This window comes from Enterovirga sp. (assembly GCF_028290205.1).
In the GTDB taxonomy this organism is placed as follows: domain Bacteria; phylum Pseudomonadota; class Alphaproteobacteria; order Rhizobiales; family Beijerinckiaceae; genus Enterovirga.
Window position 1 is genome coordinate 1 of the sequence record NZ_JAQGKF010000099.1, and the last position, 55,490, is coordinate 55,490.

General features: G+C 70.4%; 57 protein-coding genes and 2 tRNA genes (1 of these 59 running past the window's edge). 36 read left to right on the plus strand and 23 right to left on the minus strand.

Annotation, left to right across the window (positions count from 1 at the left end; genetic code table 11):
- Positions 1-97: 97 nt before the first annotated feature.
- Positions 98-2,050, minus strand: coding sequence for a PAS domain-containing sensor histidine kinase (locus tag JWR86_RS06590; protein ID WP_299562509.1), 1,953 nt, complete (start codon positions 2,048-2,050; stop codon positions 98-100).
- 269 nt (positions 2,051-2,319) lie between these two features.
- On the opposite strand from JWR86_RS06590, the gene JWR86_RS06595 reads away from it, so the two are divergent.
- Entirely contained in the window at positions 2,320-3,837 is a 1,518-nt protein-coding gene (locus tag JWR86_RS06595; protein WP_299562512.1) for an NAD(P)/FAD-dependent oxidoreductase, read from the plus strand.
- A 50-nt stretch (positions 3,838-3,887) separates the two neighbouring features.
- Here JWR86_RS06595 and JWR86_RS06600 read toward each other — a convergent pair whose 3' ends face one another.
- Positions 3,888-5,129: an amidohydrolase family protein gene (locus JWR86_RS06600; RefSeq protein ID WP_299562515.1), complete on the minus strand. Its 1,242-nt coding sequence runs from the start codon at positions 5,127-5,129 to the stop codon at positions 3,888-3,890.
- A 168-nt stretch (positions 5,130-5,297) separates the two neighbouring features.
- On the opposite strand from JWR86_RS06600, the gene JWR86_RS06605 reads away from it, so the two are divergent.
- The 9 genes from JWR86_RS06605 to JWR86_RS06645 all read left to right on the plus strand — a co-directional run bounded on the left by JWR86_RS06605 (position 5,298) and on the right by JWR86_RS06645 (position 12,676).
- On the plus strand, positions 5,298-5,591 hold the full coding sequence (locus JWR86_RS06605) for an aa3-type cytochrome c oxidase subunit IV (protein WP_299562518.1): 294 nt from the start codon (positions 5,298-5,300) through the stop codon (positions 5,589-5,591).
- 89 nt (positions 5,592-5,680) lie between these two features.
- Positions 5,681-6,898, plus strand: coding sequence for a Re/Si-specific NAD(P)(+) transhydrogenase subunit alpha (locus JWR86_RS06610; protein ID WP_299562521.1), 1,218 nt, complete (start codon positions 5,681-5,683; stop codon positions 6,896-6,898).
- 45 nt (positions 6,899-6,943) lie between these two features.
- Positions 6,944-7,387: an NAD(P) transhydrogenase subunit alpha gene (locus JWR86_RS06615; RefSeq protein ID WP_299562524.1), complete on the plus strand. Its 444-nt coding sequence runs from the start codon at positions 6,944-6,946 to the stop codon at positions 7,385-7,387.
- A gap of 3 nt (positions 7,388-7,390) precedes the next feature.
- Positions 7,391-8,800 carry an NAD(P)(+) transhydrogenase (Re/Si-specific) subunit beta gene (locus JWR86_RS06620; RefSeq protein WP_299562526.1) on the plus strand — a complete coding sequence of 470 codons (1,410 nt, stop codon included), beginning with the start codon at positions 7,391-7,393 and terminating at the stop codon, positions 8,798-8,800.
- A gap of 17 nt (positions 8,801-8,817) precedes the next feature.
- Positions 8,818-9,204 (plus strand): VOC family protein, encoded by a 387-nt coding sequence (locus JWR86_RS06625; protein ID WP_299562529.1) that lies wholly within the window; start codon positions 8,818-8,820, stop codon positions 9,202-9,204.
- A gap of 260 nt (positions 9,205-9,464) precedes the next feature.
- Complete coding sequence (locus JWR86_RS06630) at positions 9,465-10,031, plus strand: peroxidase-related enzyme (protein WP_299562717.1); 567 nt, start codon at positions 9,465-9,467, stop codon at positions 10,029-10,031.
- Between the two features lie 56 nt (positions 10,032-10,087).
- Positions 10,088-11,110 carry an ABC transporter substrate-binding protein gene (locus tag JWR86_RS06635; RefSeq protein ID WP_299562532.1) on the plus strand — a complete coding sequence of 341 codons (1,023 nt, stop codon included), beginning with the start codon at positions 10,088-10,090 and terminating at the stop codon, positions 11,108-11,110.
- Between the two features lie 58 nt (positions 11,111-11,168).
- The gene (locus JWR86_RS06640) at positions 11,169-11,921 is read left to right on the plus strand and encodes an ABC transporter permease (protein WP_299562536.1); all 753 of its coding nucleotides are present in this window, start codon (positions 11,169-11,171) and stop codon (positions 11,919-11,921) included.
- Positions 11,909-12,676 carry an ABC transporter ATP-binding protein gene (locus tag JWR86_RS06645; RefSeq protein ID WP_299562539.1) on the plus strand — a complete coding sequence of 256 codons (768 nt, stop codon included), beginning with the start codon at positions 11,909-11,911 and terminating at the stop codon, positions 12,674-12,676. Before JWR86_RS06640 ends, JWR86_RS06645 begins: the two co-directional genes overlap by 13 nt.
- 40 nt (positions 12,677-12,716) lie before the next feature.
- On the opposite strand, the gene JWR86_RS06650 is transcribed toward JWR86_RS06645, so the two are convergent.
- From JWR86_RS06650 to JWR86_RS06665, 4 genes are all read right to left on the minus strand, one after another.
- Positions 12,717-13,001, minus strand: coding sequence for a hypothetical protein (locus JWR86_RS06650; protein ID WP_299562543.1), 285 nt, complete (start codon positions 12,999-13,001; stop codon positions 12,717-12,719).
- On the minus strand, positions 12,998-13,210 hold the full coding sequence (locus tag JWR86_RS06655) for a hypothetical protein (protein WP_299562546.1): 213 nt from the start codon (positions 13,208-13,210) through the stop codon (positions 12,998-13,000). The genes JWR86_RS06650 and JWR86_RS06655 overlap by 4 nt, the downstream gene beginning before the upstream one ends.
- An 89-nt stretch (positions 13,211-13,299) precedes the next feature.
- A complete protein-coding gene (locus JWR86_RS06660) occupies positions 13,300-14,700 on the minus strand; it encodes an amidase (protein WP_299562549.1) in 1,401 nt (466 codons plus the stop codon).
- Between the two features lie 219 nt (positions 14,701-14,919).
- On the minus strand, positions 14,920-15,492 hold the full coding sequence (locus JWR86_RS06665) for an SH3 domain-containing protein (protein WP_299562552.1): 573 nt from the start codon (positions 15,490-15,492) through the stop codon (positions 14,920-14,922).
- A gap of 158 nt (positions 15,493-15,650) precedes the next feature.
- Here JWR86_RS06665 and JWR86_RS06670 point away from each other — a divergent pair, with 158 nt between their 5' ends.
- On the plus strand, positions 15,651-16,652 hold the full coding sequence (locus JWR86_RS06670; protein ID WP_299562555.1) for a D-glycerate dehydrogenase: 1,002 nt from the start codon (positions 15,651-15,653) through the stop codon (positions 16,650-16,652).
- On the opposite strand, the gene JWR86_RS06675 is transcribed toward JWR86_RS06670, so the two are convergent.
- On the minus strand, positions 16,649-17,113 hold the full coding sequence (locus JWR86_RS06675; RefSeq protein ID WP_299562558.1) for a GNAT family N-acetyltransferase: 465 nt from the start codon (positions 17,111-17,113) through the stop codon (positions 16,649-16,651). The genes JWR86_RS06670 and JWR86_RS06675 overlap by 4 nt on opposite strands.
- Positions 17,110-18,666 carry a glucan biosynthesis protein G gene (locus JWR86_RS06680; RefSeq protein ID WP_299562561.1) on the minus strand — a complete coding sequence of 519 codons (1,557 nt, stop codon included), beginning with the start codon at positions 18,664-18,666 and terminating at the stop codon, positions 17,110-17,112. Before JWR86_RS06680 ends, JWR86_RS06675 begins: the two co-directional genes overlap by 4 nt.
- Before the next feature lie 662 nt (positions 18,667-19,328).
- Between JWR86_RS06680 and JWR86_RS06685 the strand changes: the two genes are divergently transcribed.
- From JWR86_RS06685 to JWR86_RS06705, 5 genes are all read left to right on the plus strand, one after another.
- Positions 19,329-20,489, plus strand: coding sequence for a type III PLP-dependent enzyme (locus JWR86_RS06685; protein ID WP_299562564.1), 1,161 nt, complete (start codon positions 19,329-19,331; stop codon positions 20,487-20,489).
- Positions 20,490-20,674: 185 nt separating this feature from the next.
- Positions 20,675-21,241, plus strand: a complete 567-nt coding sequence (locus tag JWR86_RS06690) for an N-acetyltransferase (RefSeq protein ID WP_299562567.1) — start codon at positions 20,675-20,677, stop codon at positions 21,239-21,241.
- Between the two features lie 152 nt (positions 21,242-21,393).
- On the plus strand, positions 21,394-22,629 hold the full coding sequence (locus JWR86_RS06695; protein ID WP_299562570.1) for a Zn-dependent hydrolase: 1,236 nt from the start codon (positions 21,394-21,396) through the stop codon (positions 22,627-22,629).
- Between the two features lie 150 nt (positions 22,630-22,779).
- Complete coding sequence (locus JWR86_RS06700; protein ID WP_299562573.1) at positions 22,780-22,980, plus strand: hypothetical protein; 201 nt, start codon at positions 22,780-22,782, stop codon at positions 22,978-22,980.
- Between the two features lie 88 nt (positions 22,981-23,068).
- Positions 23,069-23,269, plus strand: coding sequence for a hypothetical protein (locus JWR86_RS06705; RefSeq protein WP_299562575.1), 201 nt, complete (start codon positions 23,069-23,071; stop codon positions 23,267-23,269).
- Positions 23,270-23,419: 150 nt separating this feature from the next.
- Here JWR86_RS06705 and JWR86_RS06710 read toward each other — a convergent pair whose 3' ends face one another.
- The gene (locus JWR86_RS06710; RefSeq protein WP_299562578.1) at positions 23,420-23,656 is read right to left on the minus strand and encodes a hypothetical protein; all 237 of its coding nucleotides are present in this window, start codon (positions 23,654-23,656) and stop codon (positions 23,420-23,422) included.
- Between the two features lie 89 nt (positions 23,657-23,745).
- Positions 23,746-23,822: transfer RNA gene (locus JWR86_RS06715), tRNA-Arg, on the minus strand.
- A 162-nt stretch (positions 23,823-23,984) separates the two neighbouring features.
- Between JWR86_RS06715 and JWR86_RS06720 the strand changes: the two genes are divergently transcribed.
- The 4 genes from JWR86_RS06720 to JWR86_RS06735 are packed head-to-tail and all read left to right on the plus strand — an operon-like array spanning position 23,985 to position 28,756.
- Positions 23,985-25,496: an ABC transporter substrate-binding protein gene (locus tag JWR86_RS06720; protein ID WP_299562581.1), complete on the plus strand. Its 1,512-nt coding sequence runs from the start codon at positions 23,985-23,987 to the stop codon at positions 25,494-25,496.
- 31 nt (positions 25,497-25,527) lie between these two features.
- Complete coding sequence (locus JWR86_RS06725; RefSeq protein WP_299562584.1) at positions 25,528-26,448, plus strand: ABC transporter permease; 921 nt, start codon at positions 25,528-25,530, stop codon at positions 26,446-26,448.
- A 44-nt stretch (positions 26,449-26,492) separates the two neighbouring features.
- Positions 26,493-27,368, plus strand: coding sequence for an ABC transporter permease (locus JWR86_RS06730; protein ID WP_299562587.1), 876 nt, complete (start codon positions 26,493-26,495; stop codon positions 27,366-27,368).
- Entirely contained in the window at positions 27,365-28,756 is a 1,392-nt protein-coding gene (locus JWR86_RS06735; protein WP_299562590.1) for a M20 family metallopeptidase, read from the plus strand. Before JWR86_RS06730 ends, JWR86_RS06735 begins: the two co-directional genes overlap by 4 nt.
- A 69-nt stretch (positions 28,757-28,825) precedes the next feature.
- On the opposite strand, the gene JWR86_RS06740 is transcribed toward JWR86_RS06735, so the two are convergent.
- A complete protein-coding gene (locus JWR86_RS06740; protein WP_299562593.1) occupies positions 28,826-29,239 on the minus strand; it encodes a hypothetical protein in 414 nt (137 codons plus the stop codon).
- Between the two features lie 172 nt (positions 29,240-29,411).
- On the opposite strand from JWR86_RS06740, the gene JWR86_RS06745 reads away from it, so the two are divergent.
- Genes JWR86_RS06745 through JWR86_RS06760 form a run of 4 tightly spaced genes read left to right on the plus strand, consistent with a single transcriptional unit; the run spans position 29,412 to position 32,091 of the window.
- Positions 29,412-29,861 (plus strand): DUF2948 family protein, encoded by a 450-nt coding sequence (locus tag JWR86_RS06745; protein ID WP_299562596.1) that lies wholly within the window; start codon positions 29,412-29,414, stop codon positions 29,859-29,861.
- Complete coding sequence (gene hisD, locus JWR86_RS06750) at positions 29,861-31,156, plus strand: histidinol dehydrogenase (RefSeq protein WP_299562599.1); 1,296 nt, start codon at positions 29,861-29,863, stop codon at positions 31,154-31,156. The genes JWR86_RS06745 and hisD overlap by 1 nt, the downstream gene beginning before the upstream one ends.
- Positions 31,153-31,629 carry a UPF0262 family protein gene (locus tag JWR86_RS06755; protein WP_299562602.1) on the plus strand — a complete coding sequence of 159 codons (477 nt, stop codon included), beginning with the start codon at positions 31,153-31,155 and terminating at the stop codon, positions 31,627-31,629. The genes hisD and JWR86_RS06755 overlap by 4 nt, the downstream gene beginning before the upstream one ends.
- A 3-nt stretch (positions 31,630-31,632) precedes the next feature.
- Positions 31,633-32,091, plus strand: coding sequence for a low molecular weight phosphatase family protein (locus JWR86_RS06760; protein WP_299562605.1), 459 nt, complete (start codon positions 31,633-31,635; stop codon positions 32,089-32,091).
- Here JWR86_RS06760 and JWR86_RS06765 read toward each other — a convergent pair.
- Complete coding sequence (locus JWR86_RS06765; RefSeq protein WP_299562608.1) at positions 32,086-32,412, minus strand: AzlD domain-containing protein; 327 nt, start codon at positions 32,410-32,412, stop codon at positions 32,086-32,088. The two genes, JWR86_RS06760 and JWR86_RS06765, sit on opposite strands and share 6 nt — an antisense overlap.
- Entirely contained in the window at positions 32,399-33,118 is a 720-nt protein-coding gene (locus JWR86_RS06770; protein WP_299562611.1) for an AzlC family ABC transporter permease, read from the minus strand. Before JWR86_RS06770 ends, JWR86_RS06765 begins: the two co-directional genes overlap by 14 nt.
- A 154-nt stretch (positions 33,119-33,272) precedes the next feature.
- Between JWR86_RS06770 and JWR86_RS06775 the strand changes: the two genes are divergently transcribed.
- The 5 genes from JWR86_RS06775 to JWR86_RS06795 all read left to right on the plus strand — a co-directional run bounded on the left by JWR86_RS06775 (position 33,273) and on the right by JWR86_RS06795 (position 37,635).
- Positions 33,273-34,241 (plus strand): tripartite tricarboxylate transporter substrate binding protein, encoded by a 969-nt coding sequence (locus JWR86_RS06775; RefSeq protein WP_299562720.1) that lies wholly within the window; start codon positions 33,273-33,275, stop codon positions 34,239-34,241.
- Between the two features lie 103 nt (positions 34,242-34,344).
- Positions 34,345-35,691, plus strand: coding sequence for a sulfite oxidase (locus tag JWR86_RS06780; RefSeq protein ID WP_299562614.1), 1,347 nt, complete (start codon positions 34,345-34,347; stop codon positions 35,689-35,691).
- A gap of 3 nt (positions 35,692-35,694) precedes the next feature.
- Positions 35,695-36,078 carry a hypothetical protein gene (locus JWR86_RS06785; RefSeq protein ID WP_299562617.1) on the plus strand — a complete coding sequence of 128 codons (384 nt, stop codon included), beginning with the start codon at positions 35,695-35,697 and terminating at the stop codon, positions 36,076-36,078.
- A gap of 162 nt (positions 36,079-36,240) precedes the next feature.
- Positions 36,241-36,639 carry a cytochrome c family protein gene (locus tag JWR86_RS06790; RefSeq protein WP_299562723.1) on the plus strand — a complete coding sequence of 133 codons (399 nt, stop codon included), beginning with the start codon at positions 36,241-36,243 and terminating at the stop codon, positions 36,637-36,639.
- Between the two features lie 336 nt (positions 36,640-36,975).
- Entirely contained in the window at positions 36,976-37,635 is a 660-nt protein-coding gene (locus tag JWR86_RS06795) for a Crp/Fnr family transcriptional regulator (RefSeq protein ID WP_299562620.1), read from the plus strand.
- 31 nt (positions 37,636-37,666) lie between these two features.
- Here the strand turns inward: JWR86_RS06795 and JWR86_RS06800 are convergent, their stop codons facing one another.
- On the minus strand, positions 37,667-38,755 hold the full coding sequence (locus tag JWR86_RS06800) for a polyamine ABC transporter substrate-binding protein (protein WP_299562623.1): 1,089 nt from the start codon (positions 38,753-38,755) through the stop codon (positions 37,667-37,669).
- Positions 38,756-39,015: 260 nt separating this feature from the next.
- Positions 39,016-40,881: a molecular chaperone HtpG gene (gene htpG, locus JWR86_RS06805; protein ID WP_299562626.1), complete on the minus strand. Its 1,866-nt coding sequence runs from the start codon at positions 40,879-40,881 to the stop codon at positions 39,016-39,018.
- A gap of 126 nt (positions 40,882-41,007) precedes the next feature.
- Between htpG and hydA the strand changes: the two genes are divergently transcribed.
- From hydA to JWR86_RS06825, 4 genes are all read left to right on the plus strand, one after another.
- The gene (gene hydA / locus JWR86_RS06810) at positions 41,008-42,444 is read left to right on the plus strand and encodes a dihydropyrimidinase (protein ID WP_299562629.1); all 1,437 of its coding nucleotides are present in this window, start codon (positions 41,008-41,010) and stop codon (positions 42,442-42,444) included.
- 21 nt (positions 42,445-42,465) lie between these two features.
- Positions 42,466-42,846: an oxalurate catabolism protein HpxZ gene (hpxZ, locus tag JWR86_RS06815; RefSeq protein WP_299562632.1), complete on the plus strand. Its 381-nt coding sequence runs from the start codon at positions 42,466-42,468 to the stop codon at positions 42,844-42,846.
- A 103-nt stretch (positions 42,847-42,949) separates the two neighbouring features.
- Positions 42,950-43,026: transfer RNA gene (locus tag JWR86_RS06820), tRNA-OTHER, on the plus strand.
- Between the two features lie 92 nt (positions 43,027-43,118).
- Positions 43,119-43,679, plus strand: a complete 561-nt coding sequence (locus JWR86_RS06825; RefSeq protein ID WP_299562635.1) for a YbjN domain-containing protein — start codon at positions 43,119-43,121, stop codon at positions 43,677-43,679.
- 54 nt (positions 43,680-43,733) lie between these two features.
- Here the strand turns inward: JWR86_RS06825 and JWR86_RS06830 are convergent, their stop codons facing one another.
- The 5 genes from JWR86_RS06830 to JWR86_RS06850 form a co-directional block, all read right to left on the minus strand.
- Entirely contained in the window at positions 43,734-44,258 is a 525-nt protein-coding gene (locus JWR86_RS06830; RefSeq protein ID WP_299562638.1) for a YidB family protein, read from the minus strand.
- A gap of 3 nt (positions 44,259-44,261) precedes the next feature.
- Complete coding sequence (locus JWR86_RS06835) at positions 44,262-44,966, minus strand: methyltransferase (RefSeq protein ID WP_299562641.1); 705 nt, start codon at positions 44,964-44,966, stop codon at positions 44,262-44,264.
- Positions 44,963-46,105, minus strand: coding sequence for a glycosyltransferase family 4 protein (locus JWR86_RS06840; RefSeq protein ID WP_299562643.1), 1,143 nt, complete (start codon positions 46,103-46,105; stop codon positions 44,963-44,965). The genes JWR86_RS06835 and JWR86_RS06840 overlap by 4 nt, the downstream gene beginning before the upstream one ends.
- Positions 46,102-46,740: an MBL fold metallo-hydrolase gene (locus JWR86_RS06845; protein WP_299562646.1), complete on the minus strand. Its 639-nt coding sequence runs from the start codon at positions 46,738-46,740 to the stop codon at positions 46,102-46,104. The genes JWR86_RS06840 and JWR86_RS06845 overlap by 4 nt, the downstream gene beginning before the upstream one ends.
- 64 nt (positions 46,741-46,804) lie before the next feature.
- Entirely contained in the window at positions 46,805-47,260 is a 456-nt protein-coding gene (locus tag JWR86_RS06850; RefSeq protein WP_299562649.1) for a DoxX family protein, read from the minus strand.
- Positions 47,261-47,399: 139 nt separating this feature from the next.
- Here JWR86_RS06850 and polA point away from each other — a divergent pair, with 139 nt between their 5' ends.
- Both polA and JWR86_RS06860 read left to right on the plus strand, forming a co-directional pair.
- Entirely contained in the window at positions 47,400-50,447 is a 3,048-nt protein-coding gene (polA, locus tag JWR86_RS06855) for a DNA polymerase I (RefSeq protein ID WP_299562652.1), read from the plus strand.
- A 145-nt stretch (positions 50,448-50,592) separates the two neighbouring features.
- On the plus strand, positions 50,593-50,982 hold the full coding sequence (locus tag JWR86_RS06860; protein WP_299562655.1) for a hypothetical protein: 390 nt from the start codon (positions 50,593-50,595) through the stop codon (positions 50,980-50,982).
- Between the two features lie 45 nt (positions 50,983-51,027).
- Here the strand turns inward: JWR86_RS06860 and JWR86_RS06865 are convergent, their stop codons facing one another.
- Genes JWR86_RS06865 through JWR86_RS06875 form a run of 3 tightly spaced genes read right to left on the minus strand, consistent with a single transcriptional unit; the run spans position 51,028 to position 54,948 of the window.
- Positions 51,028-51,354: a hypothetical protein gene (locus JWR86_RS06865; RefSeq protein WP_299562658.1), complete on the minus strand. Its 327-nt coding sequence runs from the start codon at positions 51,352-51,354 to the stop codon at positions 51,028-51,030.
- A gap of 19 nt (positions 51,355-51,373) precedes the next feature.
- Positions 51,374-52,438 (minus strand): FAD-dependent monooxygenase, encoded by a 1,065-nt coding sequence (locus JWR86_RS06870; RefSeq protein WP_299562661.1) that lies wholly within the window; start codon positions 52,436-52,438, stop codon positions 51,374-51,376.
- The gene (locus JWR86_RS06875; RefSeq protein ID WP_299562664.1) at positions 52,405-54,948 is read right to left on the minus strand and encodes a hypothetical protein; all 2,544 of its coding nucleotides are present in this window, start codon (positions 54,946-54,948) and stop codon (positions 52,405-52,407) included. The genes JWR86_RS06870 and JWR86_RS06875 overlap by 34 nt, the downstream gene beginning before the upstream one ends.
- Positions 54,949-55,089: 141 nt before the next feature.
- Between JWR86_RS06875 and JWR86_RS06880 the strand changes: the two genes are divergently transcribed.
- A protein-coding gene (locus JWR86_RS06880) for an ABC transporter ATP-binding protein (RefSeq protein WP_299562667.1) crosses the window boundary here: on the plus strand, positions 55,090-55,490 show its 5' end (the start). It continues 724 nt past the right edge of the window; the window shows 401 of its 1,125 coding nt (coding positions 1-401); the start codon lies at positions 55,090-55,092; the stop codon falls past the right edge of the window.

Here is a 55,490-nt window from a genome sequence, read left to right on the forward strand (position 1 = left end):
TGTCGGGTGCGCCACCCCCTCGCCAAGCCGTAGCCGGGCCCCCTCGCTCGCCCTGAAGAGCCGGTTTCCCGCAGCGCCGGAGCCGCGCCGCCGCCGGCTATCTGGCCCGGAAGGGCACCACCCGCCCCTCGTCCGCGGTCTTCACGCTCCGGGCAATGGCCCGCTCCAGGTCCTCCTGGAAGAACGGCTTGCTGAGGCGGAGCAGGCCGGAATCTGTTCCGGCTGGCAGCTCGGCATAGCCGGTCGCCAGCACCACCGGGAGGTCCGGCCAGGTGCTCCTGATCTCGGCGAGAAGCTGGGTGCCGAGCATTCCGGGCATGAGCTGATCGGTCACCACGAGATCGACCTTGGCACCGCGGCGCAGGACGCGCAGCGCTTGCTCGCCCGAGGTGGCCTCGATCACCGAGTGGCCGAGGTCTTCCAGCATCGCGGCCGTGTTCATCAGGACAAGGGCGTCGTCATCCACCGCCAGCACGGTGAGGCCCGGGCTCGCCGCCCGGACGGCCGGCGCGCGCGCGGGCGGGGCGGCCGGCCGTTCGACTGTCGCCACCGGCAGCCATAGCTCGGCCGCCGTGCCTTCCCCCGGGGCGCTGCGCAGCACCAGCGTGCCCCTGGATTGCTCGGCAAAGCCGTGGATCATGGACAGGCCCAGGCCGGTGCCCTTGCCGACGCCCTTGGTGGTGAAGAACGGCTCCACGGCGCGGGCCAGGGTGGCCTCGTCCATTCCGGTTCCGGTGTCCGACACCGTGAGGCAGACATAGGGGCCGGGTTTGAGGCCCTTGGGGCCCCCGGTCCTCACCTGCGTCTCACGGGCGGAGATCACGATCCGGCCGCCTTCCGGCATGGCGTCGCGCGCGTTGATCACGAGATTCAGCAGGGCCAGTTCGAGCTGGCCGCCGTCGGCCAGGGCGGGGGGCACCCGCAGCGGGAACTGCGTGTCGATCTCCACCGTCGGTCCGATCGAGCGCTGCAAGAGGTCGGCCATGCTGCGGACCAGTTCGGGCACCTCGACGGGCTCGGTCCGCAGTTCCTGGCGGCGCGCGAAAGCCAGCATGCGCTGGGTCAACGCGGCTCCCCGCTTCGCGGCTTCGGTCGAGTTGTCGATCAGTTGCGCGATCTTGGGGTCGTCCGGCACCCGCTTGCGGAGAAGGTCGAGGCTGCCGGTGATGACGGCCAGCAGATTGTTGAAATCATGCGCCACGCCGCCGGTCAGTTGCCCGACGGTTTCCATCTTTTGCGACTGGAGGAGCCTGGCGCGCGTTTCCTCGAGGGCGAGCTGGGCATCGCGCCGCTCCGTCACGTCACGGGTCACCTTGGCGAAGCCGATCAGCTCGCCCTGGTGGTCGCGGATCGCGTCGATCACGACATGCGCCCAGAACCGGGTGCCATCCTTGCGGACGCGCCAGCCCTCCTGCTCGAAGCGGCCTTCGGTCAGCGCCGTCCAGAGGGCCCGGGCCGGCAATCCGGTGGCCCGGTCCTCGTCGGTGTAGAAACGCGAGAAGTGTTCGCCGACGATCTCGGATTCCGTGTAGCCCTTGAAGCGCTGCGCTCCGGCGTTCCAGTTGGTGACCCGGCCGTCGCCGTCCAGCATGTAGATGGCGTAGTCGGTCACGCCCTGGACCAGGAGACGGAACCGCTCCTCGCTGCGCCGCAGCTCGTCCTCGGCGGCCTTCTTCTCGCTGATGTCGCGGGTGATCTTGGCGAAGCCGAGCAGCCGCCCCGAAGGCGCCCGGATCGGGTCGATGATGACGTGCGCCCACATGCGCGTGCCGTCCTTGCGGACGCGCCAGCCCTCCTGCTCGAAGCGGCCCTCGTTCTCGGCGGTCGCCAGCGCCCGCGCCGGGAGTTCGGTGGCGCGGTCCTCGTCCGTGTAGAACCGCGAGAAGTGCTGGCCGATGATCTCGTCCGCGGTGTAGCCCTTGAAGCGATGGGCGCCGGGGTTCCAGCTCGTCACGGTCCCGGTCGGGTCCAGCATGTAGAGGGCGTAATCCGTGACGGCCTCAACCAGCAGCCTGTAACGCTGCTCGTCTGAGATTGGCTCTTCGGTCATCCCGACCCTTGTGCGGTGGCGCCTGCTCGTGCGCCGGGCGAGAGCTCTGAGGCCACAAACCCGACCGAACGCGGAAGACGCGGTTTGGTTCCGTGTCCTTGGCCTTCCGCATGCCCCAGGCGCGGCGGCGCCCGCGGGGCCGGCTCCGGGCGGCCGTTCGGCCCGACTTGCGGGCGCGCCGCTCTGCCGTGATGCTGAAGGCGGCTTCGGCACCGGAGCCCGCGACCGCGCCAGAGCGACGCGGCCCTGCGAAGCTCCCGGAGACTTGCGTGGGCCCGACCGAGACGCAGCCGCGAGCCAGCCCCGCACCCGACCACGAGGTCGTCATCGTGGGCGCCGGGTTCGGCGGCATGGGGGCGGCAATCCAGCTCGGCCGCATGGGGATCGGGTCGATCCTCATGGTGGACCAGGCCGACGATCTCGGCGGCACCTGGCACCTGAACACCTATCCGGGCGTCGCGGTCGACATCGCGTCCGTGACTTACTCGTATTCCTTTGCGCCGAACCCGCATTGGAGCCGGCAATTCGCGCCCGGGGCCGAGCTCAGGGCCTATGCCCACGACGTGGCTGACCGGTACGGGCTGCGCCGCTTCATGCGGTTCAACACCCGGGTCGAGCGGGCGGTCTATGACGAGGCGGCCTCGTGCTGGACCGTCTATCTCGCCGGCCAGCCCCCCGTGACCGGCCGCATCCTGGTGGTGGCGACGGGATTCCTGTCGCAGCCGAAGCGGCCCGACATCGCCGGGCTCGACGATTTCGCCGGCAAGGTGATGCACACGGCGAAATGGGACCACAGCTACGATCTCACCGGCCGCACCGCGGCCGTGATCGGCACGGGCGCCACCGCCGTGCAGCTTCTGCCCGAGATCGCCCCGCGCCTGGCCCGGCTCTACGTGCACCAGCGCACGCCGATCTGGGTCTCGCCGAAGCGGGATCGGGCGATTCCGCCGCGGCTCCGGGCGCTGTTTGCGCGCCTTCCCGTGGCGCAGCGGCTCGCGCGCGCCGCCAATTCCACGCTGCTGGAGCTGATGCTGGTCACCGGGGCCCTGCATCACCGGCAATTGCCGTTTCTGGCCCGGACCACGGAGCAGATCTGCCGGCGCCACATGGAGCGTCAGATCGCCGACCCGGAGCTGCGCCGAAAGCTTACTCCGGCCTACACCTTCGGCTGCAAGCGCCCGACCTTTTCCAACGACTATTACCCGGTCTTCACCCGCTCCCATGTGGAGCTCGTGACGGAGCCCATCGCCCGCATCGAGGCCGATGCGGTGGTCACCGGCGACGGCGTCAGGCGGGCCGTGGACACGCTGGTGTTGGCAACCGGCTACAAGGTCTGGGAGCCGGGCAACTTCCCGGTCTTCGAGATTGTCGGCCGCTCCGGCATCGAGTTGGGCGCCTGGTGGCGCGAGCACCACCCGCAGGCCTACGAGGGCATCACCGTCCCGGGCTTTCCGAACCTGTTCAACCTGCCCTCGCCCTACGCCTTCACGGGGCTGTCCTACTTCTTCACGATCGAGGCGCAGATGAAGCACATCGCCCGCTGCCTGGGCGAGATGCGCCGCCGCGGCGGCCGCAGCTTCGAGGTCACAAGCGAGGCGAACGACGCGTATTTTCGCGAGATCAAGCTGCGCATGGGGAGCTCGGTGTTCACGAACGGCCATTGCGCGCCCGCCAACAGCTACTACTTCAATCAGCACGGCGAGGCGTCGCTGCTGCGGCCCATGTCGACGCTGCAGGCCCTCTGGCGGGCGGGGCATTTCCCGCTCGCCCATTACCGCTTCGGCTAGGCGGCGGACGAGGTTGTCGCCCGCCCGCCACCCGGCTGCCGCACCAAGCCCTAATTGAGCTCGTTCTTCACCAGCCGGCCGCCCTGCATGATGATCGGCATGTGCCGGCCCTGGCCGGTGAGGAGCGACAGGTCCGCCAACGGGTCGCCATCCACCACGATCAGGTCGGCATGGGCGCCCGCCGCCACGGTGCCGATCTGGCCCTCCATGCGGAGAAGGGTGGCCGCGTAGGAGGTGGCCGAGCGGATCACCTCGATAGCCGGGAGGATCTCGCCCCGGATCACAAACTCCTCCGACTGGTGCCGGTGCATGGGACCGAGGAGGTCGGTGCCATAGGCCATGGTGACGCCCGCCTCCCGCATGATGCCGAGGGATTCGAGGCCAGCGAGCCGCACGTCGTCGATCTTGGCGACCGAATCCGCCGGCAGCCCCAGCGCCGCGCCCTCGCTCTTCAGCTTCTCGTAGGTGACGAGGGTCGGGCAGGCGATCGCGCCGCGCTCGCGCATCAGCCGCGCCGTCTCCGGGCGGATCAGGTTCGCGTGCTCGACCGAGCGCACCCCGCATTCCACGGCGCGCCGGATCGCCTCGTCGGTGTACAGGTGCGCGGCCACATAGGTCTGGGCGTTCTCCGCCTCCTCGACGGCGGCCCGGATCTCGTCGCGCGAATAGCCCAGAAAGGCGATCGGATCGGTCGGCGAGGCGACGCCGCCATTGGCCATGATCTTGATGAAGGTGGCGCCGCGCCGGATCTCGTCGCGGCAGGCCTGCCGCACGGCGTCGACGCCGTCGGCGACGCGGCCCAGCGCGCCGAGCCGCCGCGCCTGGTAGGCGAAATCGCGCTCCTCCGTGCGGCCGCGCAGATCCGCATGGCCGCCGGTCTGGGACAGGGCCTTGCCGCAGATCACGAGCCGGGGCGCCTCGATCAGCCCCTCCTCGATCGCCTGGACCAGGGCATGCGTGGCGCCGCCGAGGTCGCGCACAGTGGTGAAGCCGCGCCGGAGCATGCCCCGCATGATCTCGGCCGACCGGAAGGCCACCAGGGCGTCCGGCAGCAGCGCGTTGCCGCCAAGATCGGCCAGCGTGGCGATGACGTGGACGTGGCAATCGATCAGCCCGGGCATGAGCGTGCGGCCGCCGAGATCGACCACCCGGGCCCCTTCGCGCCGAATCGTCCGATCCGAGACCTCCCGGATGCGGCCGCCCTCGACCAGGATGTTGGTATCGGGCCGCGGCTCGTCCGCGGTGCCGTCGAGCAGGGCCGCATGGGTGAACAGGATAGGGGTGTCCGGCATGGTGTCGCAGATGCTCCGTCGGCCCCGCTCTGTGGCCGAGCCCCCAAGATCCGGAAATGTCGCGGTCCCGGCAAGCCACCCGGCCGGAACGCCGGAGCGCGGCTCCGCATTGCAGGGCCGCAGGGCATCGGCTACAGCCCGAACCCCTGATCAGCGGAGAGCCGGCCGGTGGCCCAGACCAACGTGAACCCGAGTGCCGCCTACCGTCCCGAGATGGACGGCAAGGCCCACGAGCGGACCTATGACGGCTTCGTGCATTTCACGGCCGTCGGCTCGATCTTTGTGGCCTGCATCGTGGTCGGGCTGGCGCTCGGTGGCGTGAAGCACGCTTGGCTGTCTGCCGTGTTCATGATCCTGCTGGCCCATATCGCGACCGGCATCGGCCTCTTCTCGACGGCGGTGTCCTGGCGCGCGCCGGCCGTGGTGCTGGGCCTGATGCTGCTGATGCTGCTGCTCTTCTAGGACTTGCTGCCGGGCCTCTCGCCCGGCCATGATGAATGCGGACCTGGCCGGGCTGCGGCCGAGGGCGTGTGACGGAGTGGAGTGCTGAGATGCGGATCGCGGTCCTGTCGGACGCCCCCAGCGAATCCCGCGTCGCGGCGACGCCCGAGACGGTCAAGAAATACGCGACCCTCGGGGCTTCCGTCGCCGTGGAACGCGGTGCCGGCGTGGCGGCCGGGGTGCCGGACGGTGAGTTCGAGGCCGCCGGCGCGACGGTGGCGGACCGGGCCGCCGTTCTGGGCAATGCCGACATCGTCCTGTCCGTCCGCCGTCCCCGGGCGGAGACGCTGGACGGCGCCAAGCGGGGCGCCCTGCTGATCGCCGTGATGGATCCGCATGGCCACGAGCGCGAGGTGCGCCTTCTGGCCGAGCGGGGCCTCGCGGCCTTTGCCATGGAATTGATGCCCCGCATCACGCGCGCCCAGGTGATGGACGTGCTGTCCAGCCAGGCCAACCTGGCCGGCTACCGGGCGGTGGTGGATGCCACGGCCGAATACGGGCGGGCGCTGCCCATGATGATGACCGCGGCCGGCACCGTGCCGGCGGCCCGCATCTTCGTGATGGGCGCGGGCGTGGCGGGCCTCCAGGCCATCGCTACGGCGCGGCGGCTCGGCGCGGTGGTGACCGGCACGGATGTGCGCCCGGCCGCCAAGGAGCAGGTGGAGTCGCTCGGCGCCAAGTTCATCGCGGTCGAGGACGAGGAATTCCGTCAGGCCGAGACGGCCGGCGGCTACGCCAAGCAGATGTCGGCCGAGTACCAGGCCAAGCAGGCGGCCCTGACCGCCTCTCACATCGCCAAACAGGACATCGTGATCACAACGGCCCTGATCCCGGGCCGGCCCGCGCCGAAGCTCGTGACGGCCGAGATGCTGGCCTCGATGCGGCCGGGCTCGGTGGTGGTGGACCTCGCGGTGGAGCGCGGCGGCAACGTGGAGGGCGCCCTCGACGGCGAGATGTCCACCACGGCCAACGGGGTGAAGGTGGTGGGCTACTCGAATGTCGGCCGGCTCGCTGCGACGGCGTCCAGCCTCTATGCCCGCAATCTCTACAGCTTCGTCGAAACCCTGGTCGACAAGAGCGCCAAGACGCTGGCCGTGAATTGGGACGACGAACTGGTCAAGGCGACGCTGCTGACCCGGGACGGGCAGGCCGTGCACCCGCTCTTCGGCGCGGCCGCGGCGCCCCAGCCGACCCCGTCGCAGCCGGCCCTCGCACCCGCCGCCACCCCCGCGCCGGCCCCCACCCTGGCCGACGCCGTGACGCTGTAGCGTGAAGGTTTCCTTCACCACCCGAGACCTCCGGAGACCGTGCGGATGGCGATGACCAACGACCAGGCGCTCGAAGCCGCCAAGCACTCCGCCGGGCAGGCCCGGGCCGCCGCGGAAGCGACGCAGAGCTATCTCGATCAGATCGCGCCGGGCCTCGCCCAGGCCGCCAGCGCGGCGACGGGCGGCCATGTCGATCCGGTGGTGTTCGAGCTCGCCGTGTTCGTGATGGCGGTGTTCGTCGGCTACTACGTGGTCTGGTCCGTGACACCGGCCCTCCATACGCCGCTGATGTCGGTCACCAACGCGATCTCCTCGGTGATCGTGGTCGGCGGCCTTCTCTCGGCCGGCGTCGCGGTCGGGCCTGGCCTGCAGGGGCACGGCTGGGCACGGGCCTTCGGCTTCCTCGCCGTGATCATGGCAGCGATCAACATCTTCGGTGGCTTCCTGGTCACCAACCGGATGCTGGCCATGTACAAGAAAAAGGGCTGAGCGATGTCCGGCAACGTCTCGGCCCTTCTCTACCTCGTCTCGGGCATCCTCTTCGTCCTGGCCCTCCGGGGCCTTTCGCACCCGACCACCTCCCGCCAGGGCAACCTGTACGGCATGATCGGGATGGGCATCGCCATCCTGACCACGCTGATCGGCCACCCGCCGTCCGGCGCGCTGGCCTGGCTGCTGGTGATCCTCGGCCTCGGCCTCGGCGGGGGCGCAGGCGCGGTGATCGCCAAGCGGGTGCCGATGACGGCCATGCCGCAGCTCGTGGCCGCCTTCCACTCCCTGGTCGGCCTCGCAGCCGTGATGGTCGCGGCCGGCGCGCTCTACGCCCCGCTCGCCTTCGGCATCGTCAACCCGGCCACCGGCCGCATCTTCGGCGGCTCCCTGTTCGAGATGTCGCTCGGGGTCGCCATCGGGGCCGTCACCTTCACGGGGTCGGTGATCGCCTTCCTCAAGCTCGACGGCCGCATGTCCGGGGCTCCGATCCTGCTGCCCCAGCGCCACCTCATCAACATCGCGCTCGCGGTCGCGCTGGTGATCCTGGTCGCCGTCCTGATCCGGACCCAGAGCCACCTGGCGTTCTGGCTGATCGTGCTCGTTGCCTTCGTGCTCGGCGTGACGCTGATCATCCCGATCGGCGGCGCCGACATGCCGGTCGTGGTGTCGATGCTGAACAGCTATTCGGGCTGGGCGGCGGCCGGCATCGGCTTCACGCTGCACAACCTGGCGCTCATCGTCACGGGCGCGCTGGTCGGCTCCTCGGGCGCCATCCTGTCCTACATCATGTGCCGGGGCATGAACCGGAGCTTCGTCTCCGTCATTCTCGGCGGCTTCGGCGGCGAGACGGGCGGTGCCGCTGCCGGCGCCGTCGAGAGCCGGCCCGTGAAACAGGGTTCCGCGGATGACGCCGCCTACATCATGCAGAACGCCGAGAAGGTGATCATCGTGCCGGGCTACGGCATGGCGGTGGCCCAGGCCCAGCATGCGCTGCGCGAGATGGCCGACAACCTGAAGAAGGCCGGGGTCGAGGTGAAATACGCCATCCACCCCGTGGCCGGCCGCATGCCGGGGCACATGAACGTGCTCTTGGCCGAAGCCAACGTGCCCTATGACGAGGTGTTCGAGCTCGAGGACATCAACGGCGAATTCCCGCAGGCCGACGTCGCCTTCGTGATCGGCGCCAACGACGTCACGAACCCGTCCGCCAAGACCGACAAGTCCTCGCCGATCTACGGCATGCCCATTCTCGACGTGGAGAAGGCCAAGACCGTCTTGTTCATCAAGCGCGGCATGGGGTCGGGCTATGCGGGCGTCGAGAACCCGCTGTTCTTCAAAGACAACACCATGATGCTGTTCGGGGACGCCAAGAAGATGGTGGACGCGATCAACAAGGCCATGGCGCATTAAGGGAGTCGGGGAGTTTCATGTTCGAGGCCGCGCTTGACCACATCCACATCCGCAGCCTCGATCCGGACGCGGCCGCACGCTTCTATGTCGATCACCTCGGCGCCACGCTGGGGGAGCGGCTCGAGACGGAGAAGCTGCTGCGCGTCGCCGTGGCCCTTCCCGGGCTGAACATCTTCATCGACCGCGTGCCCGAGGGCACCCGCCCGGCCAGCCCCCGTCCGCATCGCGGCCTCGAGCATTTCGGGCTGCGCGTGCCGCAGCTCGACTCGGCCGTGGCCGAGCTGAAGGCCAAGGGCATCGAGTTCACCATGGAGCCGACCGAGTTCCGGCCGGGGCTCCGCATCGCCTTTCTCCGCGGCCCGGACGACGTCTCGATCGAGCTGCTGGAGCGCACGGCGGTCTGACCGGCTCCGGCCGGCGAAACGCAGGGGCCGGCCGGAACCGCTCGGCCGCGTCGGAACCGGCGCTCGGTCGAGGCGCTTGAGGGGCGGGACGCCGCCGGTCTGACGACCGCCCGGGCGCCGCGGAAGCACGGGAGTAGACCATGGCCCAGCCTGGACCGGACCGCACGCGCCGGCGCGAGGAGGCGGCCGCGCCGTCCGGAACCCGGCCTCCGAAGCCGGAGGTCGGGCTCAAGCCCGCGCCGCAGCTCAGCCACGAGGCCATGGCGCTGGACCTGCCGCCAGGCGAACTCTCGCCCGAGATGCAGGCCTATTTCGCAAAGTGCGAGGAGAAGATCGGCTTCGTGCCGAACGTGCTCGTCGCCTATGCGCATGACCGCGCCAAGCTCGACGCCTTCGCGGCCATGTACAACGACCTCATGCTGGCTCCGTCCGGCCTGTCCAAGCTCGAACGCGAGATGATCGCGGTCGCCGTGTCGAGCCAGAACCGCTGCTACTACTGCTTGGCTGCGCACGGCGCCGCCGTCCGCCAGCTCTCCGGCGATCCGGCTCTCGGGGAGCTGATGGCCATGAACTACCGGGCCGCCCGGCTCGCCCCCCGGCACCGCGCCATGCTGGACTTCGCCGTTACGCTCACGGTCGAGCCCTGGTCCGTCGGGGACGAGCACCGCGCCGCTCTGCGCAAGGCAGGCTTTTCCGACCGCGACATCTGGGACATCAGCGCCGTGTCGGCCTTCTTCAACATGTCCAACCGGATGGCGTCCGCCGTCGATATGCGGCCCAATTCGGAGTATCACGGGCAGGCTCGAAACCACGAATCTGGTTTGTAGTATCGTCCTGTATAACGGACGGTGTAAGGAGAACCATTCTCCTCAGGATCCGAACCATGCTGTCCAGGCTCGTCGCGGCCGGCCTTGCCGTTGCCGCTTCCTTCGCCCTTCCGAGCATCGCCGCGGCCCAGACCCCGATGCGGGTGGGCGTGATCCCGATCATCGGCGCGGCCCCGCTCTTTGTGGCCAATGGCGCCGGCTGGCTGAAACAGGCCGGCATCGACGCCCGCGTCACCACCTTCGAATCCGGCCCCAACATGATCCAGGCGCTCGCCTCGGGGACGCTCGACGTCTACGTGGCCGGCGTGATGCCGCTGGCCGTGGCCCGGGCCAAGGGCGTCGAGTCCAAGGTCGTCACCGCGACCGCTGTCGAGGAAATGGTGTTCGTGGCCGGGCCGAAGCTCGCGCCCTATTTCGCCGACGGGGTGTCGGCCGCCGACGCGCTGAAGCAGTTCCGGGCCAAGGAGGGCAAAGCCGCGCGGCTCGCCGCGCAGCCGCCCGGCTCCGTGCCCAACACCACGCTGCAGCACTGGCTGTTTGCCGTGGGCAAGGTCGACAAGGCTGACGCCGAGATCATCTCCATGGGGATCGACGGCACGCAGCAGGCGGTGCTGGTCGGAGCCGTGGAGGGGGCGGCCATCCGCGAGCCGGCTCTGACCATCCTCCAGGGCCGCAATCCGCGCATCAAGCTGGTGGCCACCGGCGGGGAAATGTTCCCCTCCCAGCCCGGCACCGTGGTCGCCGTGACGCCGGCCTTCATGGCCGCGAACCCGGCCGCCGTGCAGGCGCTGGTGGATGCGCTCGTCCGGGCCGACGCGATGCTCAAGGCGAAGCCGGCCGAGGCCGCGCCGTTTGTCGAGCAGTCGCTCGGCAAGGGCATCGTCGACCTCGCGACCATCACCAAGGCGCTGACCTCGCCGGCCTCCCGCTTCATCACCGACCCGCGCGCCATCATCGACGCCACGGCCAAGATGCAGAGCTACCAGGTCTCCATCGGCACCCTCGACAAGGAGGCGCCCCTGGACGGCCTGTTCGAGCCGCGCTTCTACGACCAGGCGGTGAAGTCGGGCGCCAAGTGACGGGCCCGATCAGGCCGGCCGCCCCCTCCGCTGCGCTGGCCAGTACGGCGAGGGCCGCATGACCCGCCTCCGCCGCACCGTTCTGGCGGCCCTCGGGCTCGGGCTGTTCCTCCTGGTCTGGGAGGCGCTGCCGCGCTTCGGGCTGCTGAACGCTGCGCTCGTGCCCCCTCCCTCGGCGATCCCGGCCGCGCTCGCGAGCGAGATCCGATCCGGGGTGTGGCTCGCTGCCGTGCTGTCGAGCCTGTCGCATTACGCGACCGGGCTTCTGGTCGGATCGCTGCTTGGCGTGGCGCTCGGCACCGCCAGCGGCATGTTCCGGCTGGTCGAGGACCTGACCGCCTGGATCGTCCGGCTGATCCGGCCGATCCCGGGCCTCGCCTGGGTGCCGTTCGCCATCATCTGGTTCGGCGTCGAGCCGGCCGCGGCGGTGTTCATCATCGCCATCGGCGTGTTCTGGATCGTGTTCTTCGCGACCCAGGGCGCGATCCGCGGCGTCGATCGCGATCTCGTCGAGGTGGCGGAGGCCTTCGGCTTCCGGTCGGCCCGCGCCCGGCTGGTGAAAATCCTGCTTCCGGCCGCCACCCCCGGCATCATGGTCGGGCTCCGTACGGCGCTCGGCCAGGCCTGGATGGCGGTCGTGGCCGCCGAAATCTTCGGCGTGCCGGGTGTCGGCCAGCGCATGATGCAGGCCTCGAGCCTGCTCGCGACCGACATTGTGCTCGTCTACATGCTGACCATGGCCGCCCTGTACGGGCTCATCGATTCCGCCTTCGTGGCGGCCCAGAACTGGCTGCTCCGATGGCGGACGTGATCGACATCCGCGGCCTCGCGCTCACCTATGAGCGCGATGGCCGCCGCACCGAGGTCCTGCGCGGCCTCGATCTCGCCATCCAGCCCGGCGAGTTCGTGGCCATCGTGGGCGAATCCGGCGTCGGCAAGTCGACTCTGCTGCGGGTGCTGATCGGCCTCGCCCAGCCGAGCGCCGGCACCGTCGAGGTCCGGCCCTCGCCGGACCGTCGCGAGAGCCGCCTGCCGCCGATGGCCCTGGTGTTCCAGGATTCGCGCCTGCTGCCCTGGCGCCGTGTGGCCGCTAATGTGGGCTTTGGCCTGGAATGGCGCGGCGTGCCGGCGGCGGAGCGGCGCCAGCGCGCGCAGGCCATGCTCGACCTTGTGCGGCTCGGCGATCTCGGCAGCCGCTGGCCGCATCAGCTCTCCGGCGGCCAGCGGCAGCGCGTCTCGCTGGCCCGCGCGCTCGCCGAGGAGCCGGACGTGCTGTTGATGGACGAGCCGTTCTCGGCCCTGGACAGCCTGACGCGGGAGGACCTCCAGGACGAACTCCTGCGCATCCGCCAGGAGACAGGCCGCACCGTGCTGTTCGTGACGCACGACATCGACGAGGCGGTCTACCTGGCCGACCGGGTCATCGTCCTGACCGGCCGCCCGGCCGGGATCGGGGCGGAGATCCGGGTCGACGCGCCGCAGCCGCGCAACCGGCGCGATCCGCGCCTGGCCGAGACGGCCCGGGCGCTCCGGGCCGAGCTGTCGCAGCGCTCGGCGGAGCTGTAGCCGGGCAGGGCGCGGTTCGGCCGGCCCCGCCCGGGGCCGGTCACCGCGCCCGGCGCGCACCGTCCAGCGCCGATTGCGGGTCGAAGCTCGCGCCCGGCTCCCCCGAGCGCCCGCCGCAATCGCGGCAGATGTGCCGGAACAGGTACTCGCTCTCGCGGTCGCGCCGGGCGAGCTTCTGGTCCAGCGTCTCGGGGCCGGCCGCATAGCCGGAGGGGTTCACCGTGATGGCGAGCGGAGGCCCGGCCGGCGGTTCCGCACGCCCCTCCTGGCCGGCATCGAGCAGGAGGGACACCAGGGCGAGCCCGAACGCGAGGGCGGCCCTCACCCGCGCCGGGGCCGGACCGCCGGATCGCGGGGCGGGTGCCCCTCGGCCCGAACGGCCGCGTAGACCTGCGAGGCCCGGCCCTCGAGCCCCCAGGGGCCCGATTCCGGCCCGATCACCCCGGCGGCTCCCAGCGGGATCACGCGTTGGGCGAGATCGGCGAAGATCTGGGCGAGCCCGCTTCGGCTGAGGGGCCCCGGTTGGGCAGGCATGGCTCGAATCCTCCGATTTCAAAACCATGCCACATGCGCCCTGGACGGTTCCCGACCGCGTCCTGCAGCGAACGTTCATGTCGGTGCAATCAGGGGTTCGGCCAGGGCGGCAACTCGCCCCGCATGTGCTCGAACGCGGCGGCCACGGAGAGCACGCCTTCATCGTCGAAGCGCCGGCCGGCGATCTGCACCCCGATCGGCAGGCCGTCGCCGGTCATGCCGCACGGCACCGAGATCGCGGGCTGCTCGGAGAAGTTGAACGGCACCGTGAAGCCGATATGCTCGAACGGCCGGGCCGGATCGTGCAGGGGCGAGGCCAGCTCGGCCGCGAAGGCCGCGACGGGCGCCACCGGCGACAGCACGAACGCGAAAGCGCCGGTGGCGGCGAGGGCGGCGTCCCGCATGGCCCCGAACTGGCTGACGCCGTGATAGACCTCGGCCCCGGTCAGGTCCCGGCCGCCCTCCGCCCACTCGCGGATATAGGGCAGGATCTTCCCGCGCTGCGCATCGGACAGGGCCGAGATGTCGGCCCAGGCCCGCTGGCGCCAGAAGCGGTCGAGACCGTCGATCATGCTCCGGGTGAGAAACGGCGCCACGGGCTCGACAACCGCACCCGCGGCCTCGAACAGGCGTGCGGCGGCCTCCACCGCCGCCGCGACCTCCGGATCCACCGGCAGGCCGATGCCGGCCTCGCGCCAAAGCCCGATCCGCAGCCCTTTCGGGCTCATGGCCCCCGCCTCGAACCGCAGCGCCGCGGGAGGCAGGCTCATGCCGTCGCGCCCGTCGGGCCGCGACAGCTCCCGCATGGCGAGGGCCGCGTCGGCGACGGTCCGGGTCATCGGTCCGGCGGCGCGGCCCCAATAGGGCGGGTCGACCGGCACACGGCCGAAGCTCGGCTTCAGGCCGACCACGCCGCACCACCCAGCCGGGAGACGGATGGAGCCGCCGATGTCGGTGCCGAGATGGACCGGGCCGTAGCCGGCCGCCGCGGCCGCGCCGGCGCCGGCCGAGGAGCCGCCCGGCGTCCGGGACAGGTCCCAAGGATTGCGGCTGACCGGGTGGAAGCTCGACAGTCCCGAGGACAGCATGCCGTAATCCGGCATGGTGGTCTTCGCCAGGATCACGGCCCCAGCCTCCCGCAGGCGGGCTGCCGGCGGAGCATCGGCCGGCGCGGCAAGGAGTTCGCGGGCCGCCGTGCCGAGCGGCATGGGATCGCCTGCGGTGGCGATGTTCTCCTTGATGGTGACGGGAACGCCTTCGAGCGCCCGGGCCTCGCCGGCGCGCCAGCGCCGTTCGGATTCGCGTGCCGCCGCAAGGGCGTCCTCGGGCCTGAACAGGTACAGCGCCCGGAGCTTCGGCTCGAGCCGCTCAACCCGGGCGATGACGGCACGGGTGACGTCCACCGGGGACAGGTCCCCGGCCGCGAACCGGCGCAGCAGCTCGGTCGCCGAGAGGTCGGCAAGGGATTCGCCGGACGGAGGTGGGGTCATGCGGGGCGCCTCGCCGTGAGATGTCGAGGGGCCACCTGGATCACAGCCCGGGGGCGGCGGGAAGCGGCAAGCATGGAGGCGGCGGGCGGCGCGGCGGCGTGTCCAGGCGTGTCTCGGCCCAAGGCGCGCGGCAGCAAACCTTTCCGGCCGGGCTCGGGCCGGCCGGCCATTGTCGACCGGGAGCCACCGGAGCCGGCGGCCCCAAGCGGGGGAGGCCGGCTACTCGACCTTTTCGTTCGGGTAGACGCCCCAGAGCCGCTCCTGCTTCATGAAGCCGGTGAGGTCGCGGGCGTTGGGGAGCACGATGACGACGCGGCACCAGCCCTCGCGGCAGCCCTTCACGCTGGCGATCACGTTGGGCTGCAACTGGGCCACCACGGCGGACCTCTCGTCGGCCCGTTCCAGCAGCGGCAGGGGCTCGGCGCCGTTCTTGGCCCAGGGCATCACCAGCGCGGTGCGCCGTCCCGACAGCAGCGAGTGCAGCACCCAGCCCTCGGTGCCTTCGGCGTCGCGAATGCGGCGCCACGTCTCGTGTTCGGCCGTGATCTCGACCGGGAGGCCGGCCCGCTGAAACACCCACGCTGTCCTGTGATCCTTGGACGGCCCCTCGCGCAGGTTCACACGGTCGGTCTTGAGGCTCACGTAGCGGGGCAGCGGCAGGCCCGAGACCTTTCCGGCCGGCAGTTCGGTGGCAGACCGGCCGGGCAGGGCGCTGCCAAGGAGGGCGGCGAGGCAGGCTGCGAGAAACGCTGCCGGCCGCAGGCCGCTGCGAGCTGCGGGGTGCTGTCGCATCTGGACCTCCGCCATGCGTTGTCTAATTCCGATGCTCTGCTAGGAGAGGCGCGCCTTAGCGGCGTTCCGCGCCGGGCGCCAGCGGTCGCTTGCCGCCCCTGTCTCGCCGGTCACGGTTAAGTTCGGGTGAAAACACGGCCAAGGCCGAGGCGGGGAGAGTGATGGCGGCGCGTAAGAAGCCCCTGGTTGTGGTCACCCGCCGGTTGCCGAACGCAACCGAGACCCGAATGCGTGAACTCTTCGACGCGGAGCTGAACCTCGACGACAAGGCGATGGGGACGGCCGAGCTGGCCGACGCCGTGCGGCGCGCCGAGGTGCTGGTGCCGACCGTCACGGACGAGATCGACGCCTCCCTGCTGGCTCAGGCGGGGCCGGACCTGCGGCTGATCGCCAATTTCGGCAACGGCGTCGACAACATCGACGTCCAGGCGGCGCTGGCCCGGGGCATCACGGTGACCAACACGCCGGGCGTGCTGACCGACGACACCGCCGACATGACCATGGCGCTGATGATGGCGGTGGCACGGCGGCTGCCCGAAGGCGCACGGGTCATTCCGCACGACGAATGGGCCGGCTGGTCGCCGACCTGGATGCTCGGCCGCCGCGTCACCGGCAAGCGGCTGGGCATTGTCGGCATGGGGCGGATCGGCCAGGCCGTCGCCAAGCGGGCGCGCGCCTTCGGCCTTTCCATCCATTACCACAACCGCCGCCGCGTCCCCGTCGCCATCGAGGAGGAGCTCGAAGCGACCTACTGGGATTCGCTCGACCAGATGCTGGCCCGCATGGACATTGTCACCGTCCACTGCCCGCACACGCCGGCCACCTACCATCTGCTGTCGGCCCGGCGGCTGAAGCTGCTCCGGCCGCAGGCCCTGGTGGTGAACACCGCACGCGGCGAGATCATCGACGAGAACGCGCTCGCCCGGCTGGTCGAGTCGGGCGACATCGCCGGCGCCGGGCTCGACGTGTTCGAGCACGAGCCCTCCGTGAACCCGCGCCTCATCAAGCTCGCCCGTCAGGGCCGGGTGGTGCTGCTGCCCCATATGGGCTCGGCGACCGAGGAGGGCCGGAACGACATGGGCGAGAAGGTCATCATGAACATCCGCACCTTCATGGACGGCCACCGGCCGCCCGATCGGGTGCTGCCGAGCATGCTCTAGGCGGCGAGCCGCTTCTCGAGGCGGCGTGCCGCCTCGCCGTCTTCGTAGTAATCCGCGACCTCGCCGATCACCCCGTAGCCGCCGGCCTCATAGAGCCGGGCGGCCCGCGCATTGTCCGCCCGCACCTCGAGCCGCATGCGGTCGCAGCCGGCCTCCAGTGCTGCGCGCTCGGCCGCCGCCACCAGCGCCCGTCCAACACCCCGCCCGGCGGCGGCCTGGGCGACGGCCACAGAGGTGAGCCGCCCGAGCGTCGAGCCGCGCCGGATCTGAACCAGCACGTACCCGGCGAGCGCGCCCTCGCACTCGGCCGCCAGTGCCAGGATGGTGGGCGACCGGATGGCGTGCAGGAGATCGCGCCGCCCCAGCCGGTCGCCCGGAAAGGCCTCCTCCTCCAGGCGCATGAGCCCGTCGAGGTCGCGCCGCTCCGCCGCTCGGATCGTCGCCCCGGCCGCGCCCGTCACTCGGGCGCGGTCCAGGGGTAGGTCCAGGTCTCGGTCAACGCCCGCTCGCCGGCCCGCAGATACGCCCGTAGATCGGTCGACTGGCCGGGTTCGATGCGCAGATCGAGCGCCGCCCGGAAGCCGCCCGAATGCTCGTTCGGAATCACCGAGGTCGCCACGATGCGGCCGTTGGACGCGTTGGCCACCAGCTGCACCAGCGCCGGATCGACGAGGTAGAAGCCGAGATTGCCGCCGGCGAAATCGATCAGGAAGCGGCGGAATCCCTTCTCGGCGGGCTCGGCCGAGCCGCTCGCCCGGGCAGGCGCGGTGAAGGTGTTCACGACCTTGCCGCCGGGATGGAGGTTGCCGCCCGCTGTCAGGCTCTTCAGCCGGTAGGCGTAGCTGGTCTCCTGCCCGGCCTCGATCGGCCGGGCCGGCGTCCAGTAGGCCACCATGTTGTCGTGGATCTCGGCATTGGTGGGGATCTCGACCAGCTCGACGCGGCCCTCGCCCCAATGGCCGGTGGGCTCGACCCAGTAGCTCGGCCGCTGGTGGTAGAAGGCCTCGAGGTCCTGGTAGCTGTCGAAGGTGCGGTCGCGCTGGATCAGGCCGAAGCCGCGCGGATTGCTGTCGGAGAACGCGGACACGGTGGTGTTGTGCGGGTTGCGCAGCGGCCGCCAGATCCACTCGCCCGAGCCCGAATGGATCAGAAGCCCGTCCGAATCGTGCAGCTCGGGCCGGAAATCGTCCCCCGTGCGGCGGTCGTTCTCGCCCGTGAAGAACATGGAGGTGAGCGGAGCGAGCCCGATCGAGCGGATCGGCCGGCGCGGGAACAGCGTGACGGAGACCTCGATCTCCGTCTCGGGAGCGGGATAGACGTCGAATCGATAGGCGCCCGTGACCGCGGCCCCATCCAGCAGGCCATAGACGGTGATCCGCTCCACCCCGGGCGGCGGCAGTTCCACCCAGAACTCGCGGAACACGGGGAATTCCTCGGGCTCCTTGCCGCCCACCCCGACGGAGAGGCCGCGTGCCGAGAGGCCGTAGCGCTGGTCGCGCCCGAGAAAGCGGAAATAGCTGGAGCCCAGAAAGGCGATCAGCTCGTCGAGCACCCGGGGGTCGTTGAGGGCGTAGTGAATGCGGAACCCGGCGAAGCCGAGATTCACCGGCAGGGGTCGCTCGATCTTGGTCTGCCCGTAATCGAACAGCTGCGGCTGGTACGGGATCGGGGTCGGCACCCCGTCCCGGATCACGTTCACGACCACGGGGCGGCGATACAGAAAGCCGAGATGGAACAGCTGCAGGCGGAACAGCCCGCCGCCCTGGGCCAGGAAGGAGCGCTCGGGCCGGAAGCGGATGCTGCGCCAGGCGTCATATTCGAGATTGTTGAGCGGCTCCGGCAGGGGCGGGACCGCCGCGTCCCACGGCGACGCCGCCAGGTCGCGGGCGCGCCGAATCACATCTTCGAAGCGGAAAGGGATCAGCGGCGGGGCCGCGTTGCCCTGGGCGGCGGCCGCGGTGGCCGCAAATGTCGCGATCCCGGCAAGGGCCGAGCGGCGGGTCGTATCCGTCATGAAGCCTGTCTGCTGACCAGGGAAGGAATCGGCCCCGCCTGTCCGGGGGGCTAGGCACCATTATGTGAAGGCAGGGCGCCGGCACGGCAACCCGCGTCCGCCGAGCCTGCCGGTGCCCGATTTCTGCCCTGCGAATACGAAGGCACTTGCGGCTGGGGGCAAATCACCCTATCTGCGCCTTGCCCAATTTCGCACGTGCCTGTGGCCGCGTGCCGGTTGGTGGGCATCCGGACAAGAGGCCGGACAGCCGCCAGGGTTTTAGGATCGATGCCGGAAGGGCGGGAGCCCCAAGGCGGCGATTCAGGTGGTAACACCGAACCCGACAACAACCGGCAGCCGGAGGGAAAACCGGCGAACCCCGCACTCCACGGGGGACGCAGCTTGAAGCAACGACGGACGGGCTTTTTTGGTCTCGTCGGCCCTCCAAAGGCCGGCACCGAAGAGGCTTGTTTCTCTTTGCCGGGCGTGCGGACGGGGCCTCCCCATCCAAACGAAGGCAGCATCTCGGGTCGAGGATCCGCGTCGTTCCGTGTCTCCAACGCACGGTCGCCGCACCGATTCGAACCCCGAAGACGCCGGGCGGGCAACCGCCTGAACTTAAATCCGAGGACAGGCGGCGAGGGCCGTCGCGCCTCGATTTGAACCTTTGTGGGAGAGCGCCGATGACCGAGCGCATTCGTGATTTCCTGCGCGACCGCCGCGTGAACGGGCTCGAGGACGGGCCAGTGCTGGTCGTGGACCTCGAGGTCGTACGCGAGAACTACGCCAAGTTCGCGCGCGCCCTGCCGGACACCCGTGTCTTCTACGCCGTGAAGGCGAACCCGGAGCCGAAGCTCCTGGCTCTCCTGGCGCGCCTCGGCTCGTGCTTCGACACGGCCTCGGTGACGGAGATTCAGCTCGCGCTGTCCGCCGGCGCCACGGCCGACCGCATCTCGTTCGGCAACACGATCAAGAAGGAGCGCGACATCGTCCGCGCTCTGGAACTGGGCGTGCGGCTGTTTGCGGTCGATTGCGAGGTCGAGGTCGACAAGATCGCCCGCGCCAAGGCGGCGACCGGGGCCGAGGACGTCCGCGTGTTCTGCCGCATCCTGTGCGACGGAGCGGGCGCCGAATGGCCGCTGTCGCGCAAGTTCGGCTGCGAGCCCGATCTCGCGGTCGACGTGCTGGACCACGCTCACCGGGCGGGCCTCCATTCCTATGGAGTGTCCTTCCATGTCGGCTCGCAGCAGCCGAACACGGAAGCCTGGGACGGCGCGCTCGGCTCGGCCTCGCGGATCTTCCGCGAGCTCGCCGATCGCGGCATCCAGCTGTCGATGGTCAACCTGGGCGGCGGTTTCCCGACCAAGTACCTGAAGGACGTTCCGGCGGTCGAAGCCTACGGCGATTCGATCTTCCGGGCGCTCTCGCGGCACTTCGGGAATCGTCTTCCGGAGACGATCATCGAGCCGGGCCGTGGCATGGTCGGCAATGCGGGTGTGATCGAGTCCGAAGTCGTGCTCGTGTCGCACAAGAGCAAGGCCGAGGACGATGTCCGCTGGGTCTTCCTCGACATCGGCAAGTTCGGCGGCCTCGCCGAGACGATGGACGAGGCGATCCGGTACGACATCCGCACCGAGCACGACGAGGACCGACGCGTCCCCTGCGTGCTGGCCGGACCGACCTGCGATTCGGCGGACGTGATGTACGAGAAGACGCCCTACTGGCTGCCCGTGTCGCTGGAGATCGGCGATCTGGTGCAGATCGAGGGCACGGGCGCCTACACGGCGACCTACTCGTCCGTGGCGTTCAATGGCCTGCCGCCGCTGCGCACGCACGTGATCTGACGGCGCCTGCGTCTCCCCGTCCACGACGGGGAGACAACTGGCCAGGCGCACTGCGCGCCGGCCGGCTCGACCTCTCCCGCCCCGGCGGGAGAGGCCCACTTTCGCACCCACTCCCGAACGGCGCCCGGATTTCGGGCGTGCGAGGGCCGTTCCCCGCCACACCGCCCGGGAAGGTCTTCACGTCCATGTTCACGATCCGCCACGAAACCGTGCTCGACATTCCGGCCCGCGAGGCCCTGCTCGACCGCTGCTTCGGCGAGGGCCGCTTCGGCAAGACGTCGGAGCGGCTGCGCGAGGGCCGGGCGCCGGCCGACGAGCTGTCGCTCGTGGTCGAGCGGCTCGGAAGACTCGTCGGCACCATCCGGCTCTGGCACGTCGCGGCGGGAGACGGTCGCCCGGCGCTCCTGCTCGGGCCGGTCGCGGTGGCCCCGGAGCTGCAGGGCCTGGGCCTCGGCGGCAAGCTCGTCCGGGAGGCGCTGGCCCGCGCCGCCGAACTCGGCCACCGCGCCGTGATCCTGGTCGGGGACGAGCCGTATTATCGGCGCTTCGGCTTTTCGCGCGAGGCGGTGGGCGGGCTCAGCCTGCCCGGCCCCTATGCGGCGGAGCGCTTTCTCGGGCTCGAACTGGCGCGGGGCGCACTCTTCGGCGCGCAGGGGCTCGTCACCGCCACCGGCCGGCCGGCGCCGCTGGGGGCCGCGGAGCTCCGGGAGACGGAGCGTGATCGAGGACAAACCCTGCTTCGGGCTGCCTGACACCGTCCCTGACCCGCGGCACCGGCCCTGACGCCGGTGCCGCGGAGCGCCAGCCCGCCGGCCGCCGAATCAGCCGGGCCAAGGGATCGGTCGCGACAAACGGCCCGGAACCGGGTAGCACGCTGAGGACAGCGACGGGCCGGGAGCGTGCCTTGACCAACGTGACCATCGACGGCGAGCGGCTGTGGTCCACGCTGATGGAAACGGCCGAGATCGGCGGCACGCCCAAGGGCGGCATCCGCCGGCTCACCCTGTCCGAGGAGGACCGGCGCGTGCGCGACTGGTTCCGGCAGGCCTGCGAGGCGGCCGGCTGCACGGTCACGGTGGACGGGGTCGGCAACATGTTCGCGCGCCGGCCGGGCCGCAACGACGCCCTGCCGCCGATCTGCATGGGCTCGCATCTCGACACGCAGCCGACCGGCGGCAAGTTCGATGGCTGCCTCGGCGTCCTGGCCGGGCTCGAGGTCCTCCGCTCGCTCCAGGCCATCGGCTACGAGACCAATGCGCCCATCGAACTCGTGAACTGGACCAACGAGGAGGGCGCCCGCTTTACCCCGGCCATGATGGCCTCGGCGGCCTTCGCGGGGGTGTTCACCACCGACTACGTGCTGTCCCGGCAGGACCGGGACGGGGTCGCCTTCGCCGACGCGCTCGACGCGATCGGCTACCGGGGCGACCGGCCGGTCGGCGGCCGGCCGCTCTCGGCCATGTTCGAACTGCATATCGAGCAAGGCCCGATCCTGGAGCGGGAGGAGAAGCTGATCGGCGTCGTCACAGGCGTCCAGGCGATCCGCTGGTTCGAACTCACCGTGACAGGGGCGGCCGCCCATGCCGGCTCGACGCCGATGCCGGCCCGCCGCGACGCGCTGGTCGGCGCCGCCCGGGCGATCCTGGCTGTGGAGGCGGTCGCGCAGGCCAACGGGCCGCTCGCCGTCGGCACCGTCGGCATCCTGGAATGCCGTCCGGGCTCCACCAACGTGGTCCCGGGCGAGGTCTTTCTCACGATCGACCTGCGCCATCCGGACGATGCCACGCTGGACCGCATGGAAACGGATCTGCGGACCCGGCTGGCGGAGGCACTTGGCGGGCTCGATTTCGCCTGTGAGCGGATCTGGCTGTCGCCGGCCGTGCATTTCGACCCGACCCTGGTCGGCCTGGTTCGGGACGCGGCGGAGAGCCTCGGCCTGCCGCATCGGGACATCGTCTCGGGCCCGGGGCACGACGCCGCCTATATCGCCCGCGTTGCGCCCACGACGATGATCTTCGTGCCCTGCCGCGACGGCATCAGCCACAACGAGGCGGAGGAGACGAGTTTTGCGCAATGCGCGGCCGGCGCGCAGGTCCTGCTCAACGCCGTTTTGGCCTTTGACCAAACGCTGGAAGGCTGACCCGCGCGACCCGGCTGCGTCAGTGGCCGCCCTCGCCATTCGGCCGCCTGTGCTCAGGCGGGCCCTGGATCGCACCCCGCGCCAACGCGCCTTCGCCGCAATCCGGCAACAACCTTGCGCTCCGCGAGGGCGAATGCCACTTCAGCGGACATGTTTACCGTCAAATCTCACGGCCCGATCGGCGCGACCACGGCCAGCGTCAAGACCGTCCCCGATGTGGACCTCTACGTGGCCCAACTCGCCGCCAAGGGGCACCGCGTCATCATGGTGGCGGCCGGCGTTGCGCCGCCCGAGCCCTATGAGAGCTGGCGGACCTCACAGCTCGGGCCCCGCGCCAGGGGCCTGATCTGATCTCAGCCCGGCCTAAATCCGCTCGGCGCGAGCCGCGGGACACGGCTGCCCACTTGGACGAAAGGCCCTAGCCCGGTATCGCTCTGCCATGACCATCAACCCGTTTCATCCCTACACCCTCGAAGTCCTGCCTTCCGTGCGCAAGCCCGGTACGTTCGACTGGACGATTCGCCGGAGCGGCAAGCTGGTGCAACGCTCCGACCGGATCCTGCGCACGGAGGAGGAGGCCATGGCCTCCGGTGCAAAGGAGATCGAGCGCCAGATCGGCGCCTCCCGCAAGGAGCGCTAGGCCGCACCGACCGCGGCCCGCCCTGCCGCGGCCGCCTTCAGGGCGGGGCGGTGGCGGCGGGCGGTCAGCCTTGCTCCGAGGTGGGAAGACAGGCCGCTGGCGGCCGCGCGCGGACGCGTGGCGGCCGGGCGGCTCTGCGGCTGCGCCGGATCAGGCCGCGCGCGTCCAGACATTGGCTCCGGAGAAGGCCTCCGGAAGCACCTCGCGCACGCGCCGGACGATCTCCGCCTGATCGGCCCCGGGCGCGATCGCGACCTCGACCCCGACCTCGGCGTCCTTCTCCGGCCGCACCGTCTTGTAGCTGGCGATCAGGCCCTCTTTGACGAGGCCGTTCAGCGCCATGTTGAGAGCGCCCCAGCCGACGACGGGCTTCGGCTTTCCAGCCATGTCGTGCTCCATTCAGAACGTCGATAGCCCCGCACGCCGCGAACCGAGTTCGGGCACCGGGGCGCTTCTGTTCAAGGTAGGCCGGAAATTGGCGCGCCCGAAAGGATTCGAACCTCTGACCCCCAGATTCGTAGTCTGGTGCTCTATCCAGCTGAGCTACGGGCGCGCGTCGCGGCGGTGTCCGTCGCGAGGCGGCGGAGATAGAACGGGCGCCCGGGCTTGGCAAGGGGCGTCGTGCGCTTCCTGTGGGCCGGGGCCGAACAGGCCGGTCGCTTGACCCGACCGGCCCGGGACCCGAAAGTTCGGCGGTCAACACCGGAAGGTTCACATGCGGCGCACAATCCGGGCTTTGCTCGTCCCGTTGCTCCTGGCCGGCTCGCCCGCCCTGGCCGACAAGGCCTCGAACTCGATCCGCTTCGCCTACGATCAGGTGCCGGAAAACATCGACCCCTATTTCAACAACGTGCGGGCCGGGGTCATCATCAGCCAGCACGTCTGGGACACCCTGATCTATCGCGACCCGACCAGCGGGGCCTATCGGGGCCAACTCGCCACGGCCTGGCGCTATCTCGACGACAAGACCCTGGAGCTCGACCTGCGGACCGGGGTGAAGTTCCACGACGGCACGGAGTTCACGGCCGAGGACGTGGTGTTCACGCTCACCTACGCGTCCAAGCCGGAGAACAAGGCGACCACCCAGGCGAACGTGAACTGGATCGCCAAGGTCGAAGCCGTCACGCCGCACAAGGTGCGCATCCACACCAAGCAGGCCTTTCCGGCCGCCATCGATTACCTGTCCGGTCCGCTCGTGATGCACCCGGCCAAGTACTACGAGCGGGTCGGCCCCAAGGGCATGAACGAGAAGCCGGTCGGGTCGGGACCCTTTCGGGTGGCGAGCCACGTGATCGGCAAGTCGCTCACGCTGGAGCGCAACCCGGACTACTTCAAGGATTCGCCCAAGCCCGCCGCCAAAGTCGGCAAGGTCGAGATCCGCTTCATCCCCGACCGGCAGACGCAGATGGCCGAGGTGATGGCCGGGGGGCTCGATTTCATCATGAACGTGCCCAAGGACCAGGCCGAGCAGATCGGCGCCGTGCCGGGCTTCCAGGCCCGCTCGGGCGAAACGATGCGCATCGCCTTCCTGCATTTCAACGCCTTGCCGGACGGCCCCGTCGAGGCCTTCCGCGACGAGCGGGTCCGGCGCGCCTTCAATCACGCCATCAACAAGGAGGCGCTGACCAAGGAACTCGTGGGCGGCGGCTCGCGGGCGCTGGTGACGCCGTGCTTCTACGGCCAGTTCGGCTGCACCGATGAGGGCGCGACGCGCTACGCCTATGACCCGGCCAAGGCCAAGGCGCTGCTCCAGGAGGCCGGCCATGCCAGCGGCCTCTCGGTGGACTTTTACGCCTATCGCGAGCGCCAGCAGGCCGAGGCCGTCATCAACGACCTGCAGGCGGTCGGCATCAAGGCCAATCTGCGCTACCTCCAATACGCCGCCATGCGGGACCAGATGCGGGCCAACAAGGTTGGCATCTCCTTCCAGACCTGGGGGTCGAATTCCGTCAGCGACGTGTCGGCCTCCACGCCGGTCTATTTCGGCGGCGGCAGCGACGACGTGAGCCGGGACGGGGAAATCCAGGCCCTCTTGCGGACCGGCGACACCTCGGTCGATCCCGAGGCCCGCAAGGTGGCCTACCGGAAGGCGCTCGCGCTGATCACCGAGCGGGCCTACACGGTGCCGCTCTACACCGTGCCGAACCACTACGTGGCCTCGGCCAATCTCAACTTCGCGGTGTATCCGGACGAGACGCCGCGGTTCTGGGAGATGACCTGGAAATGAGCGGGTCCGCGCCCGGCGGCGCCGGGCAGCCATGACCGGCTTCGTGTTGCGGCGGCTCGCGCTTGCGCTGGCCGTCGGCATCGCAGTGTCCATGCTGTCCTTCGCGCTGGTCCGCCTGACCGGCGACGTCGCGACGGCGATCGCCGGCGAGGGAGCGCGGGACGAGGACATCCAGCTCGTGCGGCAGACCTACGGTCTCGACCGCCCGATCCTGGTCCAGTACCTGGCCTGGCTCGGGGAGCTGCTCCGCGGCGAGCTCGGCACCAGCTACTTCTTCAAGTCGCCGGTCTCCGACCTCGTGCTCAGCAAGCTGCCGGTCACGCTCATCCTGGGCCTGTCCTCGCTGCTGTTTGCGCTTGTCATCGCGGTGCCGCTCGGGGTGCTGGCGGCGCTGCGCCCCGACAGCGCGGTCGACCGGCTCGCCCTCGGCATCGCGGTCACCGGGCAGGCGATGCCGAACTTCTTTCTGGCCCTGCTGCTGATCATGCTGTTCTCGATCACGCTGCGCTGGCTGCCGGTCTCGGGCTCCGGCACCTGGCAGCATTACGTGATGCCCACGGTGGCACTCGGCTATTACGTGGCGCCGGCCTTCATGCGGCTGATCCGGGCCGGCATGATCGAGACGCTGCAATCCGACTTCATCCGGACGGCCAGGGCCAAGGGCCTGTCGCGCTCGCGCGTGATCCTGCGCCACGGGCTCCGCAACGCGCTCACGCCCGTCGTGGCGCTGGCCGTGGTGCAGCTCGGCTACCTGCTGGGCGGCTCCGTGGTCATCGAAACGGTGTTCGCCCTCGACGGGCTCGGCTACCTCGCCTACCAGTCCATCACCCACAAGGACCTGCCCGTGATGCAGGTCGTGGTGCTGATGCTGTCGGTGATCTACGTGCTGCTGACGCTGTTTGCGGACGTGCTCAACGCGTATCTCGACCCCCGCCTCAGGGCCGCGATGTGAGCGCCCTGGCCAGCAGCGATGGCGGTGCCGAGCCGCTGCCCGTCTTGACCCCGGGGTCACCCGGCCGCCCGACCTCCGGCGCGCGCTGGTGGCGGCACAAGAGCCTCGTCCTCGGCGGCGGCGTGTTGGCCGTGATCGTGCTGCTGGCGCTGTTCGCGCCCCTGCTCGCGCCGCACGATCCCTATGTGCAGAACCTGGCGCGCCGAACCATTCCGCCGGTCTGGTACGACAAGGGCAGCTGGGCCCATCCGCTGGGCACCGACGCGCTTGGCAGGGACTACCTGTCGCGCACCATCTACGGCGCCCGCATCTCGCTGCTGATCGGCGTCTCGGTGGCCGTCCTGTCCGGCCTGATCGGCACGGTGCTGGGCGTTGCGGCCGGCTATTTCGGCGGCCGGGTGGACCTCCTGGTCACCTTCCTGATCACCGTGCGGCTGGCCTTGCCGGTGATCTTGGTGGCGCTCGCGGCCGTGGCCGTGGTCGGAGGCTCGCTGCCGCTCGTGATCCTGGTCCTCGGGCTGCTGAAATGGGACCGCTTCGTGGTGGTGATGCGGAGCGCGACCCAGAGCGTGCGGAGCCTCGATTACGTGCAGGCGGCGCGCGCCTCCGGCGCCTCCACGGCCCGCATCATCTGGCGCGAGGTCTTGCCCAACGTCCTGCCGTTCCTGATCGTCACCGCGACGCTGGAGGCCGCGAGCGCCATCCTGCTCGAGGCGGCGCTCTCCTTCCTCGGGCTCGGCATCCAGCCGCCCTTGCCGTCGTGGGGCCTCATGATCTCGGAAGCCAAACCCTACATGTTCTTCTCGTTCTGGCTCATCGCCATTCCGGGGGCCTGCCTGGCCACCCTGATCCTCTCCATCAATCTCCTGGGCGACGGCTTGCGCGACGCCATCTCGCCCGACCGGAGGGCCGCCACGTGAGCCGCGACGCCGCGCTCGCCCATGCCGGGCAGCATTTCGACTCGGGCGCCTTCTGGGCCGATCTCGCCCGGCGTGTCGCCATCCCGACCGAGAGCCAGAACCCGGAGCGGGCCGGCGACCTCCGGCGCTACCTGACCGACGAGATGGGCCCGTCCTTTGCCCGGCTCGGCTTCACCTGGCAGGTGATCGAGGAGCCCAAGGCCAAGGGCCCGTTCCTGTTTGCCGAGCGGATCGAGGATCCGTCCCGGCCGACCGTGTTCGGCTACGGCCACGGCGACGTCATCCGGGGGCTCGACGACGGCTGGCTGCCGGGCCTCTCGCCCTGGACGCTGACCGAGCGCGAGGGCCGCTGGTACGGCCGCGGCGTGGTCGACAACAAGGGGCAGCATTCGGCCAACCTGGCCGCCCAGGCGGCCGTGATCGCGGCCCGGGGCCGGCTTGGCTTCAACAGCAAGTGGCTCATCGAAATGGGCGAGGAGACGGGCTCGCCGGGGCTGCGCGAGGTCTGCGCCCGGCACCGCGAGCTGTTCCGCTCCGACGTGCTGATCGGCTCGGACGGGCCGCGGCCCGATCGGCGCCGGCCCGGGATCTATCTCGGCACCCGCGGCGGCGCCTCCATCGACATCTCGATCGATGCCCGCGAGGGCGGACACCATTCGGGCAATTGGGGCGGGCTCCTGTCGAGCCCGGCCATCCAGCTCGTGCATGCGCTGTCCACCCTGACCGGCCCGACCGGCGAGATCCGGGTGCCCGAGTGGCGGCCCAAGGGTGGATTGCCGGATCAGGTCCGGCGGGCGCTGGCCGGGCTCGAACTCGACATGGGCGAGGACGCCCCGGCCATCGACCCCGATTGGGGCGAGCCCGGGCTCAGCGGCCCCGAAAAGGTGTTCGGCTGGTCGTCGCTCGAGATCCTGGCGATGGAGAGCGGCAATCCCAAGGGGCCGGTCAACGCCGTGCCGCCGCGGGCCTGGGCGCGGGTGCAGCTCCGCTTCGTGGTCGGGGTGGACATGGCCGACATCGTGCCGGCCCTGCGCCGGCATCTCGACCGGCACGGATTCCACTACGTGTCGGTGGAGCCGGCCCGGGAAGAGGTGTTTCCGGCGACCCGGCTCGATCCGAACAACCCCTGGGTCGGATGGGCGCTCGATTCCATGCGGCGCACGAGCGGAAAGGAGCCCTCGCTCCTGCCCAATCTCGGGGGCTCGCTGCCCAATGACGCCTTTTCGGAGATCCTCGGCCTGCCCACGATCTGGGTGCCGCATTCGTTCAACGGCTGCTCGCAGCACGCGCCGAACGAGCATTGGCTGCCGGAACTGGCCCGCGAAGCCCTGCTCGTGATGACCGGGCTGTACTGGGACGTCGCGGAGAGCGCACCCGGCCGGCGCTAGACGCGCCGGACCGGGAATTCCTCTCGGGCGACATGGCGCGCCCGAGAGGCTGCAGGCATTCGGCCGATCTCAGCCGGCCGCGCCGCGCTTGTAGCCGAAGCCCGGCACCACGCAGCCGCACGGCGTCAGAGCCGGCACGTAGTTGCCGATCGGGCAGCTGCCGCGCGAGGTGACGCAGACAGAGCTCGCCCGGCGACTATGCTGACCGCCGCGGCGGCCATAGGCCGGAGGGGCGTCGTAATAGCCGGAGCGCGGGCCGTCATAGCCGCGACGCGGGCCGTCATGGCCCCGACGCCCCTCGTAGCCGCCGCCGCGCCGCTCCTCGTAACGGCCGCCGCGGCGACCCTCATAGCCTGAGCGGCCGTCGTCGTATCCCGGCTTGCTGCCGTAGCCGGGTCCGCCCTGCGGCAAGTAATATTGCGCCGCGGCCGGGGTCGCGAGACCGGCGACCAGCAGCAGGGTTCCTAAGAGAGCCGATTTCACGTTAATTCCTCCTCCGGACGGGCCGGCATTTAAGCTCATCAATCTGAACGGGACCCTTCCGTTCCGCAGCGAAACGCGGGCGATCGGAATTTCCGAGCGGTCCCGGCAGGTTGCGGCGTCCGGGGGGCGTCGCTATCTGCCTGTCTCATGCCGCTTGACCCCGGTTTCAGTCATGGTTTCCACCAACGATGTCGAGCACCTGAAGCTCGTCGCCCTCGACCAGGACGATCTCGCCATCATCTCGGCTCACCTGCAGGACGCGGTGGTGCGACCCCGCGATCTCGCCTACTTGCCCGAAGACAGGCGCTTTGCCCTGGTGGCGCGGCGCTTCGACTGGACCTGTGGTGAGGCGGAGCCGCGACGGCGGCTCGCCGGGCTGCATTTCGAGCGCGTCACGCGCTGCCGCAGCAAGGGCGTTGACCGCGACCGTGCGGACGCGCCCCTCAGCCTGCTGGCCGTGACCTTCGAGGTCAGGGACGCGCCGTCCGGTGTCGCGACCCTCTGCTTTTCGGGCGGGGCCTCGATCGAACTCGAACTGGAGTGCATCGAGGTGCAAATGAAGGATCTCGGCCCGGTCTGGGCCACGGCCAAGCGGCCGTCGCACGCTTTGGAGAACACCTGATGGCGCAGCGGCTCGCAGCCGGCGCACCCGGCTTCGAGCAAGCCTTTGCCGGGCTCCTCGCCACTAAGCGCGAGGCCTCGGTCGATGTGGATACGGGGGTTGCCGAAATCATCGCGGCCGTGCGGACGGGCGGCGACGCCGCCGTGATCGAGTTCACGCGCCGCTTCGACGGCCACGCCCCGGAGCCCGGGGCCCTGCGCATCGAGGCGGACGAGATCGACCGGGCCGTCGCCGGCCTCCACGGCGAGGCGGTCGATGCGCTAAGCCTCGCCCGCGACCGCATCGAGGCGCATCACCGGGCGCAGATCCCGACCGACCACGACCAGACGGATGCGCTCGGCGTCCGGCTCGGCTGGCGCTGGCGGGCCATCGAGGCGGTCGGGCTCTATGTGCCGGGGGGCACCGCCTCCTACCCGTCCTCCGTCCTGATGAACGCGGTGCCGGCCAAGGTCGCCGGTGTCGAGCGGGTGGTCATGGTGGTGCCGACTCCGAACGGGCATCTGAACCCGCTCGTGCTGGCGGCGGCGCGGCTCGCCGGGGTCGACGAGATCTACCGCATCGGGGGCGCCCAGGCGGTCGCGGCGCTGGCCTACGGCACGGAGACGATCCGGCCCGTCAGCAAGATCGTCGGGCCGGGCAACGCCTATGTGGCGGCCGCCAAGCGGCGTGTCTTCGGGCAGGTCGGGATCGACATGATCGCGGGCCCTTCGGAGGTCCTGATCCTGGCCGACGCCGGCGCCGACCCGGAATGGGTGGCCGCCGACCTCCTGGCGCAGGCCGAGCACGACACGGCCGCGCAGGCCATCCTGATCACCTCGTCCGCCGAACTCGCCGACCGCGTCGCAGCCGCGGTCGAGGCGCAACTCGCGACGCTGCCGCGGCGCGACATCGCGGCTGCGAGCTGGCGCGATCACGGCGCCATCATCACCCTCGGCAGCCTCGAGGACGCCGTCCCCCTCGTGGATCTGATCGCCCCGGAGCACCTCGAGATCGAGGCGGAGGGCGCCGAGCGCCTGGCCGGGCTTGTCCGCAACGCCGGCGCCATCTTCCTCGGCGCCTATACGCCCGAGGCGCTGGGAGACTACGTGGCCGGGTCGAACCACGTTCTGCCGACCGCCCGCTCGGCCCGGTTCGCCTCCGGCCTCGGCGTGCTCGACTTCATGAAGCGCACGGCCATCCTGGATTGCAGCCGCGAGGCTCTGGCCCGGATCGGGCCGGCCGCAGTCGCACTCGGCCGGGCCGAGGGGCTGGAAGGGCATGCCCGCTCGGTGCTGATGAGGCTCGATCGCGCATGACCGACGGGTGCGCCCGCCTGGTCGCCGTGACACTCGACGAGGCCTCCATCGGTCGCGGCAACCCGGACCAGGAGCATGAACGGGCGATCGCGATCTACGACATCGTCGAGCAGAACTCGTTCCGCGTCCCCGAATACCCAACCGGGCCCTATGCGCTCCATCTCGCCCTCGTGGAGAACCGGCTCTGTTTCGAGATCCGGGCCGCCGAGGGGGAGGGCCGCATCACGCACCACCTCTCGCTGACCCCCTTCCGCAAGGTCATCCGCGACTACCGAATGGTCTGCGAAAGCTATTACGCCGCCATCCGGAGTGCCTCGCCGGCCCAGATCGAGGCCATCGACATGGGGCGGCGCGGGCTCCACAACGAGGCATCCGAGCTCCTCGTGCAGCGGCTCGAAGGCAAGGTGGAGATCGATTTCGACACCGCCCGGCGCCTGTTCACGCTGATCTACGCCCTGCACTGGAAGGGCTGAGCCGTGGCGGGCCCGGACCGCACGGGTGGGCGGCGGGTGCAGTCGGTGCTGTTCGTCTGCGCGATGAACGCGATCCGGTCCCCGCTGGCCGAGGCCCTGGCGCGGCACTATTTCGGCAAGTCCGTCTATGTCCAGTCCGCCGGGGTCCGCCAGGGGGAGCGCGACCCCTTCGCCGTGGCCGTGCTGGACGAACTCGGGATTGACGGATCCAAGCACAAGCCCCGCACCCTGGTCGACCTGGAGGAATGGGAGGGGCTGAATTTCGACCTCATCGTGTCGCTCTCGCCCGAGGCGCACCACGCCGCGCTGGAGCTGACCCGGACGGTCGCGGCCGAGGTGGAATACTGGCCGACGGCCGACCCGACGCTGACCCAGGGCACGCGCGAGCAGGTGCTGGACGCCTACCGGGATGTCCGCGACGGGCTCAGCTACCGGATCAGGCTGCGCTTGAAGGGCTCATAGGCCGAAGGCGCGCATGGCCGCCGCCGCTGCGAGCCCGGCCAGGAGCGCGGCCAGCTCGTTGCCGGCGAGCCGCGCCGTGAGCACGGCAGCCAGCACGCCCAGAATGGCGGGCGGCCCCGCCGCAATCGCAATGGGCACCACCGTCGCGGCCACGATGGATCCGGGCAGGGCTGCGAGGGCGCGCTCGACCGGCGGCGTGATCCGGACGCGGCTCATCATGGCAACTCCGCCGATCCGCAGCAGATAGGTCAACAGCGCCATCAGGCCGATGGCGAGCCAAGGGCCCGCCGGACCGGCGATCCAGCCCTCAACGGTGCTCACGGTGACATGCTCCGGTGAGGGCGCCGGCCAGCGCTCCGGCCACGATGAAGAGATAGCCGGGCACGAGGGCCTGCACGGCGAGCGCCACGAGCCCGGCCACTAGCCAGGGTGGGCCGGAGCGCCCGACGCCGCGCCAGAGCGGCACCGCAAAGGCCGCGAAGAAGAACGGCAGCACGAGATCAAGCGCGTAGCGCTTCGGATCGGTCACCAGCGCGCCCGTGAGATAGCCCGGGATGGTGGCGATCCACCACACCGTCCAGGACAGAAGTCCGGCGCCGAGGAAGACGCCGGCATCGCGTCCGCCCTCGGCCCGGTGCCGCTCGGCCGCAAGCCAGCTCGCCTCGAACAGAAGAAACAGCGACCCGGCCTGGGCCGGCAGCGAGGCGCCCTTGAGCCAGGGCTGGAGCGAGGCGCCCATCAGCACGAAGCGGGCGTTCACGGCCGAGGTCACGGCCGCGATGGTCAGGAGCGCGCCCAATGTCCAGGTCTCGCGCCAGAGTTCGAGAGACAGCATCTGCGAGGCGCCGGCGGTCAGGACCATGCTCATCCCGACCGCTTCCCAGAGCGTCAGGCCCTTCTGCACGGAGGCGGCTCCGAAGGCGAAGGCGAAGGCGATCACGCCCGGGAGGCTGGGGGCCACGATGCGGGCGCCCAGCAGGCAGCCCGCCCCGGTGACGACGGGACGGGCGTCCGGAATCGGGGGCATCGTGCTGTCTCGGCGAACCGCGGCTTTGCCGCCCCGGACGCCCGCCGTCAACGCAGGGCTGCGCCTCTCTCGCCTTTGCGCGCAGGCTTCGCTTAGGATGTCGGCAAGACGAGCCCGCGCAGACGGGCCAGCCGGGAGGATGACGATGACGTTGATCTGGTCACGCCGCCGGATTCTGGGTGGCGCGGGCGCGCTGGCGGTCGCTGGAGGCCGGCCTGCTTTCGCGCAGAGCTATCCGGTGCGGCCGATCCGCTGGGTGGTGGGCTACCCGCCGGGAGGCACCACCGATGTGCTGGCCCGTCTGGTGGCGGAGCCGCTGGGCCGGCGCCTCGGCCAGCAGGTCTATATCGAGAACCGGCCCGGTGCCGGCAACAACATCGGCACCGAGGCAGTGATCAACGCCGAGCCGGATGGCTACACGATTCTTCTGGTCAATCCGGCGAACGGCATCAACGCGACGCTGTACAAGAAGCTGAACTTCAACTTCGTCGAGGATATCGCGCCCGTTTGCGGCATCACGCGTTCGCCGAACATCATGGAGATCACGCCGTCCCTGCCGGTGAAGACGGTCTCGGAGTTCATCGCGTATTGTAAGGCCAACCCCGGCAAGGTGAATATGGCCTCGTCCGGGCTCGGCACCTCCGTCCACATGTCCGGCGAGTTGTTCAAGTCGATGACGGGCGTCGACATGGTGCATGTGCCCTATCGCGGCGCCGGGCCGGCGCTGATCGATATGCTGTCGGGTCAGGCGCATGTCCTTTTCGACAACCTGCCGTCCTCGATCGAGCACGTGCGTGCCGGCAAGCTGCGGGCCCTCGCCGTGACCACGCTCGAGCCCTCGCCGGCCCTTCCCGGTGTTCCGACCGTTGCCGAAACGGTGCCCGGCTACGAGGCCACGGCCTGGTTCGGGATCGGGGCGCCCAAGAAGACGCCGCCCGAGCTGATCGCGCGGCTCAACAAGGAGGTGAACGAGATCCTCCAGGAGCCCGCGATGATCAGGAAGCTCGCCGATCTCGGCGGTGCGCCCTGGCTGCTGACCCCGGCGCAATTCGGTCAGGCCATCGCCGACGAGACCGCGAAATGGAGGAAAGTGGTCGAGTTTTCGGGGGCCAAGCTCGAGTGACGCCAATGGCGGCGATGGGCGGGGCCGGACGCCCTCGCCAGGTTGAGTTCGATGCATTCAGCCCCGGTGGCCGGACAGGACGCACACTTTCGGAGAACACCTCATGACCCGTCAGCGCACATCCGAACGCGGCCTCACTGAACTCTACGGCAACGATCCGGAGCGCGCCGACGCGCTCGTCTTCGGCCGCAGGGCGGCAGTCGGACGCCGCGGCTTCCTGGGCGGCGCCGGGCTCGCCGCGATGGGAGCCGCCGTCGGCGGCGCGATCCCGTTCGCGGCGTCCATGCCGGCTGGCCTTGTTCCGGCGGCGCTGGCCCAGGGCTCGCCGGCTCCGGCCGCCAAGGGGCCGCAGCCACTCGACTTTCCGGGAAAGAGCAAGGGGCTGACGGTGCTTGGGGACCGGCCGCTAGTGGCCGAGACGCCCGAGCAACTCCTTGACGACGAGGTCACGCCCTTTGAGAAGTTCTTTATCCGCAACAACGGTCAGCTGCCCGAGGCCGCCGCCAGCGCGGACGGCTGGAAGATCAAGGTCGAGGGCGAGGTCAACACCCCTCTCGAACTCAGCCTCGGCGAACTGAAGAGCCGCTTCCAGCCGAAGACCTACCGCATGGTGCTGGAATGCGGCGGCAACGGCCGCTCCTTCTTCGTGCCGCAGGCGCGCGGCAACCCGTGGACGAATGGCGGCGTCGGCTGCGCGGAATGGACCGGCGTGCCCTTGGCCGACGTGCTCAAGGCGGCCGGGCTGAAGCCGAGCGCGGCCTACACGGCCCATTACGGTGCCGACCTTCACCTCTCGGGAGATCCGGACAAGGAGTCGCTGTCGCGCGGCATGCCCATTCCCAAGGCCATGGAAGAGCATGGCCTTGTGGTCTTCGCCATGAACGGGCAGCCGCTGCCCACCATTCATGGCGGCCCCGTGCGGCTGCTGATCCCGGGCTGGCCGGGCTCGCTGTCGCACAAGTGGCTGACCCGGATCGTGCTCCGCGACCGGGAGCATGACGGCCAGGGCATGACCGGCACATCCTACCGGGTGCCGATCCGCCCCATGATCCCGGGCGGCAAGACCGACGACGCGAACATGCGGATCCTGGAATCCATGCCGGTCCGGTCGATTGTCACCAACCCGCCGAACGGCGCGCGGCTGGCCGCCGGCCTGCGCGAGGTGCCGCTCCGGGGCGCCGCTTGGGCCGGCGACGACACGGTCAGCAAGGTCGAGGTCTCGTGCGATTTCGGCGCGACCTGGTCGGCGGCGCAGCTCGCGGCGCCGAAGAACCGCTACGACTGGCAGCGCTGGACGGCGAGGCTGACCCTGCCGTCGGACGGCTATTTCGAGGTCTGGTCGCGGGCGACGGACAGCCGCGGCCGGGCGCAGCCGCATGCTGCTGCGAACTGGAATCCGCAGGGCTATGGCGGCAACACGCTCCATCGCGTGGCCATTCTGGTCGGCTGACCCATGCGGAGCAGCACACGGGGAGGGCGCCTGGCTCTCGTCATCGGGCTGGCGGCCGCTTTCGCAACCGGTCCGGCCTGGGCCCAGCCGGCGCCGCGCGAGGAGCGGGTGGAGGACCTGCCGCCCGGCCCCGGCCGGGAGGAGACCTTCGGCCTGTGCGCCGCCTGCCACGCCTACCGGCTCGTGGCCAACCAGGGCCTGACGCGTGACAGGTGGGACGAGACGTTGCGCTGGATGACCGAACGGCACAACATGCCGGACATTCAGGGGGAGGACCGCGCGCTCATCCTCGACTACCTGGCGGCAGCACATCCCCCGAAGACGGCGCCCGCCGCAGGCGGCTTCCGCAACCCGTTTGCCGACGAGGCGCCGGCCCGGCAGCCCTGAACCGGTCGCGCGCCGAGCCGCGCCGCAGGCCGCGGCACCGACAGCCCCGACCTGCGTTGACCCCTGCCGGACCCGGCCGCAAAGCGGCGTGACGGCAGCGCGGCGTTGACGGATCGCTTCCGGGCTTTCGCCGTTGCGCTCCCTGCACAGGAGATCACGTTGTTGCGATTTCTTTTCGCGCTGGCCCTGCCGGCGCTGCTTCTCCCGGTCGGTCCGGTCGCCGCCCAGGATGCCGCGGCCGGCGAAAAGCTGTTTTCGCAGTGCCGCGCCTGCCACCAGGTCGGAGATAAAGCCCGTAACGCGGTGGGCCCTGTTCTGAACGGCCTGTTCGGCCGGAAGGCCGGGACGGTCGAAGGCTATTCCTACAGCCCTGCGAACAAGAATTCCGGCCTCACATGGGACGAGGCGACCTTCCGTGACTACATCAAGGACCCCAAGGCCAAGATCCCGGGGACGAAAATGATGTATCCGGGATTGAAGGACGACGCTCGAATCGGTGATCTCGTGGCCTATCTCAAGCAGTTCGATGCCGCCGGAAACAGGTCTGCCGGGACGCCCTGAGGTCTTTTGACGCGCCAAGGCTCGCTCGGTAACCGCCGGCGCTATCATAGACACTAGTCGAAGGAGTGCCGTGGAACCCACATTTGACAAGGACCGTTGTTCGGCAAGGTGGGAAGCTCAGACCCGCGATGACGCGTCTGGGTCGGGCCGGCCAAGTCCTCCATGCACGCAACATTGTGGCCGAGATGCTCCCGCAAGAGCGTGTCGGTTCGTCAAAGGTGACGATGTTCCGTTGACCCGGGTAGCCGATGCGCTCTCCCCAACTGCAACTTTGTGTCGAACCTGTCGGGGCAGAACATGCACAACGCGCTTCTTGAAAGTCTTGCACCGGCGGACTTGGCCTGTCTCTCGCCCGGTCTTGCCCGGGTTCAGCTCACGTCCGGGCAGGTTCTTCTGTCGACGGGAACGCCGGCCGAGCATGTCTGCTTTCCCGAGGATGGCCTCGTCTCCCTTCTGAGCGGGCTCGACGGCCACAGCATCGAGACCGGCCTTGTCGGCCGAGACGGTCTGGTCGGGGTGGCGGTGCTGTTTGGGCACGACCGCATGCCGCACAAGGCCGTGGTTCAGCTCCCCGGTCCCGCCTGGCGTGTTTCAGCGGCAGATTTCCGCCGCGCGCTGCGCCAGAGCGCCACGCTTCACGAGCACCTGCTGCGCTACGCCTGCGACTATGCCGTCCAGGCGGAACAGACGGCCTTTGCGGCCGGCAAATGCACTGTCGAGCAGCGCCTGGCGCGCTGGCTCCTGATGGCCCAGGACCGCCTGAACCGCGACGACGTCGATCTCACGCACGAATGTCTGGCCAATACGCTCGGCGTGCGGCGGCCCGGCGTCACGGTCGCGCTGCACGTGCTCGAAGGCGAGTTCGCCATCCGGTCGCGCCGGGGCCGGATCACGATCCGGTGTCGTGAGCGCCTGAAACGGCTCGCCGGTGCGGCCTATGCGGAGCCGGATCGGGCGCGCCAGCCGGCCGAGCCGGAACTCATCCAGGCGGCCTGACCGAGGCCGCGCCGCCCGGGCGGAAGCGCGGTCAGCGCCCGGTTCGGATTCTCGTCCAGAGGCGGGTCACGATCCGCTGCGTCGCCTCGTCATAGGCCGTGTTGGTGAACAGGCGCGCCATGGTGGCCTCGTCCGGAAAGATGCCGGCGTCTTTCAGAATCTCGGGTTTCACCAGGTCCTTGGCGGCGAGATTGCCGCCCGCATAGGCCACGAAGTTGGTGTTGGCCGCCGCCACCTCCGGCCGCAGCATGTAGTCGATGAAGGCGTAGGCCTCGGCAGGGTGCTCCGCCTCAGCCGGGATCGCGAAGGCGTCGAACCACATCAGCGCCCCCTCGCGTGGGATGTGGTAGGCGATCTCGACGCCCTTGCCGGCCTCCTCGGCGCGCTTGCGGGCCTGGATGATGTCGCCCGAAAAGCCGACCGCCACGCAGATGTCGCCGTTGGCCAGCGCGTTGATGTATTCAGACGAGTGGAACTTGGCGATGTTGCCCCGCACCGCCATCAGCGTCTCGGCAGCGCGCCGGAGATCCGCCTCGGCCTTCGAATCCGGCTCGAGGCCGATCGCCTTGAGAACGCCCGGCATCATGTCTTCCGGCGAATCCAGCATGTGAATGCCGCAATCCTTGAGCTTGGCGGCGATCTCGGGCTTCAGCACCACGTCCCAGGTGGCCGCAGGCATGTCGCCCAGCCGCTCCCTGACCTTGGCGACGTTCACGCCGATTCCCGTCGTGCCCCACATGTAGTCGACGGCATATTGGTTGCCGGGGTCAAACGCGGCGAGCCGGTTCACGATCTCGGGCCAAGCGTATTTCAGGTTCGGCAGCTTCGTCTTGTCGAGTTTCTGGAACACGCCCGCCTTGATCAGCCGCTGCAGAAAGGCGCCGGACGGCACCACGATGTCATAGCCTGACTTTCCGGCCAGCAGCTTGGTCTCGACGATCTCGTTGTTGTCATAGGTGTCGTAGACGACGCGGATGCCGGTGTCCTTGGTGAAGGACTCCAGCATCTTCGGGTCGATGTAGTCCGACCAGTTGTAGACGTGGACGACGCGGTCCTGCGCCGCAGCCGCGAAGGACGAGGCGAGCAGGACGAGAGCGGCAAGGACAGGTCGAAGACGCATTGCCTGAAGAACTCCGGAGCGGGTCGGCGCGAGCGCCGCGTTGGCCCGGAGAGTAGGGCGCGCGGCGGCCCGCCATCAACCCGCAGGCGCGCGCCGGACCGGAGCGCCGCGCCTGCGCTCCGGAGGTAGCACACGGGTGTTGACGCCGCAGCCCGGCGTGCTAGCCTGCGTTCGAGGTTGGTGGAGCTGCAATCGCGGCACTGGTATCAGCCGACCTCAAGGGGGCCTAGGCCCCCATTTTTTTGCCCGGAGGCCGAGGGTCAGCTCGGTGCCGGGTCCTTGGCGGCCAGCGCCGAGGCGATCTGGCGGGCGAAGGCCACGGGATCGCGCGGCGTGTCGCCGTCCTGGATCCGGGCGAGATCGAGCAACGTCCCGGCTGCGTCCGACACGTCCTCTCCGGATTCGACGCGGCGCGCCAGCGTCTGCACCAGCGGATGCCGGCCGTTCACCTCCAGCACCGGCGCCAGCGCGCCGAGGCCGCGCCCGGCCCGCCGCAGCAGGCGCTGCATCTGCAGGTCCGGACCGTAGCCGGCGGAGGCCAGGACCACGGCGCTCTCGACCAGCCTATCCGTCGGCCGCACGTCCGACACGTCCTCGCCGAGCGCGGTCTTGAGGGCCTCAATCAGCCCGCCCAGCTCCGGCGCAGCCTCCGCGGCTTCGCCCTCGGCTGCAAAACGCGACAGGTCGACGGCGCCTTGCGTGATGCTGCGCAGCTTCTTGCCCTCGTATTCGCCGAGATGATCGGGCCAGAACGCGTCGACATGGTCCGAGAGAAGCAGCACCTCGAGCCCGCGCGCCCGAAACCCCTCGACCTGCGGCGAGCGGGCGAGCGCGTCGGGGTCGTCCGCGATCAGGTAGAAGATCTCGTCCTGACCGTCCTTCATGCGGCCGAGATACTCGGCGAGCGAGGTCCAGCCCTCGGCCGTGGAGGAGCGGAAGCGCAGCAGCGGCGCGATCTCGGCCCGGCGCGCGCCGTCCTCGATCAGCCCCTCCTTCACGACCGGGCCGAAATTCTCCCAGAACCCGACATAATCCTCGGCGTTCTTGGCCCGGCTGCCGAGTTCGCTCAGCACGCGGCCGGTGACGGCCTTGCGGATGCGGGACAGGGCCGGGGTCGCCTGCAGCATCTCGCGCGAGACGTTGAGGGGGAGGTCGTCGGTGTCCACCACCCCGGCCACGAAGCGCAGCCAGTTTGGCAGCAATCCGGCCTCATCGGTGATGAACATGCGCCGCACATGCAGCCTGACCCGGCTCTCGCGCTCGCCTTCGACCGCCGCGAAGGGCTTCATGCCGGGCACGAACAGCAGCGCCGTGAACTCCGTCGCGCCCTCCGCGCGCCAGTGCAGGGTCGCCCACGGCTTGTCGAAGGCGTGCGCCACATGCCGGTAGAATTCGGCATAGCCGTCTTCGTCGATTTCGCCCTTCGGCTTGCGCCAGAGCGCCGTGCCCTGATTGCCTGCCATCTCCTCCGTCCCGCCGATGACGATCGGCAGGGCGATGTGGTCGGCCCATTTGCGGATGATGTGCTGCAGCCGGGTGGGCTCCAGGAACTCCTCGGCATCCTCTTTCAGGTGCAGCACGACGTCGGTGCCGGGCTCGGCCCGGCTCCCTGGCGTCAGCGTGAAGCTGCCCTGTCCCTCGGACGCCCAGGTCCAGGCCTCGTCCGTTCCCGCCCGGCGGGACACGACCTCGACCCGGTCCGCGACCATGAAGGCGGAGTAGAAGCCGACGCCGAACTGGCCGATCAGGTTCGGGCGTTCGCCCGGGCTCGCTTCCGCGAGCGACTGGCTGAACGCGCGCGTGCCCGACCGGGCGATGGTGCCGAGGTCGCGGGTCAACTCCTCCTTGCCCATGCCGAGCCCGTCATCGGTGACGGTGAGCGTGCGGCCGGCCTTGTCGGGCACGATCCGCACCTTGGGGCTCTCCGGCATGGACAGCGCCGCGTCGGTCAGGGCCGCGAAGCGGCGCCGGTCGGTCGCGTCGGCCGCGTTGGCCACGAGTTCGCGCAGAAAGATCTCCCGGTCGGAATAGAGCGCGTGGACGACCAGATCGAGCAACCGCCCGACCTCCGCGCCGAATTCATGCCGCTCGACCGTTCCGGTTGAGGTCTTTTCGCTGTCGCTCACGCCGTTCCTCCTTGTCCGGCCGCGATATGCAGCCGCCGGGGACACGTTTCAACCGGGTTCGACAGTGGACGCCCGGCCTTCCGTGCGCTTACGGTCCGGCTCCCGCGGCGCCCCCGAGAGACCTCGATGCCAGCTTTCGACCTCGCCATTCGGGGCGGCACGGTGGTGACCGCAGCCGATACAGTCCGGGCGGATGTCGGCATCCGGGACGGCCGGATCGTGGCGGTCGCGGAGCGCGTCGAGGGCGCCTCGCGCGAGATCGACGCCTCCGGTCTCCTGGTCCTGCCCGGCGGCATCGACAGCCATGTCCACATCGCCCAGGATTCCGGGCCCGGCATCACGATGGCGGATGATTTCGCCTCGGCGACCCGCGCCGCGGCGGCGGGCGGCAACACCTGCGTGATGCCGTTCGCGATGCAGAAGAAGGGCGAGAGCCTGCGCGGCGCCGTGGAGGCGTATCGCCGCCTCGCCGAAGGCCAGTGCCTGATCGATGTCGGCTTCCACCTGATCATCTCGGACCCGACGCCCGAAGTGCTGGGCCAGGAGCTCCCGGCGCTGCTGAAGGACGGTTTCACCTCGTTCAAGGTCTTCATGACCTACGACGACCTGGTCCTCTCCGACCGCCAGTTGCTCGACGTGTTCGACGTCGCCCGGCAGGAGGGCGCGCTCGTGATGGTGCATGCGGAGGGCTATGACGCCATCCGCTACATGACGGAGCGCCTGGAGCGCGCCGGCCGCACCGCGCCGATCGGGCACGCGCTGTCCCGCCCCGAGGTCGTGGAGCGCGAAGCCGCGCACCGGGCGATCAGCCACGCCGAACTCGTGGACGTGCCGATCATGATCGTCCACGTCTCCGGCCGCGAGGCCATGGAGCAGGTGCGCTGGGCGCAGGCGCGCGGCCTCAAGGTCTATGCCGAGACCTGCCCCCAATACATCACGCTCACGGCCGAGGACCTGGATCGGGTCGACATGGAGGGGGCGAAATACGTGTGCTCGCCGCCGCCGCGGGACCAGGAGAGCCAGCGCGCCATCTGGGAGGGGATCGAGCAGGGCGTGTTCCAGCTCTTCTCCTCCGACCATTGCCCGTTCCGCTATGACGATCCGAAGGGCAAGCTGAACCCGCGCGGCCGCTCCTCGTTCAGGTGGGTGCCGAACGGCATCCCGGGCATCGAGACCCGGCTGCCAATCCTGTTCTCGGAGGGCGTGTCCGCCGGGCGCATCAGCCTGAACCGCTTTGTCGAGCTCACCTCCACAAACCACGCCAAATTCTACGGCCTCTATCCCCGCAAGGGCTCGATCGCTCCGGGCTTCGACGCCGACATCACGATCTGGGACCCGGCCCGCCGGGAGACGATCCGGCAGGACGCCTTGCATCATGGTTCCGACTACACGCCCTGGGAAGGTTTCGAGGTGACCGGCTGGCCGGTCACCACGGTGGCCGGCGGCCGGGTGGTGTTCGACCGGGGGCGCTTCGTGGACGAGGCTCCGGCCGGGCGCGTGCTCCAGCGGGACCTGTCGCCCTATGCGGTGCCGCGCGGCCGTGCCCCGGCGCCTTCCGCCTGACCGCACGACAAGGACACGACGATGGACATGGACCTGCCCGAGGTGAAGGCCGAGGTCGAGGCGGCGTTCGCGCTCTATGAGCAGGCCCTTGGCGACAACGACGTCGAGACGCTGGAAGCTCTGTTTCGAGACGACCCGCGCACCATCCGGTACGGGGTGGGCGAGAACCTCTACGGCATGGACGAGATCCGGGCCTTCCGGCGCGCCCGGTCGCCGGTCGGGCTCGCCCGAACCATCCACCGAACTGTGATCACGACCTATGGCCGCGATTTCGCGACGGCCTCGACCCTGTTTCACCGCGACTCCTCGGCCGGCAAGCTCGGCCGTCAAATGCAGACCTGGGTGCGGTTTCCGGAGGGTTGGCGCATCGTCGCCGCCCATGTGAGCGTGATCGAGGGCTGACGCCTGCGCTCCGGCGAAGGGCCACGGCGGGTCCGGTCGGTCGAGTAACCATCTCGCGCGAAGGTCTTTGCCTCCCTGAAAACACGCCGTACGGTTGAGACGTGGCCCGATGGGGGAGTGGCGACTCGCAGGCGGTGCAACGCCGAGCAGCCCCGGTTCAAATCCGGGGTCGGGCCTCCAGCGCTCGGGTCCAAGGACCAGCTCTCGCGATCCCCGTCGTCGAAGTCCGGTCAGCTCCCGATCTGGGCTGGGTCTAGGTGTCGGAGTGGGTGATGCGGGCTCTCGCTGGTGTCGTCCTGGCGTTCGTGGCCGTGGCTGGAAGCGCCGCCGCCAGTGATCCACCGCTGCGCCCAGACCCTGCCCTGCGGCTGGCCCAGCAATCGCTCCGTCCGCCCACGCGGGCCCCCGCGGCCACCCCCGTGCCCGATGGCGGGCTCGTCGACGCGACCGATGCCGGGCGTCTGGCCGGCCTGATGCAGAGCTGGGGCTGGCTCGCCAAAGTGTCGAAGGACTCGGCCGGAGACCCGCGCATCGAGAGCAAGATCTCGAAAAGCACCTTCTCGGTGACGTTCTACGGCTGCGACAAGGGGCAGAACTGCACCTCGGTGTCGCTGGAGACAGCCTATATCGTCGAGCCGAAGGCCAGTCTCGAGACCATCAACAAATGGAACAGAGAGAAGCGCTGGGGCCAGGCTGCGCTGAATGTGCGCGGCAACCCGACGCTGTCTCTGGCCATCAACCTGGATCAGGGCGTCAGCCCGAAGAACCTGGAATCGACCTTCGAGCGCTGGCGCACCAACGTGACGGCCTTCGAACAGGCCATCGGCTGGTAGCCGGTCGGCCGGTCGGCTCCGCGGAGCCGCCGGCCTGTGCAGAGGGGCCCGCGCTCAGGTCGGCAGGCGGCCGTCCGGCGTGTAGCGGTCCACGGCCTGCGGCAGCTCGCGGGACAGACGCGCCAGCAACTCCTCGCGCGACAGGCCGGTCTGCTGCGACAGGGTCGCGAGCGTGTCGGAGCCGATGGCGCGCTCGAGATCGGGCGGCGGCAATTCGCGGTTCGGTCCGGTGGAGATCCAGGAATCGGCGGCCTCGCCCTGGCCCGCCTGCTTGAAGCGGTCCACCAGTTCGCCGAGGCCTCCGCTGAGCAGGCCGCCCGCCGTGGCGCCGCCACCGAGGCCGCCCAAAAGGCCGCCCAAGCCGCCCAACCCGCCGACATTGCCGGCGCCACCCTGCTGGCCCATGCCTCCGCCTTGTTGGCCCATGCCTCCAGCTTGCCCGCCCGGCAGGCGCATGCCGCCCGCGCCCTGCGCGCCACCGAGGCCGTTCAGCATTTCGGCGATCTTGTCCCGGTTCTGGTAACCGGCGACGGCGAGGAGGCCCAGTAGGGCAGTCATGGACGGGAAGCCGCGGCTCATGTGTCAATCTCCGTTCGGGAGATTACGCGCGAGAGCCGATCCGGGTTCCGGGTCCTGGTCGGCGAAGCGCCAGACCCGGGTGAGCTTGATCTCGGCATCCTCGAGCGACCGCGTCACCGGGACGCAATAGCTCGCCATCTCGGCGAGCCGGGCCACCGGCAGGTAGCTGCGGCCGGGATCGCCGATCAGCACCGTCGCGCCCCGCCGGGCGAGGGCGTGCAGCCACGCCTCCATCCGGCCGGCGATGTCGCGGTCGTAGAAGATGTCCCCGGCCAGGACGGCGTCCCAACCCTCGTCGCGCCCGACCAGGTCTTCGTGCCGGACCCGCAGCGCGACGCCGTTCGCGGCCGCGTTCAGCGGGATGGCTTCGGCCGCGAAATCGTCGATCTCGGCGGCCTCGACCGAGGCCGCTCCGCACCGCGCCGCCGCGATGGCCACGAGGCCGGATCCGGAGGCGACGTCGAGCACGCGGCGGCCGGCCAGAAGCTCGGCCCTGTCCAGGCAGAATCGGGCGAGCGCCTGTCCGCCGGCCCAGGCAAAGGCCCAGAAGGGCGGCGGCAGGCCGATCCCGCCGAGCTCGTCCTCCGTGCGCTGCCACAAGTCGGTGGCCTCGTGCGCGAGGTGGAGGCGGATCTCCGGAACCAGCGGAACGGGAAGCAGCCGGGTCTCGGCGCGGATAAAGGCGGCGCGGTCGAGGATCGGCGTCATGCGGGCGCGGCGTCGCCCAGCATCCCGCGATACAGCGCCTTCACGCCCTCCATCACGTCCCGTTCGGTGAAGCCGTCGAGCACGCGGCGGCGCGCCGCCTCGCCCATCCGGGCCACCCCTGCGGGATCGGCGGCGAGGGCCAGAAAGGCGGCGGCCAGCGCGCCCGGGTCGCCCGGCGGCACGATGCGGCCTTCCAGCCCGTCGCGAACCAGACGGCGGCAGCCCGGCACGTCCGTGGTCACGACCGCGCGGCCCGAGGCGGCCGCTTCCAGCAGCGTCCGGGGCAGGCCCTCGCCGCCGCGCGACGGCAGGCAGGCGACGTGGTGCCCGCGCCACACCGCCGCCACGTCGGCCGAGGGGCCGTGCCACGCGATCCCGGGCTCGGCCGACCACGCCCGCAGGTCCGCCTCGCGCAGAGCCTTGGGGTTCGATGGATCGGGCGCGCCAAAGAGGCTGAGTTCGACATCGGCCCCGGCGGCCCGGGCCAGCCGGGTCGCTTCCACGGCGACGTCGATGCCCTTGGACCAGAGCATGCGGGACACCACGGCGATCCGCAGCGGCGGATGGGTCGGCAGCGGCGAGGCCCCCCAGACCTCCGGGTCGATGCCGGCACCGCCCACGACCGCGACACGGGCAGGGTCGGAGGGATCGAGCCCGAGCAGGCGGGCGTCGTCCTCGTTCTCGAACAGGTAGCGCGTGCCGCGGCTGGCCAGGGGACCGCGCAGAACCGACCGGATCGCCAGCCGGGCGGCGCGGCCGACCAGGTCGGGCCTGGCGCCCAGATAGCCGAGCCCGGTCAGGGCAAAGACCCGCCGGTCGATTCCGGCCATCAGCGCGGCCGTGCCGCCGAGCAGGATTCCCCGCAGCGCGATGCAGTGGACGATGTCCGGCCGCACGGCCTTGAGGATGGCGGCGAGCCGCCCGGCCGCGTCGCCGGCCGCGATCGGGTTGAGGCTGCGGCGCTCGGCTTCGAGCGGAACCACCCGCGCGCCCTCGCGCTCGATCGCCTCGCGGTGCTCGCGGACCCGGGTGATCACCGTCACGTCGAGACCGATCTCCCGGGCCGCCCGCAGCATCGGCAGGAAATGGGAGACGAAGAACCAATCCTCCGTGACCACAAAGGCGAGGCGGGGGCTCACCTGAGGAACGGGTTGGTGGCCTTCTCCTGGCCGATGGTCGAGCCCGGCCCGTGCCCGGGAAGGAAGGCGACGTCGTCGCCGAGGGGCAGGAGCTTGGTCGTGATGGACGAGATCAGCATCTCGTGGCTGCCGCCCGGCAGGTCGGTGCGGCCGACGGAGCCCTGAAACAGCACGTCGCCCATGAAGCAGAACCCCAGGCTGGGCGCGAACAGCACCACGCTGCCCGGCGAATGGCCCGGGCAATGCAGCACCTCGAAGGTGACGCCGGCGATGTCCAGCGTCTCGCCCTCCGCGAGGTAGCGGTCCGGCTCGACATTGCGCACGTCGTCCATGCCGTATTGCCGGCCCTGGATCTCAAGCCGCTGCAGCAGCGGCCGGTCGCCCTCGTGCGGGCCGATGATCTTGACCCCGAGATCGGCCGCGAGTTCGGCCGCACCGCCGGCGTGGTCGATATGGCCGTGGGTCAGGACGATGGCCTCGGCCGTGACGCCGAGCCGGTCGAGCGCCGCCCGGATGGTCGGCACGTCGCCGCCGGGATCGACCACGACGCCGCGCTTGGTGGCCTCCGACCAGGCGATCGAGCAGTTCTGCTGGAAGGGCGTGACGGGCACGACCTGGATGTTGAAATCGGCCATGGGGCTCCCTCGGATGGCCGCTGATTGGAGGATCGGCGGGCCCCGGACAAGCCCGGCACGGCGATCAGGGGAGGGCGACCGCGCCGGAGCCGGGCAGCCGCGACGGATTGGCGCGCGCCGCCCGCTGCAGCGCGGCCAGAATGGACACGGTCACCAGCCCGCCGATCATGCCGACATGCTCGGCCGCAATGTGGAACGCGTGGACCGAGGCCTCGCCGTCCAGCGCCCAGAAGCGGTGCACGAGCGGAATGGTGAGCGCGGTGAAGATCCCCAGCGCGCCGGCGCCGAGCCAGGTCAGCCGGTTGCTGATCACGAGGGCGGAGCCGACGAGCTGCACCGTGACGGTGGCGGCCGCGAAGAGGGCGCCGGGCCGCAATCCGAACCCCTCCAGGACCGCGACCGCGGCGTCGAAGCCAAACAGCTTGTCGAGGCCGCTGCCCCAGAACGGAAAGGTCAGAAGAATGCGGGCCAGAACGCTGGCCCCCCGATGCAGAAGCAGCGCGTCGATGGTCCTGGACATGAGGCTCCCCAGGTAGGTGAACCGCCCGAAGGCCTGGCCCGTCGCGGCCGTTGCCATCCGGGACCGTGTGGGGGCCCCGACGAGGCCCGGCGGTCACCGGCCATGGCCTCCCGACGGGCTTGCCGCTATCTCACGTCCCATGACGAGCGCCAGCGCACAACCCATCGGTCCGGGCGACCGGATCTTCCTGGTCGACGGCTCCTCCTTCGTCTTCCGGGCCTATTTCCAATCCATGAACCAGGACCGGAAGTACAACACCCGGGCCGACGGGCTGCCGACGGGCGCGGTCCGGCTGTTCTCCACCAAGCTGATGCAGTTCATCCGGGACGGCGCCGCGGGTGTGCGGCCGACCCACCTCGCCATTGTGTTCGACAAGTCCGAGAGTTCGCACCGGAACGAACTCTACCCCGAATACAAGGCGCATCGGCCGGAGCCGCCCTCCGAACTCGTGCCGCAATTCCGCCTGATGCGCGATGCGGTGCGGGCCTTCGGCCTGATCCCCGTGGAGCAGGCGGGGTTCGAGGCCGACGACATCATTGCGACCTATGCCTGCCAGGCCGCGCGGGCAGGCGCGGAGGCCCTCATCGTCTCGTCCGACAAGGACCTGATGCAGGTGGTCCGCGACGGCGTGACCTTCTACGATTTCGAGAGCGGCATCCCGGGCAAGCCCGGCTACCGGCCGGAGCGCCGGCTCGACCGCGACGGCGTGATCGAGAAGTTCGGCGTCCCGCCCGAACGGGTGCCGGACGTGCAGGCGCTGATCGGTGACCCCACGGACAACGTGCCGGGCGTGCCCGGGATCGGCATCAAGACCGCCGCCCAGCTCATCGGCGAATTCGGCAGCCTGGAAGCGCTGTTGGAGCGGGTGGAGGAGATCCGGCAGCCGAAGCGCCGCGAGGCGCTGATCGAGAACGCCGACAAGGCCCGTATCTCGAAGCAGCTCGTGACGCTGACCTGCGACATGGATGTGGTGGTGCCGATCGAGGAGACCCGCCTCTTCGATCTCGACGCCCGCCGTCTGCTCGGCTTCAGCAAGGCGCTCAGCCTGACGGCGCTGACTAAGCGCGTGGCCGAACTCTATGACGTCGATCCGGCCGAGGTTCCGGCCGATCCCGCCCTGTCGCGGCGCTGGGATGCGGCGGCCGGGGCCTGGCGCGACGACGGCGACGGGGGAGAGGCGGGCGAAGACGGGCCGGCCGGGGAGCTGTCCGGGGCCCCCGCTGCAGCCGGTCCGCCGGCCGCCGCACCTGCAGCCCCGCAAACCCAGCTCACGCCGCAGACCCTGGTCGCCTCCCGGCAGGCCGAGGCGTCGTCCTTTGCGTGCGACCGGGCGCGCTACGAGACGATCGCCACGGCCGACGCCCTCGATCGCTGGATCGTCGAGGCGCAGGCGCAGGGGCTCGTGGCGGTCGAGCTCGAGACGTCGTCCATCGACCCCATGCGGGCCGAGATCTACGGCATCGGCCTGGCGCTGGCGCCCGGACGCGCCGCCTATCTGCCGCTTCGGCACAGGGCCGGCGACAGCACGGGCGAGAATCTGTTCGACGCGGGCTTTCTGCCCGGCCAGCTCGCCGAGGATGCGGCGCTCGCCCGCCTGAAGCCGCTCCTGGAGGACCCGTCCGTCCTGAAAGTCGGACAGAACCTCAAGCACGACTGGCTCGCCCTGAAGCGGCGCGGCATCGTGCTCGCGCCGATCGACGACACCCAGCTCCTCTCCTACGCGCTGGATATCGGCCGCTCCGGCGTGGCCGGGCACCACCTCGAGCAGCTCGCCACCCATTACCTCGAGCATAGCTGCGTGCCCTCGGCCGAACTGCTGGGCCGCGGCCGCAAGGCCATTGGATTCGACCAGGTGCCGCTCGACCGGGCGACGGAGGTCGGGGCCGAGCGGCCGGACGTCGCGCTCCGGCTCTGGCGGCTGCTCAAGCCGCGCCTCGCGGCGGAGCGCAAGACCAGCGTCTACGAGACCCTGGAGCGCCCCATGGTGGCGACGCTCGGCCGGATGGAGGCGCGCGGCATCCTGATCGACCGCGAGATCCTGTCGCGCATGTCCGGCGACTTCGCCCAGAGCGTCGCGCGGGTCGAGGCCGAGGTGCACGAGATCGCCGGCGAGCCCTTCACCATCGGCTCGCCGAAGCAGCTCGCCGACATCCTGTTCGGCAAGTTCGGCCTGCCGGGGGCCCGCAAGACGGCCACCGGGCAGTGGTCCACGGGCGCCAGGCTGCTCGAGGATCTGGCCGAGAGTTCCGAACACCCGCTGCCCCGCAAGGTGCTGGAATGGCGCCAGCTCACCAAGCTCAAGGGCTATACGGACGCGCTGCCGACCTACATCAACCCGGAGACCGGGCGCGTCCACACGACCTACGTGCTGGCCTCCACGGCCACGGGCCGGCTGTCGTCCAACGAGCCGAACCTCCAAAACATCCCGATCCGGACGGAGGAGGGGCGCAAGATCCGCACCGCCTTCGTGCCCGCGCCCGGGCACAAGCTGATCTCGGCCGACTATTCCCAGATCGAGCTGAGGTTGCTGGCCGACATCGCCGACATCCCGCAGCTCAAACAGGCCTTCGCGGACGGGGTCGACATCCACGCAACCACCGCCTCGGAGATGTTCGGCGTTCCGGTGGACGGCATGCCGGCCGAGATCCGGCGCCGGGCCAAGGCCATCAATTTCGGCATCGTCTACGGCATCTCGTCCTTTGGGCTCGCCAATCAGCTCGGCATCCCGCGCGGCGAGGCCGGCGACTACATCAAGCGCTATTTCGAGCGCTTCCCGGGCATCCGGGCCTATATGGAGCGGACCAAGAAGCAGGTGCGCGAGACCGGGCAGGTCACCACCCTGTTCGGCCGCGCCTGCCACTACCCGGACATCTCTGCCGGCAACATGTCGGTCCGGGCCGCGGTGGAACGCCAGGCCATCAACGCGCCCATCCAGGGCAGTGCCGCCGACATCATCCGGCGCGCCATGATCCGCATGGACGACGCGCTGGCCGAGGCCCGCCTGTCCGCCCGCATGCTGCTGCAGGTGCATGACGAACTCGTGTTCGAGGTGCCGGACGACGAGGTCGACGCCACCCTGCCGGTGATCCGCCGCGTCATGGAGGATGCGCCGCATCCGGCCGTGCAGCTCGAGGTCCCGCTCGCCGTGGATGCCCGGGCCGGGCCGAACTGGGACGCCGCCCATTAGCGCGGCTCCCGCCCCGGCTCCCGGTTCCCCCGGTAAGCCTTCGCTCACTCCCGGCCGCTAGACTCTCCCGAACGATCCAGGCGGCGGGCGGCGGCGGGACCTCACCGGTTCGGCCGCCCTTCGCGCCCGCGGATGTGAGGGGATCATGATGCGTCTGCGTCTCGCCGCGACTCTGCTGGGGCTGGTGGTCCTGTCCGGCTCCGCCCTGGCCCGGGACGCCGTCCCGGCGCTGCGCGAGGGCATGCCCTATGCGGCGGCGCGGGGCCGGCTGATCGGCAAGGGCTTCCAGCCGGTCGCCTCCGGCAACCGCGACGAGGCCCGCTGCCCGGCCGGTCGGCAGGACGTCTGCAACGCCTATCCGGAAACGGTGTCCTGCTCGGGCACCGGCGCGGCTGCCTGCCGCTTCATCTTCTCCGGCAAGCGCGGCGTCACCCTGACCGTGGTGGCGGATGGCGAGGATGTCGGGCGGCTTAAGGTCGTGGCCACGCGCCGCTCCTCCGAGAAGGACGCCAAGTGGCAGCGGGCAGGCCGCTAGTCGGCGCCCGTCACGCCTGCGGCGAGGCCACCCGCCCGGCCCCGATCAGCGGGCACAGATTCGGGTGCCGGTCGCCTCGCTGACCCAGCAGGCCGGATCCTGGCGGCTCTGCCGGTGCGGCCCGGGCAGCGCCAGGTCGCGGCCCCCCAGGCGGGCAAAGGCGAAGCCCTGCCCGGGCGCGTCGACCTCCATCCGGTAGGTCGGCCTGCCGGGCGCCGAGATCCGGAAGCTGCCCTTGCGGTCGGTCACCTGGAAATCGCAGGCGTAGCGGCCCTCGTCGCTGGTTTCGCACTGGGCCGGCTTGGCTTCGGCCAGCCCGGCCGCGAGCAGCAGCCCCGCCGCGGCGAGCGTGAATGCACTTCGTGTCCTCATTGGATCTCCTCCGTCGCGGTCAGACCAGTTCAGGCGTGACGGAGAGGGTGGACCCGAGCGGGCCGAATTCTGCAAGGCCGAGCTGGCGGTAGAAGCCGGCCAGCCGTTCCGCATCCGCCTCGAACCAGCCGTGCAGCCAGGATCGGTACTGCGCCTCCGCCGCCTCCGGGGCCGCGCCCTCCTGCAGGATCGCGGCCGCGAAATGGGCCGCCATCATGCCCGACATGATTGCTTTCAGAACGCCGTGCGAGGACAGCGGGTCGAGCCGGGCCGCTGCATCGCCGACCAGGAACCAGCCCGGCCCGGCCGGCCGTTCGGCCAGGTGCCAGGTCACGTCGGCCCCGCGCGAGGGGCCGCTCGGCCGCAGCGCCGCAAAGGCGGCGGGCGTCTCGCGGCCGGGCTCGCCTCCGACCGCCAGACGGACCCAGGCATATCGGTCCGGGCCGACCCGCGCGGTCCAGAGCCAGCCGTCGGGCAGGCTCTCGAGGGCCGGGGCTTCGTCGCGCGCCGGGCAGGAGCCCTCGGCATGGCCGAAGCGGGCCAGAAGGCGGGGCGAGCGCGGTGTAAGCGGGCCGGACAGCCTGCGGTCCAGCCAGCGGGCATCGCCGCTGGCGTCCACCAGCATGCGGCAGCGCAGGGCGCCGGCATCGGTCTCCACGTCCCAGAACCCGTCTGGGCTGCGGTTCGCGCCCGTGACACGGGCCGGCTGCCGGATCTCGGCCCCGAGTTCGGCGGCGCGGGCGAGCAGAAGGCCGTGCAGGGCGGTGCGCCGCACCTGAAAGCCCCGCCAGGCGCCCCCGGCATCCGACCCGAAGGGCTCGAACCGGGCCGAGCCGTTCCAGGTGATCCAGACACCCGGATGGCGTGCGCCGACGACCGTGCCCAGCCGCCCAGCGAGGCCGAACTGGCCGAGCAGCGGCTCGATGCCCGGGTGCAGCGACTCGCCCGGCCGTTCCGTGGCCGAGCCGTCCCGCTCCACCAGGACGACCCACAGGCCCCGGCTCGCCGCCGTGATGGCGGCCGAGCCGCCGGCGGGGCCGCCGCCGACGATCAGGAGGTCGGGATGGTCGCGTCGAGGCGCCAAGGCTGATCGCCCTGCTTCAGCAGAACCTGGCTGCCGGCCACGAAGGCCAGGACAGGCTCCCGCATCTCGACCAGCACGCTGGTCATGTCGGTCGGGTGGCGCGATTCCGGCCCGGGCCGGAAGGCCTGGAAGCGGTAACGTCGCTCGCCGGAGAGCCGGGCGGACGCCGCGGTCTCGGCCGCGGCGAGTTCGGTGTCGCCTTCGGGGATGGCCCGGAACGACAGAATGGCCCAGCCGGCCTTGGCCTTCACGGCATCCACCACGGCCTGCCGGTCCTGCTCCGTCAGGGTCTCGCCCGCCTTCGGCGGCTCCGGATCACGGAGGCCGAGCGCCCAGTACAGGGCGGCGGTCGCGAGCACGCGCGCCTTGGTCTCGGGCAGGTCGACCTTGGCCAGGTGAAGCGCGGTCATGCGCTCGAGATTGCCGAGGTAGTCGACCCGGTTGATGTCGGGATAGATCGCCCGCTCCGCCCCGTTCACCGTTTCAACGCGCGGCCCGCGCACGCCGTCCCAGGGCATGAAGCGGTCGCCCTCGGCTGGCACGATGCCGAGTTCCGCGTCCGTGAGCGGAACCACCGTCGGCCAGGGGTAGTCGAAGCCCGGGCCGCGGCGCAGCGGCGAGAAGGTGCGGGAGCTGTCGGGCGCCACGGCCGGCCAGTAGCTGCCCAGCGCCGCGCAGAGCTTGACGTCCTCGACGAAGGGGGTGCCGAGGCCGAAATTCTGCATAAACGGCTGCAGCGTGTCCGGCTCGGTGTAGCGCTGGCCGAGGCTCGTGTCCCAGCCCGGATCGAACACGCCGGGCGACGCGTCCGGCAGGCCGGAATAACGGTTGGTGTTGGCGGGTCGGGTGGCGAATTCCGGCATGGCGGGCGCGTCGGAGCCGGTTCGGGCGGCGGGTTCGGCCCGGGCCCTGTGCTGCGGGACGATGGCCGTGATGGTGGTGTCGTTGATGCTGAAGCCGAGTGCCAGCGTGACGTTGCCGGCCATGCGGCGTTCGGCGAGCGAGGTCGGCGGCACCGCCCAGAGCGCGCCGCGCAGCGCCTTCGGGACCTCGGTCTGCCACCAGATGCTGAGGTCGCGCTGGCTCACATAGGGAAAGAAGTCGGGCGGCGCGACCATGCAATAGGCCGGCAGCCGGGTCCGCACGAGGCCGTCGAGTTGCGGCACCTGCACCCGGATCGCGCCGTCGCCGGCGAAGTCGATGAAGTGCTGCGCCCGGTAGCCACCCCGGGCAATGATGTCCATCAGCTCCGGGTGCCGGTTCAGATTGTCGATCTGCCCGTTCGGTCCGACCCGGTGGCGAATCGAAACGTATTCCGGCGCCGGCCGGTCCGTGGTCGGGCCGAGCCCGTGCATGTAGGACGGCGCCGTCTCGGCCCCGCCGGGCAGGATCTGGGCCGTGGAAAAGTACATCACGCCCGGCCGTTTGGCGAAGTCCGGCGGCACTTCGAAGGTGAGCCAATCGTTCTTGTAGCGGGCCCGCACGGCGAGGGGGCTCGGCTTCGGTTCCAGCACGCCGGAGCCCCAATCGGGCCGGCGCGAGAAGCTGGCGATGGCCTCGTCCCGGATCACGAACGGAAACTGGTTCAGATCCTCGCCGCGCCAGCTCGCCTCGAAGCCCTCGACCTCCAGGTAGCGGTGAAAGCGGCGCAGCTTCTCGTTCACGAGCGAGCGCGTCAGCCCGACCCGCAGGTCGAGGCCGGCCAGGCATTCGCGGCCGTCGAACAGCTTGTGCACCGGCACCCAGAAGCCGAGCTGGTCGTCGCCCTTCAGGTAGTCGCGCGGCAGGGTCTCGGCCTCGTTCCCGGCCAACCGGACGGCCAGATAGGCGGCGAAGCGCTGCGGCATCGGCCGGAAGTTGAACGGCCGTGCCGGATCGACCGGATCAAAGGCGCGCGCCCGGGCATCGTAGCGGGGCTCGATCGTGCCCATCCGGGCGAGGCCGGTGCGGGCAAAGGCCAGATCGGCGTGCCGGCCCTGCGGCGATTCCGGACCGCGCCGGTATTCCAGGCTGAACACCGCGACGGCCAGCGGGTGCTCGCCGACGCGCTGGCGGATCGCCTCGAGACTGGGCGGCGCGACGCCGTAGCAGTAGTTCTCGACCGCCTCGATCTCGGCCAGGGTCGGAAAGGCGCCGAGCGGCCGCCCGGACCCGTCCGCCACGACATCGGGCGAGGCGAGCACGTGGTAGAGGAGGCTCGCGGCCGGACTGCCCGGCTCGATGGCGCGCCGGCCCTCCGGGTGAAAGTCGCCGAGGCCGGGAAGGGTGCGGTCGATATGCCCGAGAGGTTTTGCGAATTCGGCGCGCAGGTCCCGGGCCGCGATGTCGAGCTCGCCCCCGGTCGCCGCCTGGAGAAGGCGGCGCCAGCCATGCGGGGCGAGGCGCCGGCAGGCGGCCGCGACCCCGTCCACGAGCCGGCGGGGGGGCGCCGCCGCGAGCGCCGCGTCCGGCAGGATTGCGGCCGCCAATCCAAGCCCGGACCCCTCCAGCATCCCCCGTCGCGTCAGCATGTGCTTCCCCCCTGGTTGCGCATCCTAGGAGCAAGCTTAACCGTGACGAGTGACGACATGACGCCGCAGGGCGCTGCGCCCGGTCGCCTTGAGCCCGGGCTCCGAAACGGGCACAAGGCCGGCCTTGCCGCCGGACCCGATATGCAGCGTCACGCCCCCGCTCCGGGCAGCCTCGTAGCGGCTCCGGTCGAGCCCCTTCCGCCCGCCCCCCCGCGACTGAGCGGGCGCGCCGCCGCCACCCTGTCGGTGGAGGACGTCCGCTGCCGCTTCGGCACCAAGACCGTGCTGCGGGGCGTCTCCTTCGAGGCGCCGCCGGCTGCGGTGACGTGCCTTCTCGGCCCTTCGGGGTGTGGCAAGACCACGCTGCTGCGCATCCTGGCCGGGATCGAGCGGCCGAGCGCCGGCCGCGTCATGCTGGACGGCGAGGAGGTGGCCGGTCCGGCCGTGTTCGTGCCGGCCGAGAGCCGCCGCGTCGGGCTCATGTTCCAGGATTATGCCCTGTTCCCGCACCTGACGGTGCTGGACAACGTCTTGTTCGGGCT

Coding starts and splice junctions, on each gene's coding strand:
- JWR86_RS06720 (WP_299562581.1), top strand. CDS start 23,985: ATGCGGCGCACAATCCGGGCTTTGCTCGTCCCGTTGCTCCTGGCCGGC.
- hpxZ (WP_299562632.1), top strand. CDS start 42,466: ATGGACATGGACCTGCCCGAGGTGAAGGCCGAGGTCGAGGCGGCGTTC.
- JWR86_RS06660 (WP_299562549.1), bottom strand. CDS start 14,700: ATGACCCCACCTCCGTCCGGCGAATCCCTTGCCGACCTCTCGGCGACC.
- JWR86_RS06690 (WP_299562567.1), top strand. CDS start 20,675: ATGTTCACGATCCGCCACGAAACCGTGCTCGACATTCCGGCCCGCGAG.
- JWR86_RS06755 (WP_299562602.1), top strand. CDS start 31,153: ATGACCGACGGGTGCGCCCGCCTGGTCGCCGTGACACTCGACGAGGCC.
- JWR86_RS06860 (WP_299562655.1), top strand. CDS start 50,593: ATGATGCGTCTGCGTCTCGCCGCGACTCTGCTGGGGCTGGTGGTCCTG.
- JWR86_RS06630 (WP_299562717.1), top strand. CDS start 9,465: ATGGCGCTGGACCTGCCGCCAGGCGAACTCTCGCCCGAGATGCAGGCC.
- JWR86_RS06800 (WP_299562623.1), bottom strand. CDS start 38,755: ATGCGTCTTCGACCTGTCCTTGCCGCTCTCGTCCTGCTCGCCTCGTCC.
- JWR86_RS06825 (WP_299562635.1), top strand. CDS start 43,119: ATGCGGGCTCTCGCTGGTGTCGTCCTGGCGTTCGTGGCCGTGGCTGGA.
- JWR86_RS06865 (WP_299562658.1), bottom strand. CDS start 51,354: ATGAGGACACGAAGTGCATTCACGCTCGCCGCGGCGGGGCTGCTGCTC.
- polA (WP_299562652.1), top strand. CDS start 47,400: ATGACGAGCGCCAGCGCACAACCCATCGGTCCGGGCGACCGGATCTTC.
- JWR86_RS06610 (WP_299562521.1), top strand. CDS start 5,681: ATGCGGATCGCGGTCCTGTCGGACGCCCCCAGCGAATCCCGCGTCGCG.
- JWR86_RS06665 (WP_299562552.1), bottom strand. CDS start 15,492: ATGCGACAGCACCCCGCAGCTCGCAGCGGCCTGCGGCCGGCAGCGTTT.
- JWR86_RS06845 (WP_299562646.1), bottom strand. CDS start 46,740: ATGGCCGATTTCAACATCCAGGTCGTGCCCGTCACGCCCTTCCAGCAG.
- hydA (WP_299562629.1), top strand. CDS start 41,008: ATGCCAGCTTTCGACCTCGCCATTCGGGGCGGCACGGTGGTGACCGCA.
- JWR86_RS06770 (WP_299562611.1), bottom strand. CDS start 33,118: ATGCCCCCGATTCCGGACGCCCGTCCCGTCGTCACCGGGGCGGGCTGC.
- hisD (WP_299562599.1), top strand. CDS start 29,861: ATGGCGCAGCGGCTCGCAGCCGGCGCACCCGGCTTCGAGCAAGCCTTT.
- JWR86_RS06710 (WP_299562578.1), bottom strand. CDS start 23,656: ATGGCTGGAAAGCCGAAGCCCGTCGTCGGCTGGGGCGCTCTCAACATG.
- JWR86_RS06830 (WP_299562638.1), bottom strand. CDS start 44,258: ATGAGCCGCGGCTTCCCGTCCATGACTGCCCTACTGGGCCTCCTCGCC.
- JWR86_RS06705 (WP_299562575.1), top strand. CDS start 23,069: ATGACCATCAACCCGTTTCATCCCTACACCCTCGAAGTCCTGCCTTCC.
- JWR86_RS06685 (WP_299562564.1), top strand. CDS start 19,329: ATGACCGAGCGCATTCGTGATTTCCTGCGCGACCGCCGCGTGAACGGG.
- JWR86_RS06590 (WP_299562509.1), bottom strand. CDS start 2,050: ATGACCGAAGAGCCAATCTCAGACGAGCAGCGTTACAGGCTGCTGGTT.
- JWR86_RS06700 (WP_299562573.1), top strand. CDS start 22,780: ATGTTTACCGTCAAATCTCACGGCCCGATCGGCGCGACCACGGCCAGC.
- JWR86_RS06615 (WP_299562524.1), top strand. CDS start 6,944: ATGGCGATGACCAACGACCAGGCGCTCGAAGCCGCCAAGCACTCCGCC.
- JWR86_RS06600 (WP_299562515.1), bottom strand. CDS start 5,129: ATGCCGGACACCCCTATCCTGTTCACCCATGCGGCCCTGCTCGACGGC.
- JWR86_RS06640 (WP_299562536.1), top strand. CDS start 11,169: ATGACCCGCCTCCGCCGCACCGTTCTGGCGGCCCTCGGGCTCGGGCTG.
- JWR86_RS06645 (WP_299562539.1), top strand. CDS start 11,909: ATGGCGGACGTGATCGACATCCGCGGCCTCGCGCTCACCTATGAGCGC.
- JWR86_RS06655 (WP_299562546.1), bottom strand. CDS start 13,210: ATGCCTGCCCAACCGGGGCCCCTCAGCCGAAGCGGGCTCGCCCAGATC.
- JWR86_RS06625 (WP_299562529.1), top strand. CDS start 8,818: ATGTTCGAGGCCGCGCTTGACCACATCCACATCCGCAGCCTCGATCCG.
- JWR86_RS06620 (WP_299562526.1), top strand. CDS start 7,391: ATGTCCGGCAACGTCTCGGCCCTTCTCTACCTCGTCTCGGGCATCCTC.
- JWR86_RS06780 (WP_299562614.1), top strand. CDS start 34,345: ATGACCCGTCAGCGCACATCCGAACGCGGCCTCACTGAACTCTACGGC.
- JWR86_RS06785 (WP_299562617.1), top strand. CDS start 35,695: ATGCGGAGCAGCACACGGGGAGGGCGCCTGGCTCTCGTCATCGGGCTG.
- JWR86_RS06835 (WP_299562641.1), bottom strand. CDS start 44,966: ATGACGCCGATCCTCGACCGCGCCGCCTTTATCCGCGCCGAGACCCGG.
- JWR86_RS06875 (WP_299562664.1), bottom strand. CDS start 54,948: ATGCTGACGCGACGGGGGATGCTGGAGGGGTCCGGGCTTGGATTGGCG.
- JWR86_RS06745 (WP_299562596.1), top strand. CDS start 29,412: ATGGTTTCCACCAACGATGTCGAGCACCTGAAGCTCGTCGCCCTCGAC.
- JWR86_RS06725 (WP_299562584.1), top strand. CDS start 25,528: ATGACCGGCTTCGTGTTGCGGCGGCTCGCGCTTGCGCTGGCCGTCGGC.
- JWR86_RS06635 (WP_299562532.1), top strand. CDS start 10,088: ATGCTGTCCAGGCTCGTCGCGGCCGGCCTTGCCGTTGCCGCTTCCTTC.
- JWR86_RS06680 (WP_299562561.1), bottom strand. CDS start 18,666: ATGACGGATACGACCCGCCGCTCGGCCCTTGCCGGGATCGCGACATTT.
- JWR86_RS06850 (WP_299562649.1), bottom strand. CDS start 47,260: ATGTCCAGGACCATCGACGCGCTGCTTCTGCATCGGGGGGCCAGCGTT.